This is a genomic window from Nocardia sp. NPDC058480 (genome assembly GCF_042720495.1).
GTDB lineage: Bacteria > Actinomycetota > Actinomycetes > Mycobacteriales > Mycobacteriaceae > Nocardia.
The window spans coordinates 1-57,004 of the sequence record NZ_JBHXMN010000013.1 but is presented as its reverse complement, the minus strand read 5'-3'; the positions used below and the strand labels follow the sequence as shown (position 1 = coordinate 57,004).

Below are 57,004 nucleotides of genomic sequence, written 5' to 3'. Positions count from 1 at the left end.
GCGGCGCCGAATCGGATCCGGCCTGCGGTGACCTGGTGGTACGTCCCGGCGGGCTGCCGGTGATCGACGCCGACGCCGCCGCGAGCTGGCCGGGCGTGCTGCTCGACGCGCGAGCCGGCGAGCGGTACCGCGGCGAGGTCGAACCGATCGACCCGCGTCCCGGACACATCCCTGGCGCGGTGAGCGCACCGACTGCCGAAAACCTCGATGGCACAGGGCAGTTCCGGAGCGGCGAAGACCTGCGTGCTCGCTTCGCCGGATTCGGCGAAGGCCCGGTCGCGGTGTACTGCGGATCCGGTGTCACCGCCGCCCACCAGATCGCGGCTCTCGCTGTCGCTGGTATCGACGCCGCCCTGTACCCGGGCTCGTACTCGCAGTGGTCGAACGACCCGAAGCGGGCCGTGGCCACCGGAGAGTGAGCGCCGGTGGTGGCTCACGGACAGCCGCGGGCGATGTCATGCAGGGTGGCGTTGTCGGCGGCGGTGATCGGTAGGTCGTAGCCGACGGCGACGGTGAGGTACTTCGCCGCGTAGAAGCAGTGGTTCGGCCGCGCGGGTGGGAGCCAGCCGGACGGGGTGTCGTCGCCTTTGGACTGGTTCGTCGCGGCGCCGGTGGCCAGGAGATTGACCGCGAGGTCATTGGCGAAGCGGCGGCGCTTGTCGGGGTGCCAGGTGGCCGCGCCCATGTCCCAGGCGGCGGCCAGGGGATAGACGTGGTCGATCTGGATGCGGCCGCCCTCGGATTTGCTGAAGGGGATGTCGGTGGCGGTGTAGGGGTCGGTGAGGGCTCCCGCCACGACCACGCAGCGGCCGCGATGCACGACCTCGCGCAACTGCATGGCCAGGACGTTGTTGCGGGTTATCTCTAGTGCCGAACCATATCCGAGGGACGAGAGGATCGGTGTCACGACCCATCCGTGCCTCGCTGTTATCCGAATGCATTTGTGGCACAGGAGGGACAAGCGATGGGTGGGCTGATGGCGGTCGTTGTCGAGAAGGTGGTATCGCCCACGACGGGGCGAGTGAGCTGGGTGATCGTTGACGAGAAATCGTGTCGGCCGGTCGCGGAGGTGGCCGAGTGGGTGCTGTTCCTGCACGGTGCGGGGCGATCGCCAAACACTGTTCGTGCATATGTCCCGCGGGTGTGTTGGTTCCTGAACTGGGCTTTGGGACTCGGGTTGGATTGGCGGACAGTAGGGGTCGGCGACTTGGCTCGATTCAAGTTCACGGTGGAACAGACGCCGAAGATCCACGGCGGGACACGGGCCGGCAAGTCGGTGAACGCGGTGTTGATCGCAGTGTGTGAGTTCCTGCGGTTCTGCGCCTCCCGGGGGTTCGTCTCGTCCGAGACGATCGCGGGGTTGTCCCAACCGAAATATTTGGCTCATTTGCCCACCGGTTTCGACGTCGGCGAAGGTGGCCAGTTCCGGATGATCCGCAGTCGGGCGCTCAAGGCGCCGGAAATTGAGGTAGCACCGAAAACCGTTACTCCCGAACAGCTTTTGGCGGCCCTGACGCAGGCGCGAACCGCGCGTGACCGGTTCCTGGTTTTGCTGCTGGTGCGGGCCGGGCTGCGGATCGGCGAGATGTTGGGCCTGCACCGCGAGGACATGCATCTGCTGCCGACCTCGACGCATCTGGGATGCGCCCATACAGGAGCACACGTGCATGTGGTGCCCCGGCAGAACAACCCGAACTCGGCCCGCGCCAAGGGCGGCCGGGCACGGGTCGTTCCGGTGGAAGGCGAGGTCGTGGCCCAGTATCGGGAGTATCTATTCGAACGGGACAAGGTTCCGGCCGCAATGGACGGTGATCTGGTGCTGGTCAACCTCGTCGGTGCGCAGGCCGGGGCGCCGATGTCGTATTCGAATGCCAAGCAGATCGTCGAACGGATCGGCAATCGGTGCGGATTCCGGTTGCGCCCGCACATGCTCCGCCACACCGCCGGAACAACGTGGACCCGCGCCGGCGTCGACATCGATGTGGTGCAGGCTCTGCTCGGCCATGCCAGCCGGGCCTCGACCGCGATCTACCAGCATCCTGACCCTCAGGATCTGCGCGCGGCTGTGGAACGGGTGGGCGTGTGAGCGCCCCGGCAAGGGTCACTACGTGGAGTCCGCCGACGGTTGAGGACCGGCCGAGCTGGCAGCAGTGGTTAGCCGCGCAGCTGGATCCGGATTGGCGCGCCGGGGAGTGGGACTCGCAGCGGCGGGTGTTCACGGGCCGGATCGGGAACCCGATGACGTCGGTGTTCGCTTGTCGCGTCGAACGCTGTAACACCCAGGTCGAGAACCACAATCGGCGTTGCTCGCGCTGTCGACGCTACTGCAATCGCAGCGGCGACCAGGACAGTTTCGACCGGACCTTCGACCCGGACGCACATCCGCGCCCCGGCCCGGAGCCAGCCATCGTCGGCCATTTCGATCTCAGCGGAGTCGATGCGGTACTCGCGGCCGAACTGCTCTACGGGCTTTCTCAGCGTGACCGTGACAACCTCGCCCTGGTCCCGGCTCGGGTCCGCCGCATCGTTGTAGAACTGCCGCCCAGCTGCGAGTCCTTGCTGCTGCTGGCCGGTGACACCGGGTTCGAGAACGCCCTGCCCGCCGACGCACGAGGAGTATTCCGGTCGATCGTCACGCATCTGTTGCGGGCGCACACCGTGTTCACCGGCACCGACCCGACACTGGGCGACATCTGGAATCCGGCGGTGGTGGGCCTGCAGGCCGCAGCAGACCGTCACTACCGCGCGGTTGGCGGTGTCGTGGACTTCCGTGGCATCGACCAGCTCTGGCTGCGCGAGGTCACCAAGCGGTTCGCCCGCGAGATCCGACCACCGGTGACGGTGCTACGGCAGACCATCCACGCCGTCGAAATCGCCTCGCGGCAACTGTCTTTGCGTTCCAACGGCGACCGCCCTGACCTGCTGGACATCGGCGACATGAGCGCGGTCATCGACGGTTTCCGCGGTGGCGCCGACCGCGACGGCGTCGCGTACTCGGTCTCGCATCAGCGCGGCCTGCTCGGGTGCTGGCGCCCGATGATCGAGCACTCCCGCCGCAGCGGTGCCATGGACGCCGTTCCCGGCGGGTTTGCGATCGACCCGCGGTTTCATTCCATCGCGCCCGTCGAGATCAGCGAGGACGACCTCGGCCGAACGATCCCCGAACACGTCATCGCCCAACTCGACGCGCATGTCGACCTGCTGGGCAGTCATTCCAGCTACGCGATGGCCGGATGGGCGGCAGCGGATTTCGCCAGGATGTATCAGACGGTCTACAAGATCCTGCGCGACACCGGTCGCCGCCCGAACGAGATCACCTCGCTGCGACGCGGTTGCCTGGACTGGGTCGAGGGCAAGCCGACGCTCATCTACGACAACCACAAGCGCCGGCGGATGGGACGGCGGCTGCCGATCCACCAGGACACCGCCACGGTGATCCGATCCTGGCTCGACCATCTCGAGCAACTCTCTGTTCCAGATGCATTGCACGAGTGGGTATTTCCCACTCCGGGTACCCGCAACAACGTTCGCCGGGGGCACCTGACGTCCCAGCACTTCGGTACGAAGGTCTTCGCGAGTTGGACCGACGCCATCCCCGAGATCGTCGATCAGCGCCTTGATGACGCGGGAAACCCCATTCCCTTCGACCGGTCGGTGATCACCCCCTACGGCCTGCGGCATGCCTATGCGCAGCGCCATGCCGACAACGGCACTCCGGTCGATGTCCTCTGCGAACTGATGGACCATCGCAGCATCGAGACCACGATGGGCTACTACTCGATCTCGTTGAAGCGCAAGCGATCTGCGACCGAGAAGATCGCCGCATTCGTCGTTGACCGGTCCGGGCACCCCGCCGCTTTCACCTCCACCGCCGACTACGAACGCCAGTCGGTGGCCGTCCCGTTCGGCAACTGCACCGAGCCGTCGAACATCAAAGCCGGCGGCCAGCGCTGCCCGGTCCGATTCCAATGCGCGGGCTGCTCGTTCTACGCCCCGGATCCGTCCTATCTTCCGGCGATCGAACAGCACGTCGCCAGCCTGCGAGCCGACAAGGAGGTCGCGCTGGCCACCGACGCCGCCGACTGGGTCATCGGCAACTTCGATGCTCAGATCAGCGCGTTCTCCACCGTTGTCACCTCGATGGCCGACATGCTCGCGGGACTGCCGCCCGAGCAGCGCGCCGGTGTCGAAGACGCCGCGCGCGAACTGCGCAAGGCGCGCCAAGCCGCCGCGTTCATCCCCCTCGCCTCGATCACTACCCGCAAGGACGCACGCCATGGCAGTAGCTGATCGTGCCGAACGCACCCGCCGACTCATCGATGCCCGTCGCCGTGATAGCACCGCCAAACACGAGCGCGCCCTGGCCGCCGTCGCTGACCTGCTCGCCGCGGGCGAGCGGATCACCATCAGCGAGGTCGCGCGGCGCGCGGCCGTGTCCACCTGGTTCATCTACAACACCACCGCAGTCCACGATGCCGTCCAAGCCGCCATCGCCCAGCAGGCCACCACCAGCCCAAGCTCGCGGCGAGGGGCAACCACCAACGCCAGCGCCGAGGGCCTGCGCACCGAGCTACTGCTGGCACGTGACGAAATCCGCAGCCTGCGGGCCGAACGCGAGCAACTGAGCAAGAAGGTTCAGTTACTGCTCGGCGGGCAGCTCGAGCAGGTTCCCCACGAGCGGCTCGTCGAACGCATCCACGAGCTCGAACAAATCGCCGCCGACCTGCGATCGCAGCTCGAATCCGAACGCGATCGTGCTGATACCGCCACTGGCCGTGCAGCCGCGCTGGACGAGGAACTTATCGCTGCCCGCACCGCGCTCAAGCGCATGATGCAGACAGCATCTCCATCTCGGCAAACCGGACAAGATCGTGAAAGCGACTTGGCGTGACCTGGCAGCGGTTCTCGGTCGCCGCCGAGGCCATCCTCTCGACTGACCCACGAGTGCCGTTGCAGTACTAGCTCGCCCTGCAGGGATTGCGATTGGACTGACTGCCGATAACCGGACGCACTGCACCGCAACAGGATCGGTGCCACCGCAATTGGCCATCGAACCCCCGGCGAAGTAGAGTCCGAGTAGCCCGACCAGCATCGGACCGTGCAGGAATATCGAAGACCTGCGAGTTGGAGAATGTGATGTACGAGGAAATTCAAGGTGGCGAGAATGGGCAGGTGCCGCCGATAAAGAGTTACGACACTTCTATCCATCCAAATTTTCCGGTAGTCGACTTGAGCAAATTCAAGACAATTCGCGATTTCACCGGCGAGTTGATTCAAGCCAATGCCACCCAAGCGGCGGCCGTGGGGATCTACTTCAGCACGAGAGATCGCCCCATTGCCAAAAAATTGTTCGATCACTATTATCGCGTGACCGGCGATGACTACGTATTGGAGGAATCGACGATCGAAAATTGGATCAGCGAAGACCGCCACGCGTACAACAACTCCGCGATTTCGACCTGCCCCGTGGCAATCTCCGACAACAAGGAGGCCGCGATAAGCCGGGCGATCACCGAAGTGGACAAGACCCAGAATCCCGTCAAGGTCATCCTGTCCACCGACTGGGTCATCGTCGCCGGAATCTCGAACGATCATGTCCAATCGCTCGGCCGGTACAGCCTTGCCTCGACCACCGTGGCGGTCGCTCATCCAGGTGCGGCCGGATCACATCAGATCGAACTAAGGCAGCAGTCCCACATCTGCGATATCTACAATTTCCATACCGACGACGACTACGGCAACATGGCCCAGTCCGCCGTGAACACCATGGCGCAGAGCGAGGAACTCGGACTGGCCAAGTCGTTCCTGGTATACGGTTCCGGTGCGGTGCATTCCTGGTCGGGTTCGAAATAGGTGGGGATATGACTGACAAGAACAGCAGGACGGATGATGTACTGGTCCCAGCGACCTTCGGAGTCATCGCCGGCGGCATACTGGCGGTGATCGCCTATTTCCCCTTGGTCGCGCTGCTGCAGAACGTCTTCGACGTCCCCGAGCTCACGGCGACGCCTAAGAAATACCGAGGCGACACGGAACCGATCTCGCCGTGGTACTGGATAACCTGGATGGTTCCGGTACTCGTCGCGATTCCCGCCGGCTTGGCATTGTCCTGGTGGCGGCGCGTCCGGGTTTTCGCACTGGCGTCCACGGTGACGTTCGTCCTCGGCGCTGCCGCGGTCGCCGCCGTCGTGATTTCATTCGAGGTCAACGGATTCGCGCCCGACTGACCTGACCGGAGTAGCCGGGTCAGACGGAGACGGCGTGTTCGAACCACACGTTGTCGCCGTATCCGTACCGAATGGCGCCCAGGTCGACGGTCACCTTCTCGGGGAGTTCGAATTCGCTCGCGTTGTAGACCGGGGCGGTGCGGCCGGACTCGTAGCCCAGGGTGTCGGAGATCCGCTGGATCGTGGTCGTTATCGCGTCCTGGCGAGTCGCGGCCGACTTCTTCAGCGCGTCGACGGCGGAGGTGATCTGAGATTTGGTCGACTCGTCCATCGGCTGGTCGATCAGCTGCGCCCAACTGGCCAGGGGGAGCATGAAATTGGCGAAAGTCATGCGCTTCGTGAGGGAGCCCGCCAGGTCCGCGGACTGGTTGTAGACGAGCCGTTCGAGCAGTAACGCGCCGTTCTCGACGATCTTGGAGACCGCGTCGAGATCGATGCTGCGGGTGTCGAACGACTGTCCGAGGGTGGCCGCGGTAGCTCCGAACGCGGTCGCGGCTGCACCGGTCCAGTCGGCCTGTATCCACCCGGTGCCCGCGGACAGGTTCTGCGAGTGGGCGAAGTCGTTGATGCCGAGCAGGCCGATCCGCTTACCCACTCCCCGCAGCGCCTCCCAGTCCGCCTCCACCGGCGCCAGGTAATCGGCGACGGGCTTGATGCCGATGGTCCGGCCGAGCGGTTCGTCGTAGGAGGTGAGCAGTTCGATGCAGCCGGTGACGACCTGGCGGACCGTGTACTGGGCTTCCTCGATGTTCTGCAGGCCGGGCTCCTGCAGGCTGGTGAATCGGCGAACGTCCCCGGCCGGGCTTATCGCTGCGACACCCTGCCCGTCGGTCACGGTCGCCCCGGCCTGGTTGATCGAGACAGCATGCTGCTCATCGGAATTCTTGTACGCGGTGGCCGCGGTCCCCAGTCCTGAACCTAGCGTGCCGAGGGTGCTCGTGTTCTTCTGATGGTCGCCGGACAGTGTGGTTTGCAGCTTCTGGATCGGCAGAGACAGCTGTGCCAGCTGTCCGGATGTTCCGGCTGGTAGCGCTAAACCCGGTAGCAATCGGCCCGCGTTCTCGGTGAAATTGGCGCCGATGTCCTGGAGATCCAGTGTGAAGCCGGACAGCTTCGACACATCAACAGTGAAGTCGACCATTCCATCCCTCCGAGACAAACGCTGCGCACATGCTGACCCGGGACGACCGCAGCCGGGTCGCCGAGGCTCGGGGTCCGGGTGGTGAACCGGCAACCAATCCTGGCAACCAGCGAATCCAGCTCGGCCACATTGTGATCCAACACCACACACTACATCTACCAGCACGGCCTCAGGAGAGTGCCGTTACAGTATTAGCTAGCTCGTAACGCCGTTGCATGTCGTCGGGTTCCAGAGTCCGAGGTGGTGGACGCGCGCATACCGCGCTGCGGCGCGGAACTTGCGCTGATACTGGTAGGGGTGTGAGTGCGAATATGTGTATTCGTGTCCGAACCCCTGCGCGATCTGGTTGAGGTTGAACAGCGCCCCGTCCACCCAGACATACGCAAGGAGCCGACCGTATTTGTCGGTGCGGTCCTGCGACGGATCGGGCCTCACGACTACTTGCTTGCCGACCAGTATCTGTTTGGCGTGGTTCGCCGCCTCGGCGCCGAAGCACTGCACCGGCTTGCGCGGATCCTCGGTCTCAGGGGTGTCTAGACCCAACATTCGGACCTTCACCTGCCTGCTGTCCTTCAGGATCGACACCGTGTCACCGTCGATCACCTGTGACACCGGAAACGGCCCCTCTGCATCAGCCGGAACCGGAACTGGACTCGGCATCTCACCGGCAGGTGACGCCGACCCGACTCCGGGCACCTGGCCACATGCCACAGCCAACGAGACCATCACCAGGGCGCAGACAGCTGCGACACCGTGCCTCACGTCCCTCGCACCGCGCCGTCCCGGGCGCTGCCGCACCACCAGGGAAATCACGCCGCATCTCCCTTAACAGTCCAGATAATGCGGGTGTCGCAGCCGTCGTGGCTGCCGGGGGCGTCGGAATCGTCGGTCCAGGCCGGGCCGAAGACGCAGGCCTGGCCCGCTTTGCAGCCTCGTTCGTAGCCGCCGGGTCGAGGGCGCGCGGCAATGACGTGCACGGTGTCGAGCAGGGCGGTGACCTCGGCGCGCGTCGGACTGCCCGGTGCGGGTGGGACCGGCTCATCCGGCCCGATCACCCCGCACCCGGCAATCGCGAGCACCACCACTAGCAACCACGCCCGTTTCCCCATACCCGCAGGTTGTAGCCGGTGGCACCGACAACAATCGCCGATGGGTCAGCGCTGCGCCCGCGGACGGGGCGGCACCGGCCTACAGCCAGGCTCGGGCCAGCAGGTCGTCGGCGGCCAGTTCGCTGGCGATCGGCGGGAAGCGCGTCGCGGCGATCGAGGAGACGCGGCTGCCGTCATGGCCGACCAGCCAGGAACCACCGCGGTCTTCGCATTCGGCGATCTTGGCGAAGACGGTGAGCAGGAAGGTGATGGATTCTCTGGGGTCGATGGTGTGGGCCAGGCGCTGGGATTCGCCGGGCCGCGACAGATCGAGCCAGACGCCTGCTTGGCCGTCCAGTCGCATGCCGAGGATTTTCGTGGTGTCGATGAAGGTGAATTTGCGCCGTTCCCATGGGGTGTTGGGTGTGTAGCTCTGCTCGAGAACCTGGAGCAGAATCGTCATCGCTGCCCTCCGCACGAATTACAAGGGGTCATCGGCCGAACCGGATCCAGCCCGGTTCGCCTGGGTCGGTATGAAGTTGTCGCCGGTGGGTGTTCCGGCCCGTGACCAGGGGTTATTTAAGTATGGTCTCGTTTCGGCGAGAAATCCAGGGGGATGGCGGCCGTGATCGGTGTCGGTGCCGCCTGCTTGGATGGAGCCCATGCTGCACGGTCTGTGGTCCCCCGAATCGGGCCTGTTGCTGTGGCACGACGCGGAGCCGGTCGCCGTGGGGTCGGTGCTGGGCGACATCTTGGATCGCGCCAGGTTCCGGCACCGGGCCCAGGTGCTGGTCGTCGATGCCGCGGGCAGGCCCGAGACCGCCGAGGTGCGCGCGCACGCGCTCGCGCCACCGACGGCGGCCGTTGTGCTGCGCAGCCGGCTCCCGCGCGAGCACATCTCCGGCGATCTGCGGTTCCTCGCGCATGTCGCGCGTGGCATCGAACGGTGGGTGCGGGCCGGACGTGTGGTGCCCCAGATCGAACGAGCCGACGGGCAATGGTGGGTGCGCTGGCGGCTGGTCGGCGGACAACGTCAACGGGCGTGGCTGGCCGAGCTGGCCGCCGCGATGCCACCGGCGCTGCGGGTCGCCGGTCCGCCTGCCGCCGTGCTCGATGACCTGTGCACCCATCTCACCGACCCGATCGCCCGCGAATATCTCGCGCACCGCACGATGACGCACCCGCTGCTGGCCGCGCTGGTCGCCGATACCCCGCTGGACGTCGGCTCCTACCGCCTGTCCGAAACGCTGTCGCAGTGGCGGGAGGGCTATGCCGCCGACGAACCGGAACTCGTGCTGCGCCTGTGCGAACCCGACGGCGAATTCGGCACCACCGACGAATCGGTGGCGCTGTGGCGGCTCCAGGTGTGCCTGCGCCCCGTCGACGACGCGCCCAAACCTGTTGTCTTCGACGATGATCCGGTGCTCGTGCGGACGGCGGCGGAGAAACTCGGCCAGGCACGTAAGGCCTATCCGCGTCTGCGTGACCTGCCAACCGATCCGCGCGGCCTCGACCTGCTGCTGCCCACCGAGGTGGTCGCCGACCTGGTGGCCCACGGCGCACATGCCTTGCAGGAAGCCGGAATTCGACTGCTCCTGCCGCGCGCCTGGAACATCGCCGAACCGAGCATGCGGTTGCGGGTGAGCAGCCCCGCCGCCGCCGAATCCACTGTCGGCCTCAGCGGACTGCTGTCCTACCGCTGGGAATTGGCGCTCGGCGATCTGGTGCTCACCCCGGCCGAGATGGCGCGGCTGATCAGCAGCAAATCGGACCTGGTCCAGTTGCGCGGCGAGTGGGTGCAGGCCGACCACCGAGCGCTGGCCGCGGCCGCCCGCTATGTGGCGCAGCACGCCGACGACAGCCCGATCACCTTGGCCGACATGATCGGTGAACTCGCCGCCGAACGGGTCGACAACGTCCCCGTTACCGAGGTCACCGCCGACGGCTGGGCGGCCGAATTGTTCGCCAGGGAAAGCGAACCCGAGCCGGTCGCGGTTCCGGTCGGCCTGAAAGCCCAACTCCGCCCCTATCAGGAGCGCGGCCTCAGCTGGCTTGCCACGATGAGCCGACTGAACTGCGGCGCGATCCTGGCCGACGACATGGGCTTGGGCAAGACCGTGCAGGTGCTGGCGCTGTTGGCCCACGAACGCGAGGCCGCGGAGGCCGAGTCCGGTCGTGCGTCTACGGTCGGCGGTGTCGGGCCGACATTGCTGGTGTGTCCGATGTCGGTGGTGGGTAACTGGCAGCGGGAAGCGCAGCGGTTCACTCCGGATCTGCGGGTGCTGGTCCACCATGGTCCGAGCCGACTGTCCGGCGCGGAATTCGCTGTCGCGGTGCAGAATTCCGATTTGGTCGTCACGACCTACGCACTGCTCGCCCGCGACATCACCCTGCTGGGCGAACAGCGGTGGGAGCGGATCGTGCTCGACGAAGCGCAGCACATCAAGAACGCGGTGACCAGGCAGGCGCGCGCCGCCAGGGCGTTGAAATCCCGACATCGGCTGGCGCTCACCGGAACTCCGGTGGAGAACCGCCTGGAAGAACTGCGCGCGCTGTTCGACTTCGCCATGCCGAAACTGCTCGGCAGCCCACAATCGTTTCGCGCCAAGTTCGCGGTGCCGATCGAGCGCGAGCGCGACCAGCAAGCCATCGACAGACTGCGCTTGATCACCGACCCGTTCGTGCTGCGCAGGCTCAAAACCGATCCGACGGTGATCAGCGACCTGCCCGAGAAGCTGGAAATGACGGTGCGGGCCAATCTCACCGTCGAGCAGGCCGCCCTCTACCAGGCGGTTGTCGACGACATGCTGGAGAAGCTCAAAGACGCGAAGGGCATGGCGCGCAAGGGCGCTGTGCTCGGCGCGCTGACCAGGCTCAAGCAGGTCTGTAACCACCCCGCGCACTATCTGGGCGACGGTTCGCCGATCCTGCGCCGCGGCGGACATCGCTCCGGCAAGCTGGCCCTGGTCGAGGATGTGCTCGACGCGGTGCTCGCCGAGGGTGAGAAAGCCTTGCTCTTCACCCAGTTCCGCGAATTCGGCGACCTGATCCTGCCCTACCTCACCGAGCGGTTCGGCACCCCGATCCCGTTCCTGCACGGCGGGGTGGCCAAGCAGCGCCGCGACGACATGGTGACGGGTTTCCAGGGCGAGAACGGCCCGCCGCTGATGTTGCTCTCGCTCAAGGCGGGCGGCACCGGCCTCAACCTCACCGCCGCCAATCACGTGATCCACCTGGACCGCTGGTGGAATCCGGCCGTCGAGAACCAGGCCACCGACCGTGCGTTCCGGATCGGCCAGCAGCGCGCGGTGCAGGTCCGCAAGCTGGTGTGCGTCGACACCATCGAGGAGCGGATCGACGAGATGATCAACGGGAAAAAGCAATTGGCCGACCTGGCCGTCGGTGCGGGGGAGAACTGGATCACCGAGATGAGCACCGACGAACTGCGCGAACTGTTCACCCTCGGCGCCGAGGCGGTCGGCGACTGATGGCCGACTTCAGTCAGTTCGGTAAACGCAAACCGGTTCGCGGTGGCGCCCAGGCTCGGGGCGGATTCGGCCGGACATGGTGGGGCAAGGCGCTACTTGACGCGGTGGAGCAGGTGGCCGACGCGGGGAGACTCGCACGCGGGCGCACCTACGCCAGGGCTGGGCAGGTGGTGAACTACAGGATCGAACGCGGCGCGGTGACCGCGGAGGTGCAGGGCAGCCAGCCCCGCCCGTTCACCTCGGTGCTGTCGATCCGGCCACTGCGCGAAGAGGAAATCGACCTGTTGCTCGCCGAGATCAGGCAGGCGCCCGGCATGCTCGCCGAGATCGCCTCGGGCGCGCTCCCGCCCGCGCTCGGCCCACACCTGTTACCGACCACCGCCTCGGAACTGGACTTCACCTGTAGCTGCCCGGACATGGGCTGGCCGTGCAAGCACGTCGCCGCGGTCTGCTACCTGCTCGCCGAGCGCCTCGACGAACAGCCGAGCGAGATCCTCACCCTGCGTGGACTCGACCTCGACACGCTCATCGGCGGCGTCGAGAAGTCCGCGCGCACCGCCGATTCCGATGACCCCTACGGCGACGAACTGGTCCTGCCCGAGCTGCCTCGCATCGAATTCCACGCCGTCATCGAAGACCTCGACGCGATTCCACTGCGTCGCGCGCTCCGGATGTCCACCGAGGACGAGCCGACCGCGGCCACCGGGCTCCGCGAATTACGCTCGCTCTATACCGAATTCGACGACTGAATCGCGCGGGGCGAGGCGGCTCGGACAGCGGAACTGCTCCATACCTGAAGGCCCGAGGCGAGGCGGCTCGGACAGCGGAACTGCTCCACATCTGAAGTCGCGCGAGGCGAGGCGGCTCGGACAGCGGAACTGTTTCACGCGGCGCGGTTCAGCCCAGCTCGTACTCGAACCAGATGTGATGTCCGCCTTCGGCATCCACGTACAAAGCGCCGGTCCCGGTGATGCCGGTGAGCTCCCCGGTGCCGCTGGCGGGGACGATGTGGAAGAACTCGGCGGTGCGGTCGGTGCCGCCGGTGGTGGCCGAGTGGACGAAGTTGAACGCACCGGCCTTACCGTTGAGCGCGCCCTCGAACGACTCCATCGCGAGGTAGGTGCCCGCACCGGTGTTCATGTCGAAGGCGGCGGTGAACAGCGTGGCCGAGAGCCCTTCGATCTCGCCCGCGTAGGCCTTCGTCATGGTCGAGACGCCGACCGGCATCCCGGTGACGATGGGGGGCTGCGGCGTCAGCTCGGTGGGGTCGAACGCGGTGACCTCGAAGGTGCCGATGGCTTTCATGCGCCGATGCTAAACCGGCCCACCGACAGAATCGGCGAGCGGGCGTGGCGAATCACCCGGTCGGCTCGATCCGGTAGAACCGGATGGCATTGCCGCCGAACACCTTCCGCAGGTCGTCGGTGCTCGCACCGGCATCGCTCAGTCCGGTGGACACCGTCTCGACTGCCCCTGCGAGGCTGGTAATCGGCTTGTCGACCGGAAAGTTGGATCCCCAGATCAGCCGGTCGGCACCGAAGACCGCCAGTGCGTGCGCCAGCAGCGGACCCACCCGCCCGAGCAGTGCGGGCACGGGCGTCGGGGTGCCGCGCGGCGGTACCGGATGCCCGAGTACCGGCATCATCAGCCCGCTCACCTTCGTCACCACATTCGGCTGCGCGGCCAGATCGGTGAGGTCTTCGCGCCACCGATTGAACAGCACCTCCCGCTGCCTGGTGGTGTGCCCGGTGTTCTTGCCGACCGGCCCGAAGATGCCGGCCGGGGTCCCCAGGTGATCGAGCACGATCGGCACTTCGGGAAACCGTTCGGCCAGCGCCGTCACCTCGGGTAGCTGTCCCGAGTACACCCACGCGTCGAACGAGAGCCCCCGCTCGGCGAGCTGTCCGAAGCCGTGCAGGAAGGCCGGGGCGGTGAGCGCGCCGTCGTGCGCGGCGAACGACTTCACGGCGGGATCAGGGTGGTAGGCGACCATCGTCCGGATGCCGTGGAACAGCGGCGACGCGGATTGATGCGCATCGAGCACCGCACCGAAGTTCCCGGCGGCGGGGTCGGCCGCGCCGATGATCGTGGCCAGGGCGGGAGTATCGACGCCGAACGGCAGGCTCGCCACCCACCGGGTCTCGTCGGGCTTGGCGCCCGTCCATTGCGCCTCGATTTCCACCACCGATTCGACCGGCGTATTTCCCCGGTCGTCGCGATAGTCGGCAGGCAGATAAGGCTGTAGGTAGGCGCTGGGGTCGCCGACGAATTCGCGGTCACCGCGCGGTGCCAGCCGTGCCGCGATATCGACCGGCACCGGCAGATAGCGCATCAGTTTCGCCAGCTTGCTGAACTCGCGTGGCGTGGCATGCGGATCCCACTGGTGAATATGGGCATCGATGATGTCGAAGTCGGTCAGATCCATGCTGTGCGTCCCATCGCCGCCGCTGGCAGAGCTCACGGCGATTGTCACACGCCAGCGGTGGAGAGCGACGGATTACGCTGCTCACACCGTGCGCCGATACTGCCCTCCCACCGCGAAGAAAGCATCGGTGACCTGCTGCAACGTGCATACCCGCGCCGCGTCCATGAGCACATCGAAGATATTGCCGTCGGTGTGGGCGACCTCGGCCAGCCGGGCCAGCGCGCGATGGGATTGTTCGCCGTGTTCGGTCTGGAAACTGTGCAGCCGGTCCAATTGGGAGCGGCGTTCGGTTTCGGTGCCGCGGGCCAATTCCAGCGGTGCGTGCGCGGTGTCGTCGTCGCGGCCGCGGAAGGTGTTCACCCCCACGATCGGCAGCGATCCGTCATGTTTGCGCTGTTCGTAGCGCATGGACTCGTCCTGGATGCGACCGCGCTGGTAGCCGGTCTCCATGGCGCCGAGCACTCCGCCGCGTTCGCTGATCCGCTCGAATTCGACCAGCACCGCTTCCTCGACGAGATCGGTGAGTTCGTCGACGATGAAACTGCCCTGTAGCGGATTCTCGTTCACGGCCAGCCCCCATTCTTTGGCGATAATGAGCTGAATCGCCAACGCGCGGCGCACCGAGTCCTCGGTGGGAGTGGTCACCGCCTCGTCGAAGGCATTGGTGTGCAGGCTGTTGCAATTGTCGTAGACGGCGATCAGCGCCTGCAGGGTGGTGCGAATGTCGTTGAACTGCATTTCCTGCGCGTGCAGCGAACGACCCGAAGTCTGTACGTGGTACTTGAGTTTCTGGGCGCGTTCACCCGCGCCGTACCGGTCGCGCATCGCGATCGCCCAGATCCGCCGGGCCACCCGGCCGATCACCGTGTATTCGGGGTCCATGCCATTGGAGAAGAAGAACGACAGATTCGGGGCGAAGTCGTCGATCGCCAGCCCGCGCGCGAGATAGGTCTCCACATAGGTGAATCCGTTGGCGAGGGTGAAGGCGAGCTGACTGATGGGGTTCGCACCCGCCTCGGCGATGTGATACCCCGAAATCGAGACCGAATAGAAGTTTCGGACGTCGTTGCGCACGAACCATTCCTGCACGTCGGCCATCATGCGCAGACTGAACTCGGTGGAGAACAGGCAGGTGTTCTGGCCCTGATCCTCCTTGATGATGTCGGCCTGCACGGTGCCACGCACCGTCGACAGCGTGCGTGCCCGGATCTCGGCGGCTTCCTCCGACGTCGGCGCACGGTCCTCGCTATCGGAGAAGCGTTGCAGTGCTTGGTCGATCGCGGTATTGAGGAAGAAGGCGAGGATGGTCGGGGCGGGGCCGTTGATGGTCATCGAGACCGAGGTGGTCGGGGCGCCGAGGTCGAAACCGTCGAACAGGGTGCGCATGTCCTCGATGGTGGCCACCGAGACGCCCGAGGTGCCCACTTTGCCGTAGATATCGGGGCGCTCGGCGGGATCGTGGCCGTAGAGGGTGACCGAGTCGAACGCGGTGGACAGGCGGGTGGCCTCGGCGTGGGCGCTGAGGACCTTGAAACGACGATTGGTTCTGGCCGGATCGCCCTCGCCCGCGAACATTCTGGCAGGGTCCTCGTTCTCGCGCTTGAAGGGGAAAACGCCTGCGGTGAACGGGAATCGGCCGGGCAGGTTCTCGGCGCGGAGGAAGCGCAGGAGTTCGCCGTCGTCGGTGAATCGGGGCAGGGCGACGCGGGGAATGCTTGTGCCGGACAGGGACTCGCGGCGCAGGGGCGTGCGCAGTTCGCGATCGCGGATGCGGACCACTTGTTCGTCGCCGCGATAGCTCTCGGCGACCGTCGGCCATTCGGCCAGCGCTGCGGTCGAGGCCGGGGCGAGCGTGGGGCGGGCCTGAGCGAGCAGGTCGGCGACCGCCGCGTTGTCGGGGAGCTCGTCGTGGACCAGTGCCAGCCGTTGAATCCGTTGGGCCGCAGCGGCTTCGCGCTGAGTATCGGCGTGGTAGCCGCGGACCGTGTCGGCGATGTCGGCCAGGTAGCGGACCCGCGACGGAGGTACGAGCTGGGCGAAACGCGTGGAGACCGAGGTGTCGACGCGGGGCAGCGCGCCGGGTTCGAGAGTCAGGCCGTGTTCGGTGAGCAGGCCGGTGAGGTGCTGGTACAGCGCCGTGACGCCGTCGTCGTCGAAAGTCGCCGCACTGGTGCCGAAGACGGGCATGTCAGCGGGGCTCGCGCCGAATTCCGCACGGTTGCGGATCAATTGGCGCGCCACATCGCGGACCGCGTCGGCCGCGCCGCGGCGTTCGTACTTGTTGATCGCGACGACATCGGCGTAGTCGAGCATGTCGATCTTCTCGAGCTGGGAGGCGGCGCCGAACTCCGGCGTCATCACATACAGCGCCACGTCGACGTGGTCGACGATGCCCGCGTCGCCCTGGCCGATGCCGGGGGTCTCGAGGATGACCAGGTCGTAACCGGCGGCCCGGCAGGCGGCGATCATGGTGTCGATATCGTCGGGCAGTTCGTGATTGCCGCGGGTGGCCAGCGAACGGAAATACACGTGATCGCCGTCGAGGGCGTTGCACCGGATGCGGTCACCGAGCAGGGCGCCGCCTGCTCGCCTGCGGGTCGGGTCGACCGCGAGGACGGCGATGCGCAGTTTGTCCTGCTGATCGGTGCGGAGCCTGCGCACCAATTCATCGGTGAGGGAGGACTTTCCGGAGCCGCCGGTGCCGGTGATGCCGAGCACGGGGACGCGTCGCTTGGCTGCCGCCGCCACGATCGCGGCGCGGTCGGCTGCCGGCAGTGCGCCCTGTTGCAAGCAGGTGATGGTGCGCGCCAAGGCATTTCGATCGCCGGTGTAGAGCGCGTCGAGGTCGGGGGCGGTGCGCGCGGGGTCGACATCGCAGAGCTGGATCAGTTCGTTGATCATGCCGGGCAGGCCGAGGCGCTGGCCGTCCTCGGGGGAGAAGATCCGCACGCCACTCGCGGCGAGCCGCTCGATCTCCTCGGCGACGATCACCCCGCCGCCCCCGCCGAAGATCCGCACATCGCCAGCCCCCGCCTCGCGCAATGCCTGGGCCAGGTATTCGAAGAACTCGATGTGCCCGCCCTGATACGAGCTCACCGCGACGCCCTGCACGTCCTCCTCGATCACCGCGTCGACGATCTCGCGCACCGACCGGTTGTGCCCGAGATGGATCACCTCGGCACCCTGGGCCTGCAGAATCCGCCGCATGATGTTGATCGCCGCGTCGTGGCCGTCGAAGAGGGCCGCCGAGGTCACGAACCGCACTGGATTCACCGGAACATGCAGGCTCATGACTGCCTCCGCCATGTAGTAGATCGCCCGATACTCGGACATCAAAGTAATTCTAGTGTGAACAGCGTCACTCCGCCGCAAAACGCCCCGCCCAGGTTTCGGTGGAATCGTCGCCGCAGGTCGACATACTCGACGGATGGTTCGCGAGCATGGGGTGGATGTGGCATTGGAGCGCTTGGTGGCGTCCGGCGTAATCAGCGGGGAGCAGCGGGGCGCGGTGCTGCGGGCGGTCGACGAGCAGGAGCGGGCCGGGCGCGCCGGCGGGGGACGCGTGGCCGCCGAGATCGTGGCGTACGTGGGAGCCGGGCTGGTGGCCGCCGGGCTGGGGTTGTTCGTCGACAACGCGTGGGCGCAGGTGGCGCAGTCGGGGCGGGTGGTGTTGCTGGCGGTGGTGGCCGGGTGCGCGGTGTGGGGAGCGGTGGCGCTGGCCGGTGGGTGCGCGGGGGTGTTCCGGCGGGTGCCGATCGCGTCGGCTGGGCGGGCGCGGTTGGCCGCGGTGCTGCTCGTGCTGGCGGCGGCTGCGGTGACCGGGGCGGTGGCTACGGCGTTCGGTGCCCACCGTGGCGACGAAACGGCGATGGCCGGATCGATCGCGGGACTGCTTGTGGCGGCGCTCGGGTATCTGCTGGTACCGAGCGTGATCGGCCTGGTCGCGGTGGCCGGTTTCGGTATCGCGAGCATTCTGATCGTGACCTCGGAGCTGTTCGATGTCCGATCGCCGTGGCAGGGGATATCGCTGATGATGTTCGGCGCGCTGTGGTTCGGACTCGCAGGAGCTCGCCTGCTGGTGGCCGAATGGGCCGGATATCTACTCGGCGGGGTGATCGCGGTGATCGGCGCGCAGTCGGTGACGTACGGCGAATCGCTGTGGCGGCCCGGCCTGACCGCGCTGATCGGGGTGCTGTGCTTGGTGCTGTACGTGATTGCGCGCGACGCCGTGCTGGTGCTCGGTGGGGCCGCGGGGATCGCGGTCGCGGTGGTGCAGGTGGTGGCCGACTACACCGCTGGTGGGCCGGTCGTCGCGAGTGTGGTGTTGGGGATCGGCGCGCTTGTGCTCACGGTCGGGCTGGTCGTCCTGCTCGCTCGGCAAGGGTCTGGACGCACGGGGTGAATCAGCGGATCAGGGTGGTTTCCTGGGCGCGGATCGTGCGGAAGAAGCGGGGGCCGACGTCGGCGCCGTCGTGGTTGTAGCTGTCGATGATCTCGGCGAGTTCGTCGGCGAGTCGGCGCAGGTCCTCGGTGGCGGTGATGCGGTCGAACTCGTCGGGCTCCCAGCCCCACGACGGCGGTATGTCGGTGATGGTGACGACGATCTGGTCGGCGAACGGGGTGGTGACGGCGATGGTGAGCTCGGCGGGAGCCGCGGCGAGTGGACTGTGGACGGTGACCTCACCCGGGGCGCCCGCGGTGGCGAACGTGCGGGCGAAGGCGATGTCCTCGCGGACCGATTCGACGATCGACGCGGTGCTCGCGTGCCTGCCCGCGCGGTGGTGACGGGAGCCGTAGACGCGGTCCGGGGCGGCGCCGGAAGCGCTGTGGCCCACGGATTTTCGGAGTAGTCGGTCGAGCATGCGCTCCGCGGTGGCGCGCTCGCCCGCACCGGTGTTCTCGTGGTCGATCAGTGCGCGCAGGCGGGTGATCCGCACGAAGTGGTCGCTGCCCATGTCGACGATTGTGCCGCACATCGGACGCGGTGGAATGCGTCACAGACGGCGTGCCACCGTTTCCGCGCAGAGCGCATTCGTCGGCCGTTGCGCAGGACCGGAGGTACGCGTCACCGGAAGGCAGTACGCCTCGGTATCGTCAGCACCATCCGTGACCGTTGATTGACAAGAGGGTGGCCGTGACCGAATTCGAGACGATTCTGCTGGAGCGCAAGGGCGGCACCGACGGAAAGGGCGGGGTCGGCTGGATCACCCTGAACCGGCCCAAGGCACTCAATGCCCTCAACGCCCAGGTCCTCGACGACGTCATCGCCGCGCTCGACGAACTCGACGGCGACGATTCCATCGGCGCCGTCGTGATCACCGGTTCGGCGAAGGCCTTCGCGGCAGGCGCCGACATCAAGGAGATGGCCCCCAAGTCGTACATGGACATGTTCCTGGCCGATTTCTTCGCCCGCTGGGACCGTCTGGCCAACTTCCGCAAGCCGACCATCGCCGCCGTCGCCGGTTACGCGCTCGGTGGCGGTTGTGAGCTGGCGATGCTGTGCGACATCCTGATCGCCGCCGACAACGCCAAGTTCGGTCAGCCCGAGATCACGCTCGGTGTCATCCCCGGCATCGGCGGCTCGCAGCGTCTCACCCGCGCGATCGGCAAGGCCAAGGCGATGGATCTGATCCTGACCGGCCGCATGATCGGTGCCGAGGAAGCCGAGCGTTCCGGGCTCGTCTCGCGGGTCGTGCCCGCCGACGAACTGCTCGACACCGCGCTCGAGGCCGCGCAGACCATCGCGTCGATGTCGCTGCCGGTCGCGATGATCGCCAAGGAGGCGGTGAACCGATCGTTCGAGACCACCCTCGCCGAGGGACTGCTGTTCGAACGCCGGGTGTTCCACTCGCTGTTCGCGACCGAGGATCAGAAGGAAGGCATGGCCGCCTTCGTCGAGAAGCGGCCGCCGAACTTCAGCAACCGCTAGTTCGGTTTCCAGCGCGGCGCGCCGTCGATGAACTCCGCCGTAGTCGGCGCGGTGCCCTGTTCAGGGGACCGCGCCGTGGTGTTGTCGTTGCTGAGCAGGCCGGCGACCGTGCCACCGAGGGTGGCGGTCACCGCGACCGCGGCCAGAAGTTTTCGGCGGCCGCCCGTGCGCGGCGGGACGGCGATCGCACCCGCACCCCGTCGCGGCATGCGTAAGCGCGCCGAGGGGCGGCGGGCGCACAGCAGCACCGCGCCGCGCGCCGAAACATATTCCGGCTCAGGGTCGTACACGATCGGCAGGCCGATCAGCTGGGCCAGATCCGCGCGCAGACTCGGGTTGCGGGTACAGCCACCCAGCAGCGCCAACGCTCCCGGCTGAACTCCCGTCTCCTCGATCAGCAGGCGCACGAACGAGGCCGAATGATGCAGTCCCGCTTCGCACAGCGCGGCCAGATCGCTGCGGGTGAGCACCGTGCGGCCGCCGGTGTCGGCATCAGCGGCGGTGACAACCCTGGTGCGGCTCAACGATTCTCGGTGTTCGCGGCTGGCGTGCGCGTCGGCGCAGACGCCACTGCGGGCGAGCTGCCAGCGCAGGAGCGCGTCGTAGCCGTTGCCGCTGAGGACGGTGCTGCGTTTGCCCGCGAGGATGGTTTCGGTGCGGCAATCGGCGTGGGTGATGGTCAAGCCGGAGCTGCCGAGGTCGTAGAGCATCACCGAGTCGGTGGCGGGCAGCAGGCCGGTGAACCGCAGATAGCGCAACTGGGCGAGTGGTTCGTCGACGATCGCGAAGTCGGCCTGGCCCGCGGCCGCTCTGATCGCGTCGGCCTGTAGTTCGCTGCGGCAGGTGACAGCGGTGCCGGAGACGTACTCGTCGCGTTCGGCCGCCGCCGCGCGCATGCGGTGGATCGCGGTGAGTACCGATTCCTCCACCGAGCCCCCGGCCCGGCGCGGCACCTGGATCCGGTCGATGGGCGGCATGTGGGGCTGATCGGAATGGGTCAACACGGCACGGGCTCCACCCGCGCCCGCCGATACCCCGAGGATCAGCACCATGGGCTACATCGTGGACCTTTTCGCGCTAGCTGCCAAGGGAATCGGCCGAAGATTCCTCCGTCGATTGCCAGGTCGCGTGGAATGCGAGGTTTTCCGGGTCATCGGCGTCGAAATCGCCGGCGGCGTGCCGGAACTGTGCCAGCAGTCGTACCAGATCGCGGCCCTGGTCGGGTGGCAGACCCGGTTCGGCGAACACCTCGGCGTTCAGCGCCGCCGTGGCATCGGCCACGGATTTCCTTCCCGCGCTGGTGATTTCGATGAGAGTGGCCCGGCGATCACTGGGGTGCGGGACGCGAACAACCAGTCCGGCGGCTTCGAGTCGATCGACGGTGTTGGTCACGCTCGTCGGATGCACCTGCAGCCGCGCACTGGCCTTGGCCATCGGCAGGGCGCCGGTGCGGCTGAAACTGAGCAGTTGCAGGAGTTCGTAGCGGGAGAACGTCAGACCGGAAGGCTTGAGCGCCTCGTCCACGCGCGCCATCACGATCTGCTGCGCCCGAACCAGCGAGGTCACCAGCGCCATACCATCGGCGACCGACTCCCAACCGTGGGCGACCCACTGCCGGTAAGCCTCGGCGATGGGGTCATGGGAGAGCGGTCTGGGCCGTGACATGAAACCGATCATTCCACGACCCAGCCGCTTTTCCCCACAGAGCGAGCGGCGGGAATTGAACCCGCGTAAACGGCTTTGCAGACCGTTGCCTTACCACTCAGCCACGCCCGCCTCGCCATTGATAGTGCCGTGTGCCGGTGCCAACGGCGAGGGGTTGGGATCAGTGTGATCGCAATGATCAGCAGGCGGCGGGTGCCTGATCAGAGACCGTTGGGGGAGCCGACGGCCACTACAAGGACGACTCGCCACCCTGTCGGTGTCCTGTGTCACACTCGTCCGCGATGAGCCGCCACACGACTTTCCGGTACTGCCTCGACCCCACGGTCGAGCAGTCCGTTGTGCTCACCCGGCACGCCGGGGCGGCCCGGTTCTCGTTCAACCAAAGCCTCGCTTTCGTGAAAACCGCTCTCACCAAACGTAAAACCTGCCCAGAGCATCCGGTCCCGTGGACCCGGTTCGATCTGATCAACGCGTTCAACACCTGGAAGAAGTCCGAAGCCGCAGGACGGGTCTTCGCTGTCGGCGCGGACAGGGTCGCCGAGATTCAGGTGACCGGGTTGGCGTGGCGTACCCAGGTAAGCCAACAAGTCTTCGAGGAAGCTGCCGTCGACTGTGGTCGAGCCCTGATCGCCTTCTCGGACTCCCGGACCGGCAAACGTGCAGGTAGGAGGGTCGGATTTCCCCGGTTCAAGAAGAAGTCCGCAACCGTCCCGGCGTTTCGGATCCGGAATAAACACACCAAGGCCGGATGGACAGCGATCCGAATCGGTGGTGGCCAGATCGCGCGGTCGGTGACGTTGCCTGGGATCGGTGCGATCCGGGTGCGCGATGACACCCGCCGACTGCGGCGGATGCTCACCAAGGGACGGGCGAAGATTCTCTACGTCACCATCTCCTTCCGGGCGCGCCGCTGGTGGATCAGTCTGGCCACCGAAGCATCCGATCTGCACCCGGCTCACCATCACCAGCAGCGAGAACACAACGATGACGATGGTTGGGTCGGGATCGACCGCGGGTTGGGAGTTTTCTCCGTTGCCGCGACCGCCGACGGAGCCGAAGTCGCCCGCACCGACGGCGCGCCCAAATCCTTGGTTACCGAGCTGGATCGGCAACGCCGTCTGGCGAAGTCGTTGTCGCGAAAACGGAAGGGGTCGCTCAACCATCGGCAGGCCGCCGCCCGGCTGGGACGCCACCATCGTCGAGTCGCTGATGTTCGCCGTCATTTCGCCCATCAGGTCGCTAACAAGCTGGTCAAAACCCACGACCGGCTCGTGATCGAAGACTTGAATGTGGCGGGGATGCTCGGCAACCGTTATTTGGCACGCGCGATCAGCGATGCCGGATGGGCCGACCTCGCCCGCCTGTTGTCCTACAAACAGGCATGGCGCAGCGGCGCACTCGCGACAGCGGATCGCTGGTACCCGTCGACTAAGAAGTGCTCTGCCTGCGGCACAATCAACCCAGCCCTGTCGTTGGATGATCGAGTGTTCTGCTGCGGGTGTGGTTTTCGTGCAGATCGTGACCACAACGCGGCAGTCAACCTCGCCAAATGGCCGACGGCGCAACAGGACTTTTCACGATCCCCGGACCCCCGAGCAGGAGGCCGGGTAACCAATGTCCGCCGACGGGAAGGCGCTGACCGACACCTTGTAGGTGTCGGTGAAACCGGCCCGGTAGACGCGGGAACCGACGTTCACGCCACGCATGTGGCGTAAACCGACGACGCCCGAGAAGGGCGGTGTCTGGAAACCATCCGGATTTCCAGACATGCTGGAAACCACTCAGCCGCGCCTGGGCCATGAGATTCGGGATCAGGGTGATCGCAATGGTCAGTAGGCGACGGCGGGGCCGTGGACGGTGAGGCGGACGCGGTCGGTGGTGGTGGGGGCGTCGATGCCGGTGCGGCGGACGCGCACGGTGCCTGCGCCCTCGGCGAGATCGATGGTCAAGATGACGTCGGGGCCGCGGAAGTCGACGGCGGTGACGCGGCCGGAGTGCGCTTCGTCGGCGGTGATCACCTGGGCGGCGAGCTGTTCGGGGCGGATCATCAGGGTCACTTCGCCGGTGGGGGCGCCTGGCTGGACCGGAACGGGACCGAGCACGGACTTGGCGATATCGGCTTCGCAGAGGGCATCGAGCAGGACACAATCGCCGAGGAAGCGGGCGGTGAACAGGTCGGCGGGCTGGTGATAGACCTGCTGCGGCGGCCCGACGTGCGTGAACCGGCCCGCGCGCATGACGGCGACCTGTTCGGCGAAGCTGAGCGCTTCCTCCTGGTCGTGGGTGACCAGGATGCTGGTCATGCCCGCGGCGCGCAGCGTGTCGGCCACGGCCTGGCGGGTGGTGGCGCGCAGGCCTGTGTCGAGGGCGCTGAACGGTTCGTCGAGCAGCATGAGGTCGGGCTTGCGAGCGAGTGCGCGAGCCAGGGCAACACGCTGCTGCTGGCCGCCGGAGAGTTGATGAGGTTTACGGTCCGCGTAGTCCGGGTCGAGGGAGACCATCGCCAGGAGTTCGATGACGCGAGGGCGATCGCGGCCGGGGCGAAGGCGGTCGATGGCGCCGCGCAGGCCGGTGCGCAGGCCGTAGGCGATATTGTCGGCGACACTCAAGTGCGGGAACAGGGCGCCGTCCTGGGCGACGTAACCGATTCGCCTGCGCTGTGGTGGTACGCAAATATCTTGGTGGACAACGGTTTCCGATCCAAGTTGCACCGAACCTGTATCGGGCCCCTCGAATCCGGCGATCACCCGAAGCAAGGTGGTCTTGCCGCAGCCGGATGCGCCGACCACCGCCGCGGCCGTGCCGTTGGGTACGTCGAGGTCGATGTGATCGAGAACCTTGGTGGCACCGAAGCTCTTCGAAACCCCTTCGACGACAAGCCGACTCATGCTGCGTCCTTCCGGAATGGCCGAGATCCACTACGCACGCCCGCGGGCGGATGCGGTCGGCTCATCCGACACGCTCGGGCGTCGTGCGTGGTTGCTACAGCCGCCGTGCTCATACTCCCGCAGCCTTTCGTGACTGCGTGAACAGCAGGTATGTCACCGGTACCGCGGCGATGATCATGATCAGGGCGTACGGTGCGGCGGCCGCGTAATCGAGTTCGCCCGACTTCGCCCAGAACTGCATGGCCAAAGTGCGGGTGCCGGTGGGTGCCAGGAGCAAGGTTGCGGTGAGTTCGGTTGACACCGCGACGAATACGAGCGCGGCAGCCGAGGCAGCGGCGGGCGCTGTCATGCGCAGGGTCACCCGGAAGAAGGTGGTCGAAGCCGATTCGCCCAGCGATCGTGACACTTCTTCGAGGCCGACCGGTATCTGTGCCAGTCCGGCACGCACGCTCACGAGCGCGCGGGGCAGGAACATCAGTGCGTAGGCGATCACGACCAGTGACACCGTCTGATACAGCGGCGGTGTCCAGCGGATGGTGACGGTCACCAGGGCGAGTGCGATCACGATGCCCGGCAGCGAACTGGTGATGTAGTTGGCACCCTCGATCAGCCGGGCGAAGGCACTCGTCGAGCGCACCGCGATCCAGGCGACGGGGAAGGCACACAGTGTGGTGACCAGGGCGGCGGCAGCGGCCAGGCCGATCGTTTGGCCCAGCGCCGCACCGATTTCCGCGCAATCCCATACCGCCGATCCGCCCAGCCACAGCCAACGCCCGATCGTCCACAGCGGCACGCCGAGCGCACCGACGACCACCGCCGCGAGTGCGCCGAACAGCGGCACCCGCAGCCCACCCAACGCGATCGGCCGCCCGGCCCGCGCCGCGCCACCGCCCAGCCGGGCATAGCGCGCATCGCCGCGCAGCAGCGACTCCCCACCGAGCAGGGCCAGGCAGCACAGCACGAGCACCCCCGCGAGCATGCTGCCCGCCGGACCGGCGAAACTGCTCTGGTACTGCTCGAAGATCGCCGTGGTGAACGTGTCGAAACGCAGCATCACGAACGCGCCGTATTCGGCGAGTAGATGCAGGCCGATCAGCAGCGCGCCGCCGAGCAAGGCCAATCGCAACTGCGGCAACGTGATCCGCCAGAAGACCGCCACCGGCCCCGAGCCCAGCGCCCGCGCCGATTCCTCGATCGCCGGATCGAGCCTGCGCAGCGTGGCCGCGACCGGCAGGTACACCAGCGGAAAATACGACATCGTCGCCACGATCACGGCGGCCGACAGCCCGTGCATCGACGGGAAGACGCTCACCCACCCATAACTGTTGACGAACGCGGGCACCGCGAGCGGGGCGACCAGCACCGGCCCCCACCAGGCCCGTCCCGGCACATCGGTGCGCTCGACCAGCCAGGCCAGCCCGATCCCGAGCACCACACAGACCGGCACCGTGCACACCACCAGCAGCGCGGTGTTCTCCAGCAGCTCACCCACCCGCGGCCGGAACACCAGCGCGGCAGCCTCACTCAGTCCGGTGTCGAACAGCACCGAGACGATGTAGCCCAGCGGCACGAAAGTCGCCGCCGTCAGCACCAGCGCGACGAGCGTGCCGAACACCCCGGGCCGACCGACCCGGGGTGTCGACTTCGCTAGGGCGGCACGCACTTACAGCAGCCCGGCCTCGGTCATCAGCTGGGTGACCTTCTTCGCGTCGAGCTTGCTCGGATCGATCGCGGGTGCCTGCAGGTCGGCCAGTGGCGGCAAGGCGGGGTTCGCGGCGACATCGCTGGCCACCGGGTACTCCATCGAATCGCCGTCGCGCAGCACCTCCTGGCCCTTCTTCGCGGTGATGAAGGCCAGGAACTTCTGCGCGGACTCCTGCTTCTTGCTCGACTTCAGCACGCCGGCGCCCGACACGCTGACGAAGGCGCCGGGGTCCTGGTTCTTGAAGTAGTGCAGCGCCGTGTTCGCGCTGCCCTCCTTGGTCTTGGCCTGGTCGCGGTACCAGTAGTAGTGGTAGATCACGCCACCATCGGGATTGCCCCCGTTGACCGCCTTCATGGTCGCGACATTGTTCTGCAGGCTGGTCGCGTTGGCCTTCATGCCACGCAGCCAGGCGCGGGTGACGTCCTCGCCCTTCAAGGCGAGCAAACCTGCCACGATCGCCTGGAAGTCGGCGCCGGATGTGCCCGCCGCCCAGCGGCCCTGCCACTGCGGCTGCGCGAGATCCAGCAGCGAGGCGGGCAGCCCGGTGGTCTGGAGCTTGTCCTTGTTGTAAACGAAAACCGTTGCGCGAGCAGCGACTCCGGTCCACTTGCCGGTGGACGGCCGGTACTGGGCAGGCACCTGGTCGAGGGTGGCCTTGTCGACATCGGCGAACAGGCCCGCGTTCTCCACCAGCGCCATGGCGGGGGAATTCTCGGTGAGGAAGGCGTCGGCGGGGGAGTTGGCGCCCTCGGCGACGAGCTGGTTGCCGAGCGCGGTGTCACCACCCTGCCGCAGGGTGACCTTGATGCCGGTCTCCGCGGTGAACGCCGCGACCCACTCCTTGGTGAGCGACTCGTGCTGGGCGTTGTAGACGGTGATCTCGTCGGCGCTGCCCGAGGAGGAGGAGCAGGCGCTGAGGCCGAGCGTCGCCACGGCGACCGCCATCAGCCCGGCCAGGGGTTTCCAACTGCGCGAGGTCATTCGCGTCCTTCCACCAAGGATCCCCATCCTATGATGAGGCTTACCTAAGGAAGATACCCCGCGTGACGTGCGGGGATGCGTACGACCGGCGAAATCAGGTGACGGTGGTTCCGGGCGATGCCGGGAGCCCTCGCCGGGTGTTCGGTCAGTGTTTGTTGGCCGGCGCCGAGCAGATCTTCCAGGTGCCGTCTTCCTTGGTGAGGTGCTCCTCGGTGCTCGACTCGGTATCGGGTTCCTCGCCCTCCACCGACAGCGTCAACTGTCCGGTCACCGTCGCTTTCGCATTGTCACCGGTGATGACGATGTCTTTGACATCGTCGATGGTCACCTGGACGGTCGCCTTGTCGAACTGCTCGCGCTGCTCGGTGGTGAGATTGTCGATCTCGGTGCGGTCGGCCTGGCAGGCCAGCTGCGCGGCGGCGATGAAACCCTCGGAATCGAGCGTGTCGTAGAAATCGCGCACCGCGACATCGATCTGCGTCTCGTCTGACGACAACGGCGTACGCCCCTGCATCGTGAGCACTACGCCGGTAACCACGGCGCCGATCACCACCAGCGCGACAACACCGAGCGCGATGAACAACCCGGTCCGCTTCTTCTTCGGCGCAGGCGGCGGCGCGAACACATCGGGCCCACCCGGATACTCGGGCCCCGGCGGCCCCCCGGTCCCGGACCCCGCATGCGGATACCCCGGCGGCCCGGACGGCATCCCCGGATCGACGGGCTCTTGTGGATTCGTCATGGCAACGCTCCTGATGTCATCGGGGGCGTTGACCCCCAAAACCTATGGAACCGTGCGAGATCAAACCAAAATCGAAACTGGGTACACCAAGCTTTCGGCGTACCGTAGCCTGCCGATCCGGTCCGGCCAAATTCGGCCGATCATCCGCCACGCTGCGCGAAACCCCCTCTTGTCATCCTGCGCGCACTCAGCTGTCGCGGATGTCGGCGCTGGATCGATCACGGCTCGACTTCGGCCTCTCGGCTCGCCCTCGATGCGCGCCAACTCTCGATGAATCGCTCGGCGGACTCGGCGGAGATCTCCTCGTGCGGCTCGTCCGTTCCGGGGTCGTAGTGGTTACCGGCAGTCAGCGCAGGCCGGCACGACGACACCCTGATTGATTGACTAGTCAGTCAATCAATTGTTAGCCTGATGACCATGGCCCGCACTGCCGATCCCGCACTTCAAGCCCAACGTCGCGCTGCCATTACCGGCGCCGCAGCGGTGCTGTTCGCCGAGCGGGGCTTCGACGCCACCCCCGTGACCGCGATCGCTCATGCCGTCGGCCTCAGTTCCGCGACGGTGTTCCACTATTTCGGTGACAAGCGTGGTGTGTTCCGGGCGATCTTCGAGCAAGATCTCGCCACATCAAGAGCGCTCGTCGAACGCCACAGCGAGCCGGGAGATCCACTCGCGGCGATTCTCGACATGGTGGCCGAACTCGTCGAACCCGCCACAGACCCCGCGGCGGCTGGGCTCGTGGTGGAGGTGATCCGGCAAGTCGGACACGACCCGCTCCTCGCCACGATCCTCGAGGAGAACGACGGCATAGTGAATGCGGGACTGACGCACCTGCTGCGTCGGGCACACGATTTGATCGACCCCGCACTCGACCCTTCCGCGACCGCGACGTGGATTCGCGCAATCGCCGATTCGGCGTTCCTGTACGCCAGCGATCCCGGCGCGGTGGAGCCGGTCGACACAATCCGCACGATTGTGCTGCGCTACCTCACCGGACACGAGGAACGGGCATCGAATGACCAAGCGTGACGCGACCCGAATCGCTATCGCCCCCGCAGCCCCGTGGACACTCGCCGCGGTCTGCGCCGTCGCCGGGTTCGGGCTCGGTTTCGCTGCACCCCCGATGTCGCGCTGGGCCGTCAACACCTGGCCCACCGTGCCCGGACCACTCGAGATCCTCGCTGAACTCCCCACAACCTGGTCGGTACCGATCCTCACCATCGTCGGCATCGCCGCAGGCGTCGTGCTCGCCCTCCGTGCAATCGGTGAATCCCTCGCTATCACAGTCGATTCCGACGGCGTACTCCTGAGCGTGGACGCTGACGAACTCTACATTCCTCGATCGAAGGTGCACGCGGTGTTCCGCGAGGGCAAGGACCTGGTTCTCATCGACTCGACGGAGCGCGAACTCGCCCGACGCAACGCTGACGACCTGGACGCACGCGCGGTCACCGACGCATTCAGCGCACATCGCTATCCCTGGACCGATGCCAACCCCCATGAAGGCACGTTCACCCGTTGGACCAATGGACACCCCGACCTCGACGAACAGGCCCACGAGCTTCTTCGTCGGCGTCGAAGCGCTCTGTCCGACAACGAGTCCGACACCGCATCGGACCTCCACCGGCGCCTGCAGGCGCTGGGCATCATCGTGCGCGATCGCGACAAGCGACAGGAGTACCGGCGGGTGACATGAGAGATCCTCGCGCACGCAGCGGCCGGGAACCGCACGGAAGTGCGGATATTCGGATTCAGCGAGCAGGCGAGACAGTACGTAGCGTGCACACCCGAAGCATCCTGAAATGCCGATGACCGAGGATGCTCAGCCGCTCCACACCGACGAAAAAGGCCCCCGCCAGCTGATGCGCTGGTCGGGGGCCTTCTTCGTGTGTGCCCTCGGCAGGAATCGAACCTGCGGCCTTCTGCTCCGGAGGCAGACGCTCTATCCCCTGAGCTACGAGGGCGGGATAGATGCCGGTCGCGGTGAGGCGATCGGGCAGCGACAGCGTATCGCATCGAGTGCGGTGCGCCAAAAACCGTGCCGGACCGGGGGTTGGGCCGGGTCCGGCCGCGGTGGTCACTCGAAGGGCAGGGGTGTGGCGTTGCGAGTGGCGAGCATGGTGGTCATCAGCTGGGATTCGCCCTCTTGGGTTTTCGACATGGTGGCGGCCAGGGTGCGGACCGCGGTGGTGTCGGCGTGCTCGGCGGCGTAGTCGAGCATCGGGACGCCGCCCTGGTGGTGGCGCAGCATCAGTTGCAGGAACATCGTGTCGAGGGCGGGGCCGGTGGACTGGCGAAGCGCGGTCATCTCCTCCTGGCTCGCCATCCCTGGCATCGACTGCATCGGGCCCGACATCGCGGGTCCGGCCGTCGCACCGCCGTGGTGGCCGGTGCTGCCGTGCTCGTCGGTCATCCAGCCCATGTAGCCGTCGACGTTCTGGTTGGACTCGCCCCACAGTTGCAACCAGGCCTGCATGCGGCCGATCTGGTTCTGCTGGGTGGTCAGGATGTCGTAGGCGAGGCGGCGCACGTCGTTGTCGGTCGAGGCGATCAGCGCCACCCCGGCCATGTCGACGGCCTGCGCGTGGTGGGCCGACATGTCCTGGCTGAAACCGATATCGACAGCGCTCGGCTCGGGTTCGGAGTTCTTCTCCAGCGGCATCCGCAACAGCACGCCCGCCACCGCGCCGAGCAGCAGCAGGCCGATCGCGCCGAGGACGAGCACCGCCCCGGCCGGGCGTCGCGCGCTCGGCTCGGGTGCGATGTCGTCGGGTTCGACCGTGCTCTCTTCCTGCGCGCTCACTACTGACCCGAGGGCAGGCCGCCCGGCACCGGGATGTTCGGCAGGCCGGGGATGCCGGAGCCGGTGCCACCGCCGCCGAGTTCGGTCGCGTCGGGGGTCAGGCCCTTACCGTCCATCGGCACCGCTTCCGGACCGTAGGGGGTGGAGTCGAACGGCGGCGGGTTGTTCGCGTCGAAGATCGGGTTCGAGCAGCTCGCGCCGACCTCGGGGTAGGCGTAGGGGTTCTCGCGCAGGGCGGAGATGAACTGCTTGATTCGCGCGTCGTCGGCGTTGTCCAGCTTGAGCTGGTGGCCCCACGACTGCAGCGAGATCGCCGAGTCCAGACCCGGGTACGGCGACATCAGCGAGTACTGACGGCCCTTGACGAAGTTCGACAGCTTCTCGACACCGGCCGCGTCGACCTTGTCGGGGTTGTACGCGATCCAGATCGCACCGTGCTCGAGCGAGTGCACCGCGTTCTCCATGCGGATCGGCTTGGCGTACACGGTGCCCGTGCAGTTCGCCCACGCGCCGTCGTGCGGGCCACCGAAGGCGGGGGTCTTGTCGTAGGCCACGCGCTGGCTGGCGGTCACGTGCAGGCCGGCCGGGTACTCCGACTTCACGACGCCGTCGATCTTGGCCGACGGGTCCTGGTTCTCCTTGGAGGGAACCCATTCCTTGAGGTCGGTCTGGGCTTCGCGGATCGCGGCCTGGTCCAGGTACTTGGGTACCAGGCTGTAGGCCAGCAGGCCGATCAGCGCGACGATGGCAACGCCGGCGCCGAGAAGGGCCCATGGCGTGTCCCGCTTCTTGCCCGGAAGGTTGCTCTTGCGGGTCTTGCGGGACGGAGACGACTTCCCCGCGGCCCGCACGGCCTTGGCTGATGTGGCGCTGGTCCTGCTAGGCATCGCTCGTTGTGCTCTTTCGACGTGTGGATCGGTGGGTTCATGGCGGGCGGTCGTGGTTGCAAGGGGCCCAGCCAATAGGATAGAGACTCGTGACTCCAGCTGACCTTGCAGATCTCCTTCGTACCACCGCGGCGAAGGTGCTTGTCGAACGCGGACTGGACTCGTCGGTCCTGCCCGAGCAGGTCACAGTGGAGCGCCCGCGCAACCCCGAACACGGCGACTATGCCACGAATGTGGCCATGCAGGTGGCCAAGCGGGTCGGAACCAACCCTCGCGAGCTGGCCGGCTGGCTGGCCGAGGCGCTGTCGGCGACCGAGGGCATCGATGTGGCCGAGATCGCCGGTCCCGGCTTTCTGAACATCCGTCTCGCCGCCTCGGCGCAGGGCGCGATCGTGAGCCAGATCCTGGCCGCGGGTGACATCTACGGCACCGGGTTCGCGCTGGCGGGTACCAAGATCAACCTCGAATTCGTCTCCGCGAACCCGACCGGGCCGGTGCACCTCGGTGGCACTCGCTGGGCCGCGGTCGGTGACGCGCTGGGTCGCATCCTGGCCGCTCAGGGCGCCGACGTGACCCGGGAGTACTACTTCAACGACCACGGCGCGCAGATCGACCGCTTCGCGAAATCCCTCGTAGCGTCCGCGCTGGGCGAGCCGACCCCCGAGGACGGGTACGCGGGCGAGTACATCGCCGAGATCAGCGCGGGCATCGTCGCCGCGCATCCCGACGTGCTCACCCTGTCCGCCGACGAGCGTCACGAGGTGTTCCGCAGCGAAGGCGTGCAGCAGATGTTCGCCCAGATCCGGGCGGACCTGCACGAGTTCGGCACCGATTTCGACGTGTACTTCAACGAGAGCGAACTGTTCGCCTCGGGCGCCGTCGAACAGGCCGTCGAGCAGCTCAAGAACTCGGGCAACCTGTACGAGAAAGACGGTGCGTGGTGGATCGCCAGCACCGAGTACGGCGACGACAAGGACCGCGTGGTCCTCAAGAGCGACGGCAACGCCGCCTACATCGCCGGTGACATCGCCTACTTCCAGAACAAGCGTGGCCGCGGCTTCGACCTGGCCATCTACATGCTCGGCGCCGACCACCACGGCTACATCGGCCGGTTGAAGGCCGCCGCGGCCGCGTTCGGCGACAACCCCGACACCGTCGAGGTGCTGATCGGGCAGATGGTGAACCTGGTGCGCGACGGCGTCGCCGTGAAGATGAGCAAGCGCGCCGGCACCGTGGTGACCCTGAACGACCTGGTCGAGCAGATCGGCGTCGACGCCTCGCGCTACTCGCTGGCGCGTTCCTCGGTGAACTCGAGCATCGACATCGACCTCGACCTGTGGACCAAGGCGAGCAGCGAGAACCCGGTCTACTACGTCCAGTACGCGCACTCGCGGACCAACAGCATCATCGGCAATGCCGCGAAATATCCCGAATTCGCTTCTATCGCACCGGATTTCGCGCTGATGACGTCGGGTCGCGAAGGTGATCTGATCCGCACCCTCGGCGACTTCCCGCGCGTGGTCGCCACCGCCGCCGATACCCGCGAACCACACCGCATCGCCCGCTACCTCGAAGAGCTGGCCGGTGTCTACCACCCGTTCCAGTCCGACGACGATATGCGCGTGCTCCCCAAGGGCGACGACGCCGTCACCGAACTCAACGCGGCCCGGCTCGAACTGGTCAAGGCGACCCGTCAGGTGCTGGCCAACGGCCTGGCCCTGCTCGGCGTGAGCGCACCGGAGCGCATGTGAACACCGGCATTCTTTTCAGAGAGGACGCACCGAAATGAGTGCACACCCGGCCGGTCCCCGGCACGCAGAGATCCCGCACGCACCGAGTCTGGCCGAGCGCCCGACCGACCCGAGGGAGATGATCGACCTCCCCGCGAACGTCTGGCCGCGCAATGCCGCGCGCGCTGACGACGGTGTGGTCGCGCTGGCGGGCGTGCCCGTCACCGCGCTCGCCGAGCAGTTCGGCACGCCGCTGTTCGTGATCGACGAGGACGACTTCCGCTCGCGCTGCCGCGACATGGTCGCCGCGTTCGGGCCGAATGCTCGCGTGCACTACGCGTCCAAAGCGTTCCTGTGCGGCGAGATCGCGCGCTGGATCCGCGACGAGGGCCTGTCCCTCGACGTGTGCTCCGGTGGCGAGCTGGCGGTCGCGCTGAACGCCGGGTTCCCGGCCGAGCGGATCGCGCTACATGGCAACAACAAGTCGGTGCCCGAGCTCGAAGCGGCCGTCGCGGCCGGTGTCGGTCACGTGGTCGTCGACTCGCTCTACGAGGTCGAGCGACTCGAAGCGGTCGCCGGTGCGGCGGGCGTGGTGCAGGACGTGCTGGTCCGCGTGACCGTCGGCGTCGAGGCGCACACCCACGAATACATCTCCACCGCCCACGAGGACCAGAAGTTCGGCTTCTCGATCGCCGGTGGCGACGCCATGGAAGCGCTGGCCCGTGTCTTCGAGGCCGACAACCTGCGCCTGGTCGGCCTGCACAGCCACATCGGCTCGCAGATCTTCGAACTCGACGGCTTCGAGATCGCCGCGCGCCGCATGCTCGGCCTGCTGCGCGAGGCCATCGACAAGTTCGGCATCGACCGCACCGCGCAGATCTCGACCCTGGATCTGGGTGGCGGTCTCGGCATTTCGTACCTGCCGAACGACAACCCGCCGCCGCTGGGCGAATTCGCCACCAAGCTGCGCGCCCTGGTCGCCGCTGAGGCCGCTCGGGCCGGGCTGCCCGAGCCGACCATCGCAGTCGAACCGGGCCGTGCCATCGCGGGCCCCGGCACCGTCACCCTCTACGAGGTCGGCACCATCAAGGATGTCGAACTCGACGGTGGCGCGCGCCGTCGCTACGTCAGCGTGGACGGCGGGATGAGCGACAATATCCGCCCCGCGCTGTACCAGGCCGACTACGATTGCCGTCTGGTCTCGCGCTCGTCGGACGCTCATGCCGTCGTCGCGCGTGTGGTCGGAAAGCATTGCGAGAGTGGCGATATCGTCATTCGTGACACCTGGATGCCCGCCGATGCCGCCCCCGGCGACCTGGTGGCCGTCGCGGCGACCGGCGCGTACTGCTACTCGATGTCGAGCCGCTACAACCTGCTCACCCGACCCGCCGTGGTCGCGGTACGAGACGGTGCGGCTCGTCTGATTCTGCGCCGGGAAACGGTGGCGGACCTGCTCAGCCTGGAGGTGGAAGAATGAACGGCACCAACGATGCGGGGCGTCCACTCGGCGTAGCCGTGCTCGGGATGGGCACCGTCGGCACCGAGGTGGTTCGCGTGCTGCGCGAGCACGCCGATGACCTGCGTTCGCGCGTCGGCGCGCCGCTCGTGCTGCGCGGTGTCGCGGTGCGCGACATCAGCAAGGACCGCGGTCTGCCCGCCGAACTGCTCACCACCGACGCCGCCGCGCTCGTCGCCCGCGACGACGTGGACCTGGTCGTCGAGGTCATGGGCGGCATCGACCCAGCCCGCAAGCTGATCGGCGACGCGCTCAGCGCGGGCAAGTCCGTCGTCACCGCGAACAAGGCGCTGCTGGCCGACTACACCGGCGAACTCGCCGCCGCCGCCGAGCGCAGCCGCGCCGACCTGTACTTCGAGGCCGCCGTCGCCGGGGCGATCCCGGTGGTCCGGCCGCTGATCCAGTCGCTCTCGGGTGACCGGGTGAACAAGGTCGTCGGCATCGTCAACGGCACCACCAACTTCATCCTCTCCGCGATGGACGAGACCGGCGCCGCCTACGACGACGTGCTCGCCGAGGCCACCGCCCTCGGGTACGCCGAGGCCGACCCCACCGCCGATGTCGAAGGCTACGACGCCGCCGCCAAGGCCGCGATCCTGGCCTCGCTGGCGTTCCACACCCGCGTGACCGCGGCCGATGTCTACCGCGAAGGCATCTCCAAGATCACCGCCGAAGACCTGGAGACCGCGTCGGCCGTCGGCTGCACGGTCAAGCTGCTCGCCATCTGCGAGCGCGTCTCGGCCGGTCCGGGCGAGCCGACGCTGGAAGAGGGCGGCAAGGATCGCGTCTCGGTGCGCGTCTACCCGGCGCTCATCCCGCGCAAGCACCCCCTCGCATCGGTCAACGGTGCGTTCAACGCTGTTGTCGTCGAAGCCGACAACGCCGGTCGGCTGATGTTCTACGGGCAGGGTGCCGGTGGCGCCCCCACCGCGTCGGCCGTGCTCGGTGACCTGGTGATGGCCGCGCGTAACAAGTTCTACGGTGGTCGCGCACCCGGCGAATCGGTTTATGCTGAGCTGCCGATCGCGCCGATCGGCGACACCCCCACCCGCTACCACGTGAACCTGCAGGTGGAGGACCGTCCCGGCGTACTCGCCGCGGTCGCCGACACCTTCGCCCAGCACGGGGTGAGCATCTCGACCGTGCGTCAGCAGGGCCACGGCGACGGCGCCCGGCTCGTGGTCGTCACCCACCATGCGGTGGAGTCGTCGCTGGCAGATACTGTCGCCGTATTGGCGGACATGGAATCCGTCACCGCTGTGACCAGCGTTCTCAGATTGGAAGGCACCGAAGAATGACTCGGAATGTGCGCGGTGTCGCCGACATTCGCACCGATGTGTACACAGGCAAAATGTTTACGCAGGGGTTCGTTTCGATGCAGGGAGCGATCGCATGAGCTCGACTGGAATCGCACCGCAGTTGGGCGTGCACTCGCGCTGGCCCGGTCTGATCGCTGCCTACCGCGACCGCTTGGCCGGTGCGGCCGACTGGGAGCCGGTGACCCTGTTCGAGGGCGGTACCCCGCTGGTCCCCGCGCCGCACCTGTCCGCGCTCACCGGCTGCGAGGTGTATCTCAAGGTCGAGGGTGCCAACCCCACCGGGTCGTTCAAGGACCGCGGCATGACGATGGCGATGACCGACGCCAAGTACCGCGGTCAGAAGGCCGTGCTGTGCGCGTCGACCGGCAACACCTCGGCCTCGGCCGCGGCGTACGCCACCCGCGCGGGCATGGAGTGCGCGGTGCTGATCCCGCAGGGCAAGATCGCGATGGGCAAGCTGGCCCAGGCCGTGATGCTCGGCGCCAAGATCATCCAGGTCGAGGGCAACTTCGACGACTGCCTCGAGCTGGCGCGCAAGGTGACCGCCGAGTTCCCGCAGGTCGGCCTCGTGAACTCGGTGAACCCGGCGCGTATCGAAGGCCAGAAGACCGCCTCGTTCGAGATCTGCGATGTGCTCGGCAAGGCGCCCGATGTGCACGTGCTGCCGGTCGGTAACGCGGGCAACATCACCGCCTACTGGCGTGGCTACCGCGAATACCACGCCGACGGCATCACCTCGGTGCTGCCGCGCATGCTCGGCGTGCAGGCCGCCGGTGCCGCGCCGCTGGTCAACGGCGCGCCGGTGAAGGACCCGGAGACCATCGCGACCGCGATCCGGATCGGCGCCCCGGCGTCGTGGAACGGTGCGATGGAGGCCAAGGAGCAGTCCGGTGGTGCGTTCCGCGCGGCCACCGACGACGAGATCCTGGCCGCCTACCGCCTCGTCGCCGCGAAAGAGGGCGTCTTCGTCGAGCCCGCCTCGGCCGCGAGCGTGGCCGGCCTGCTGGCCGCGCGCGCGGAAGGCTGGCTGGATTCGGGGCTGACCGTCGTGTGCACCGTCACCGGCAACGGTCTCAAGGACCCCGACAACGCGCTGGCCGGAATGCCCGAGGTCAAGCCGATCGCCGTCGACCCGATCGCCATCGCCCGCGAACTCGAGCTGGCCTGAGTTGGCAGCACCCGAGCCCACGCTGATGACAGCGACCCTGCCCGCCGGTCTCGAAGTGACCGTGCGTGTTCCTGCCTCCACGGCCAATCTCGGTCCCGGATTCGATTGCCTGGGAATGGCATTGGGCATCTACGACGAAATCGTGGTGCGCACTACCGAATCGGGACTCGACATCCGGGTGGAGGGTGAAGGCGCCGACGACGTGCCTTGGGGCCCAACGCATCTGGTGGTCCGCGCGATCGAGCGTGGACTGGAATCGCTTGGTGTGTGGGCCGACGGTCTCGACGTGGTGTGCCGCAACGTGATTCCGCACTCGCGTGGGCTGGGTTCGAGCGCGTCGGCCGTGGTCGGCGGGCTGGCCGCGGGCGCCGGGCTGGCCGCGAAGTTCGACCCCGAGCTGCGCATGGACGACGACCGGCTGGTGCAGCTCGCCTCGGAGTTCGAAGGCCACCCCGACAATGCCGCTGCCAGCGTGCTCGGCGCAATCGTGGTGTCGTGGACCGAAACCGATGCCGCGCAGGCCCGCGCCTACCGGGCCGTGCGGCTCACCCCGGCGCCCGCGCTGCGCCCGGTAGTCCTGATCCCGCAGGAGCGCTCCTCCACGGCGCACACCCGTGGGCTGCTGCCCGAGCAGGTGCCCCACGGTGACGCGGCGTTCAATGTCAGCCGGGCGGCGCTGGCCGTCGTCGCGCTGACCGAACGCCCCGATCTGCTGATGTCGGCCACCGCCGACCGGTTGCACCAAGCCCAGCGTGCCCCCGCGCTACCGCTGACAACCCAGTGGATCGCGCGGCTGCGCGCCGCGGGTATCGCCGCGACGGTCTCGGGCGCCGGCCCGACAATTCTGGCCTTGGCCACCGAAGAATTCCCCGATGACCTGCGCAAACAGGCTGAATTGGACGGTCTGCGGGTGGTCGAACCGGGCATTGCAGACGGGGTATCGATCGACTGACGGCGTGCCTGCCTTGCCGTTGTTCGCAATAGGCAGCTATTCTGAGCAAGTCCGTACATCGTGCGCATCAGACGCCGGTGCTTCATCAGGGCAATCGCTCCCCTCACCACTGTCTTCTGGTGGCGAAGGCCTCCGGTCCTCCCGCGGCGGGTAGTACGGCACAGGCGTCGAACATGGACGCATAATCCGAGCTCGGCATATGTTGCCGGGTCTACGGAACGGAACCCTCGAATCAGCACACGGCATTCGAGGGAAGGAAAGGACTTCCGTGACAGAAACGGACCTGCTCGCGACACCCGGGGTGGATTCCAACCCTACGAACTCGGGCAGCCGCGAAAGTGAATCCGGACAGATTTCGAAAATGAGCGAACAAACCGACGTCGCACGATCGGGGCTGACTGGAATGCTGTTGCCGCAGTTGCGCGCACTGGCGGGGGAGCTCGGTATCCGAGGTACCTCCGGAATGCGTAAGGGCGATCTCATCGCCGCTATCAAGGAAAATCAATCCGGAGCGCCTGCCAAGGGCGACAAGCCCGCCGCCGCCGTGACGGCCACCGCGCCTGTCGCGAACGACGCGCCCGCCAAGACCGAAGCGCCTGCCAAGACCGAAGCGCCCGCGAAGGTGGATAAGCCCGCAAAGGCCGAGAAGCAGGCCGCGCCCGCCGAGAAGCAGGCTCCCGCCGAGGTCAAGGCCGCCGAGGTCAAGGCTGCCGAGGCCAAGGCTGCCGAGGCCAAGACCGTCGAGGCTCCGGCCGCACCGGCCGCGACCGAGCAGGTCAAGACCGATGCCCCCGCCGACGCAGGCGAGGATTCCGGTCGCGATGGTGGTCAGCGTGGTCGTGGCAGGCAGCGCCGTGGGCGTGACCAGGCCCGTTCCGGTGGTGGCGACAATGCCCCCGCCGAGAACCGCGCCGAAGAGACCAAGCAGGCCGACAAGGCCGAGGGTGGCGACCAGGGCGAACGCCGACGCGATCGAGGCGACCGCAACGGCGCCGAGCGTGGCGAGCGTGGCGAGCGTGGCGGTAACGACCGCAACGGCAACGACCGTGGCGAGCGCACCGGCGGCGACCGTAATCAGAACGAGCGCAACCAGAATCAGAGCCAGAACGGCAACAGCGGCGGCAATCGCGGTCCCCGCGACGACCGCGGTGGTGACGACGAGGAAGGTGGCCGCGGTCGCCGGGGTCGTCGATTCCGTGAGCGCCGTCGTGGCCGTGACCGCGATGGTGGTCCCGTCGGCGGTGGCCAGAGCGAGGCCCGCGATTACGACATTCGCGAGGACGACGTTCTGCAGCCGGTCGCCGGCATTCTCGATGTCCTCGACAACTACGCGTTCGTGCGGACCTCCGGCTACCTCGCCGGCCCCAACGACGTGTACGTGTCGATGAACCTGGTCCGCAAGAACGGCCTGCGCCGCGGTGACGCGATCACCGGTGCGGTGCGTGCCCCGCGCGACGGCGAGCAGAACAACCAGCGACAGAAGTTCGACCCGCTGGTTCGCCTGGACACCATCAACGGCGGTGAGCTGGAAGCGGCGCGTCGTCGGCCGGAATTCCAGAAGCTGACCCCGCTGTACCCGAACGAGCGGCTGCGCCTGGAAACGGCGCAGAACAAGCTCACCACGCGCGTGATCGACCTGATCATGCCGATCGGTAAGGGCCAGCGTGCGCTGATCGTGTCCCCGCCCAAGGCGGGTAAGACCACGATCATGCAGGACATCGCCAACGCGATCTCGATCAACAACCCCGAGTGCTACCTCATGGTTGTCCTGGTCGACGAACGTCCCGAAGAGGTCACCGACATGCAGCGTTCGGTGAAGGGTGAGGTCATCGCCTCCACCTTCGACCGCCCGCCGGGTGACCACACCTCCGTCGCCGAGCTCGCCATCGAGCGTGCCAAGCGTCTGGTGGAAATGGGCAAAGACGTTGTGGTGCTGCTCGATTCGATCACCCGATTGGGTCGTGCGTACAACAACTCCTCGCCTGCCTCGGGCCGCATCCTCTCCGGTGGTGTCGACTCGACCGCGCTGTACCCGCCGAAGCGTTTCCTCGGCGCGGCCCGCAACATCGAGAACGGTGGCTCGCTCACCATCATCGCCACGGCGATGGTGGAGACCGGTTCCACCGGCGACACGGTGATCTTCGAAGAGTTCAAGGGCACCGGCAACGCCGAGCTCAAGCTCGATCGCAAGATCGCCGAGCGGCGCGTGTTCCCCGCGGTGGACATCAACCCGTCGAGCACCAGGCACGACGAGCTGCTGCTCTCGCCCGACGAGATGGCGGTCGTGCACAAGCTGCGGCGTGTGCTGTCGGGTCTGGATTCGCACCAGGCGATCGATCTGCTGATGGATCGTCTGCGCAAGTCCAAGAACAACCTCGAGTTCTTGATGACGGTCTCCAAGACCGCACCGAGCGCTCTCGACGAGTGATCGTCTAGGACTGCGACAAGGGCTCCGCTCCGGCGGGGCCCTTGTTGTTTTCCGGGGAACAAACTGGAGGTGGGGGGTGTTCTGAGTGGGTGCGGCCTGATCTGGCATACTGGACCGCTGTGTGTCTGCGAGTTCTCGCAGACTCCCGCCTAGTCGGTTCCGGTTCACGTACTCCACTCCATGGGGCTACGACCCGGCGACCATTATCGAGAGGACGCCCATGAAGGCAGGAATCCACCCCACGTACGTCGAGACCACCGTTGTGTGTGGTTGCGGCAACACCTTCCAGACTCGCTCCACCAAGGAGTCCGGCCAGATCTCGGTCGAGGTCTGCTCGCAGTGCCACCCGTTCTACACGGGCAAGCAGAAGATCCTCGACACCGGCGGCCGCGTGGCTCGCTTCGAGGCTCGCTACGGCAAGCGCGCGGGTGCCAAGAAGGCCGAAGACGCCTCCTAGTTACCTCCCCCGACGCCCGGTACTGCATCAGCAGGCCGGGCGTTGGTTTTTGGCGGCGCGGGCGCCGCGGTTCTCGGCCTGTCGGCCTCGATCTTCCCTCCCTCCGGGCACTCCTTCGTCGCACCCTCCAGTCAGTCCAGATCGAGGCGGCCGAGAAGGGCCTTCGGCCCGGTCAAGACCTCCCCAGCCGTGACCATTCAAGTAGGAGCTCAACGCATGGCCGACCAGACGGCTCCCTCCGCCATCGACGACGTGCTGGCCGAGTACTCGGGCCTCGAGGCTCAGCTCGCCGATCCGTCGTTGCACAACGACGCGGGTGCGGCGCGACGGGTGGGCAAGCGATTCGCCGAGTTGGCGCCGGTGATGAGCACCTATCGCAAGCTCGAGACCGTGCGCGACGACCTGGAGGCCGCCCGTGAGCTGGCCTCCGACGACGCCTCGTTCGCCGCGGAGGTGCCGGGGCTGGAAACGCAGCTGGTGGAGCTCGAGCAGGCTCTTGCCGACTTGCTCGCCCCGCGCGACCCGCACGACGGCGACGACGTGGTGCTCGAGGTGAAGTCCGGCGAGGGCGGCGAGGAATCGGCGCTGTTCGCGGCGGATCTGGCGCGCATGTACATCCGCTACGCCGAGCGGCACGGGTGGAAGGTGGAGACGCTCGACGTCACCTATTCCGACCTGGGCGGATACAAGGACGCGACGCTGTCGATCAAGAGCAAGGACGCCGCGCGCGACGGGGTGTGGTCGCGATTCAAGTTCGAAGGCGGGGTGCACCGGGTGCAGCGCGTGCCGGTGACCGAATCGCAGGGCCGCATTCATACCTCCGCCGCGGGCGTGCTGATCTACCCCGAGCCCGACGAGGTCGAGCAGGTGCAGATCGACGAGACCGACCTGCGCATCGACGTCTACCGGTCCTCCGGCAAGGGCGGCCAGGGCGTCAACACCACCGACTCCGCGGTCCGCATCACCCACCTGCCCTCGGGCATCGTGGTGACCTGCCAGAACGAACGCTCCCAGCTGCAGAACAAGGCGCGCGCCATGCAGGTGCTCGCCGCCCGGCTGCAAGCACTGGCCGAGGAACAGGCCGACCAGGAAGCCGCGGCCGGTCGCGCCAGCCAGATCCGCACGGTCGACCGTTCCGAGCGGATCCGGACTTACAACTTCCCGGAGAACCGGATCGCCGATCACCGCATCGGTTTCAAATCGCACAATCTCGATGCCGTCCTCGATGGTGACCTCGACGCGCTCCTCGACGCGCTCGGCAAGGCCGATCGCGACGCGCGCATGGCTGCCGAGTAACCGACATGAGCTGTTCGGCGGCGGCAGTCCGCGTAACCACCGGGCGCGCGAGCGTGCCGAATACTGTCGCCATCAGCGGTCAGCGCCCGGAAGTGGGGCCCGCGTGACCGCGCAGGGCACCCGGGTACGCGGGGTGATCCAGTGACCGAGCGACTCCGGTTGCGTCCGCTGATCATCGAAGCCGCCGCGCGTCTGGCTGAGGCGGGTGTCGGTTCGCCCCTGCCGGATGCGGAGAACCTGGCCGCCCATGTGCTCGGCACCGAGCGCATGCGGCTGGCGCTGATCCCGATGGTCGAGCCCGAGATCGCCGATCGGTACCGCGCGCTGATCGAACAGCGGGCCGCGCGGATTCCGTTGCAGCACTTGATCGGAACGGCAGCGATGGGCGACATCGACCTCGCCGTCGGCCCCGGGGTGTTCGTGCCGCGCCCGGAGACCGAACTGTTGTTCGCGTGGGCTCTGGCCTACCTCGGGACCCTCCCGCACGACCACACACCGGTCGTCGTCGACCTGTGTACCGGGTCGGGCGCGCTGGCGCTCGCTATCGGGCACGCCCGCCCCGACGCCGAGGTCCACGCTGTCGAACTCGACGCCGACGCGCTTATCTGGGCGCGCCGCAACGCCGACACCCGCATCGCCGAGGGCGACACTCCGATCACCCTGCACGCCGACGACGTCACCGACCCAGCCCTGCTCACCGGCCTGACCGGCCGCGTCGACCTGGTCGTCACCAATCCGCCCTACATCCCCGAAGACGCGATCCTCGACCCCGAGGTGGCCGACCACGACCCCCACCGTGCCCTTTTCGGCGGCCCGGACGGCCTCGACATCATTCGCGCGATGACCCCCACCATCGCCCGCCTCCTGCGCCCCGGAGGCGCCACCGGCATCGAACACGACGACACGAACGGCGGGGGAGTAGCGGCGCTACTCGCGGACGCCGATTTCACCGACATCGTCGAACACACCGACCTCGCCGACAAGCCCCGCTTCGTCGTCGCCCGCCGCTGATCCTGACCGAGTCCGACGACGACGTCAGTTCGTTAGCGGCAAACACCGACCGCGATCGAACCCCATGGTCGAACAGTTGCCGTGGCGCTCAGCACACTTCGAGCATCTATCGAGCTAGCTGATCTCGCACCGACATGGGTAACTCACCGGGTACGGGCCGACCCAGCCCCGACCATCGTCTGGCCGCCAACGTGAATCGTCTCGCGCCTAGGTCTGGCCAACAGGCGCGCCAGAGGCGGGAAAGTCCCCCTACATTCGACCGTCGGCCCGAGAGCTACACTCTTGCCGCACCTAAGACCGGCTAAATACTCGGAGAGGCGGAACAGGGTGAGTACCGTCTATGACTGCGCTGAAGCTGATTCGCGTGCGGCGGGCATTACCGCGGCGACCAGCGCGTTGAAGTCCGGTCGGTTGGTCGTGATGCCTACCGACACGCTCTACGGACTCGCCGCCGACGCGTTCGATTCCGCGGCGGTGAGCGATCTGCTGGCCGCCAAGCGGCGCGGGCGGGATATGCCGGTGCCGGTGCTCGTCGGGTCGTGGCACACGATCGATGGACTGGTTTTCTCGGTGCGGCCGCAGGCCAGGGACCTGATTCGCGCGTTCTGGCCCGGTGCGCTGAGTCTTGTTGTGCAGGCAGCGCCTTCGCTCGCGTGGGATCTCGGGGATACCCGTGGCACGGTGATGTTGCGGATGCCGTTGCATCCGGTGGCGCTCGAATTGTTGCGTGAGGTCGGCCCGCTGGCGGTATCGAGCGCCAATGTGTCGGGGCAGCCGCCCGCGACCACCGCCGCGCAAGCGCGTGAGCAGTTGGGGTCGCTGGCGAGTGTGTATCTCGACGGTGGTCCGGCCGAGCACGCCGTCGCCTCGACGATCGTCGACCTCACCGCGGACCAGCCGCGGGTGTTGCGGGAGGGTGCTGTGCCGGTGGCCGATATCGCGGAGGTGCTCGGGATGGTGCCGGAAGCCCTGATCAGCTCCGCGCAGCGGTGATCGCACGCCACTGATGAGCTCAGTCGTTCCCCTGCGCGAGCTACTGCTCGTGCTGCTCGTCTCGGCCACGGTGACCTTCCTGGCTACCGGTGGTGTCCGGGTTCTCGCCATCGCGTTCGGCGCGGTGGCGGTGCCACGTGAGCGCGACGTGCACGTGAAGCCGATCCCGCGGATGGGCGGACTCGGCATCTATTTCGGTGTCGTCGCCGCCGTGCTGTTCGCACACCAGCTGCCCGCGCTGCGAAGAGGTTTCGACTACACCCCCGATATTCCGGCGGTGCTGGTCGCCGCCACGATCATCGTGCTGGTCGGCATCATCGACGACCGGTGGGGCCTGGACGCGCTCACCAAATTCGTCGGCCAGATCACCGCGGCGGGCGCGATGGCCATGATGGGCCTCGGCTGGTACGTGATCTACAACCCGTTCAACGGCACCACCGTCGTGCTCGACCAATTGCAGGGCGGGCTTGTCACCGTCGGGATCACCGTCACCCTGGTGAATGCGATGAACTTCGTCGACGGACTCGACGGGTTGGCCGCCGGCCTCGGCTTGATCTGCGCGAGCGCGGTTTTCGTGTTCTCCATCGGTTTGCTCTACGACCAGGGCGGCTCGGTCGACACCTATCCGCCCGCGTTGCTGGCCGCCGCACTGGCGGGCGCCTGCCTCGGATTTCTGCCGCACAATTTCTCGCCTGCCCGAATATTCATGGGCGATACCGGCTCGATGATGATCGGTTTGATCTTGGCCGCGGTATCCACCGGCGCCTCCGGCCGAATTCCGCTACAGGGTTACGGCCCGCGCGACATTGTGGGTTTGCTGTCACCGCTGTTGCTGGTCGGCGCGGTGATGTTCATTCCGGTGCTCGACCTGTTGCTGGCGATCGTGCGCCGGGTGCGCGCCGGCGTGAGTTTCTCCACACCGGACAAAATGCATCTTCACCACCGATTGCTCCAGATCGGACATTCGCACCGGCGCGTGGTCTTGCTGATCTATTTATGGGTCGGCGTACTCGCGTTCGGCGCGGTGGGAACTTCATTGATGGATAGACGCCTCGTTGTCTTGCTGGTGGCAGGTGGATTGGTGTTCGCGCTGGTAGTGACCGCGATCCCGTCCGTGCGCAGAACAGAGTCGACGCAGCACTGAGTTCGTCGTGCAAGGTAAAGTTCGGGCCGTGAGCTTTACACCCAAAACCGTGCCAAGCCCTGACGCCCCCCTGCGCGCCGCGCTGCGCTACGGCCTGATCGGGCTCGGCGTGCTCGTGGTCGTCTCCGTGGCGATCGCCTCCGCGGTGGCCGGGATGCCCGGTCTGTGGGGCGCGTTGTTCGGCGCCGCGATCGGTGGTGGGTTCATCCTCACCACGGTCGTCGCGGTGCTGCTCGGTGCCAAGCTGCCGCCGACGATGGCGGGCGCGGTCATGCTGGTCAGCTGGGTCGGCAAGATGCTGGTGGCGCTGCTGGTGATCCTCGTGCTCAACCAATTCGACTTCTACAGCAGGCCCGCGCTGTTCTTTACAGTGGTAGGAGCCCTGCTGATCGTTCTGGGTGCCGAGACGTACGGCGTTGTGAGCCAGAAGGTTCCGTACGTTACGACACGCGCGGGAGACAGCGAAACGGCTTCCGAGCAGGAATAATCCCACCCAGCTACACACTGTCGTAGATAGCTTGGTAAAGTGTTGGTAAGCAAGCACCCAAGCTAGAGGCTCGGCCCGACCAACTCGGGGCATTGCCTCGAGTTACCAGGGGGGATCATAACGATCCCACCCGGTGCCGCTATGCTTACTGCCGATCCGGGTGGAATGTGCCCGGTTGAAGCATGTCGACGATGTCGCCGACGCCCGAACAGAAGCAGTGCGCGTTACACCGTACGAGCGGCTGTCGAATTTCGAGCCGACCAGAGTCGACCCCATTGATCGTCAATGTCCGATCGAACCGCGGGAATGACCGTCGTACCCGCGGCCCGAACACGGGAGAGAACGCTGAGCGTCATCACTTTGGCGGCGGGCGAGTTCCACGCGCCATCGCTGTCCGACTTCTTCCCTCCAGCAGTGCTGTTCGAGGGTACGCCGTTCGAACTCGATCGTCTGATGCTGGTCCGCCTGTTGATGACCGCCGTTGTGGTGATCGTGTTCCTGCTGGCTTTCCGCTCGCCGAAGATCGTGCCGCGCGGCCTGCAGAACGTGATGGAAGCCGGTGTGGTTTTCGTCAAGGAGCAGATCGCCGACGAAGTACTCGGTAAGGAAAACGGTAAGAAGTTCCTCCCGCTCTTGGCGACGATCTTCTTCACGGTTCTCTTCCTGAACTTCTCCGGTGTGATTCCAGGTTTGAACATCTCGTCCAATGCGCGCATCGGCATGCCGCTGGTCTTGGCCGCGATCGTCTACATCACCTACAACTTCGTCGGCATCCGGAAGTACGGGTTCTTCTCCTACATCCGGCACAGCATCGTCGTTCCCGATGTGCCCATCGCGCTGCACGTGCTGCTGATCCCGATCGAGTTCATCTCGACCTTCATCCTGCGCCCGTTCACGCTGACCGTCCGACTCATGGCCAACATGCTGGCCGGCCACATCATGCTGGTGCTGTTCTTCAGCGCGACCTGGTTCTTCCTGTTCGACGCCACCGCGTGGATGAAGGTCTTCTCGCCGTTCTCGCTGCTGGCAGGCATCGGCTTCACGCTGTTCGAGCTGCTGGTCATCGCGCTGCAGGCCTACGTATTCGCACTGCTGGCCGCCGTGTACATCGGCGAGGCCCAGCACGCCGCCGACCACTGACCTGACTGAACCAACTACCGGAAACCTGCTACACGCGCCGACCGGCGGGTGAGCAACAGAAAGGGAAAGATTCATGAGCCTCGCTTACCTGGCCCAGGAAGCCGCGACCACCGAGAGCACCTTCAAGGGCTTCGGCGCCATCGGCTACGGTCTGGCCGCGATCGGCCCCGGCATCGGCGTGGGTATCGTCGTCGGTAAGGCCATCGAGGGCATCGCTCGTCAGCCCGAGCTGTCCGGCCAGATCCGTACCACCATGTTCCTCGGTATCGCGTTCACCGAGGCCCTGGCGCTGATCGGCCTCGTCGCCGGCTTCATCTTCTGATTCCGATGCGCGACATCATCACGCTCGCTGCCGGAGGCGGAGAGGAAGTGAATCCTCTCGTCCCCGAAACGTACGACATCGTCTGGTCGATCGTCTGCGTCGTCATCATCGGCGTGCTCTTCTGGAAATACGTGATCCCGCGTGTGACCAAGACACTCGAAGACCGCACAGACAAGATCGAAGGCGGTATCGCCCGGGCCGAAGCAGCCCAGGTCGAAGCACAGCAGACGCTGGAGCAGTATCAGCAGCAGCTGGCCGACGCCCGGCTCGAGGCCGCGCGCATCCGTGAGGAAGCACGCACCCAGGGCGCACAGATCCTCGCGCAGATGCGCACGGATGCCCAGGCCGAAAGCGACCGTATCGTCGCCGCCGGTCACTCCCAGCTGGAAGCCCAGCGCCAGCAGATCCTGACGGAGCTGCGTTCCGAGGTCGGCCGTACGGCCGTCGACCTGGCCGAGAAGATCATCGGTCAGTCTGTTTCGGACGAAGCCAAGCAGGCGGCGTCGATCGACAAGTTCCTCAGCGAACTCGACGACACCAACGCCATCGGGGTCGGAAGGTAGCGACGCGAAAGTGAGAAGCATGTACGCAGCGAGCCGCGAGGCCAGTACCCGGTCTCGCGAGGCGCTTCGGGTCGCTCTGACCGGAAGCGAAACTGTTGCGGCCACAACGGGGTCGGAACTGTTCGCCGTTGTCGCCGTGCTGGACGACCAGCGTTCGCTGCGTGTGGCGCTCGCGGACGCCGCGGTTCCGGGTTCGGCGCGCGCTGATCTCAGTGAGCGGGTCTTCGGCGGCAAGGTCAGCGCTGCCACGCAGGCAGTGCTGACCACCGCGGTGGCGCAGAACTGGTCACGCACCCGCGATCTGGTCGACACCCTGGTGCTGCTCGGGCAGGAGGCTCTGCTGGAGTCGGCCGCCGTCGGTGGCCGTCAGGACGCGGTGGAGGACGAGCTGTTCCGGCTCGGACGCATCGTCGCCGACAACCCGCAGCTGGAGCAGGCACTCTCCGATCACGGCAAGCCCGCCTCGGCGCGGCGCGAACTGATCGAGCGACTGCTCACCGGCAAGGCCGAGCCGGTCACCCTGGCGCTGGCCGAGCAGGCGGTGACCCGACTGCGGGCCAACAACATCGGCGTCGCCTTCGACGCCCTGTCCGATCTGGCGGCGGCCCGTCGTGACCAGATCGTCGCCCACGCGCACTCGGCGGTCGAGCTGAACGATCAGCAGAAGGAGAAGCTGTCGGCTTCCCTGCAGCGGATCTACGGCAAGGCGGTCACCGTGCACGTGCAGGTCGACCCGACGCTGCTGAGCGGCGTCGTCGTCCGCGTCGGAGACGACGTGATCGACGGCAGCGCCACCGGCCGACTGGAGAAGCTGCGTCGGGCACTGTCCTGACGAACGGCTCAACTCCAACCCCCGACATTCGAGACCACAGCGAGAGCAGGAACAACATGGCGGAGCTGACGATCTCCTCCGACGAGATCCGTAGCGCGATCGAGAGCTACACCCAGAGCTACACCCCGGAAACCTCCATCGAAGAAGTCGGCCTCGTGACCGACACCGGCGACGGCATCGCGCACGTCAGCGGTCTGCCTTCGGCGATGGCCAACGAGCTGCTCGAGTTCCCCGGCGGGGTCCTCGGCGTTGCGCTGAACCTCGAGGACACCGAGATCGGTGCCGTCATCCTCGGCGAGTACGCCTCGCTGGAAGAGGGCCAGCAGGTCCGCCGCACCGGCGACGTGCTCTCCGTCCCCGTGGGTGACAAGTTCCTCGGTCGCGTCGTCAACCCGCTCGGCCAGCCGATCGACGGCCTGGGCGAGATCGAGTCCGACGAGCGCCGCGTGCTGGAGCTGCAGGCCGCGTCCGTGCTGGAGCGTCAGCCGGTCGAAGAGCCGCTCGCCACCGGTATCACCGCGATCGACGCGCTGACCGCCATCGGCCGCGGCCAGCGTCAGCTGATCATCGGCGACCGCAAGACGGGCAAGACCGCCGTCGCGATCGACGCGATCCTGAACCAGAAGGCGAACTGGGAGACCGGCGACGCCGACAAGCAGGTTCGCTGCATCTACGTCGCGATCGGCCAGAAGGGCTCCACCATCGCGGGCGTCAAGACCGCGCTCGAGGAGCACGGCGCGATGGAGTACACCACCATCGTCGCGGCCCCCGCGTCCGACTCCGCCGGCTTCAAGTGGCTGGCTCCGTACACCGGTTCGGCCATCGGCCAGCACTGGATGTACCAGGGCAAGCACGTCCTCATCGTGTTCGACGACCTGACCAAGCAGGCCGAGGCGTACCGCGCCATCTCGCTGCTGCTGCGTCGTCCGCCGGGCCGCGAGGCGTACCCCGGTGACGTCTTCTACCTGCACTCCCGTCTGCTGGAGCGTTGCGCGAAGCTGTCCGACGAGATGGGCGCCGGCTCGATGACCGGTCTGCCGATCATCGAGACCAAGGCCAACGACGTCTCGGCGTTCATCCCGACCAACGTCATCTCCATCACCGACGGTCAGGTCTTCCTCGAGTCCGACCTGTTCAACAAGGGCGTCCGCCCGGCGATCAACGTCGGTACCTCGGTCTCCCGTGTCGGTGGCGCCGCGCAGACCAAGGCCATGAAGAAGGTCGCCGGTTCGCTGCGTCTGGAAATGGCGCAGTACCGCGAGCTGGAGGCGTTCTCCGCCTTCGCCTCCGACCTCGATGCCGCGTCGCTGGCGCAGCTCGAGCGTGGTGCCCGCTGGGTCGAGCTGCTCAAGCAGGACCAGTACTCCCCGGTCTCGGTCGAGGATCAGGTCGTCTCGATCTTCCTGGTCGACGCCGGCTACTACGAGTCGGTGCCCGTCGCCGACGTGCGTCGCTTCACCGCCGAGCTGCTCGAGTACCTGCACGGTGCGACCCAGAGCTCGTTCGACGCGCTCGAGGGTGGCAAGAAGCCGCTTGCCGGCGAGGCCGCCGACGCGATCAAGGCCGAGACCGACAAGTTCAAGCAGGGCTTCCTCGATTCGGATGGCAAGCGCATCGTGAACGAGGCTGCCGCAGGCGAGCTGGACCACGAAGAGGTCGAGTCGCTGTCGGTCACTCGCAAGCACGTCGACAAGTAAGCCGGGTCATGATGTCGGCAATTTCCGATCTGGCGAATGAAGGGAGTGTGAACCGCTAGTGGCAAGTTTGCGCGAATTGCGCTCCCGCATTCGTGGTGTGAATTCGATCAAGAAGATCACCAAGGCTCAGGAACTGATCGCGACCTCGCGAATTTCCAAGGCCCAGGCCAGGGTTGCGGCTGCCAAGCCGTACGCCGAGGAGATCACCAAGGTCCTCGGCGAACTGGCGAGCGCTTCGAAGAACCTGTCGCACCCGCTGCTGACCGAGCGTCCCAACGCTCGTCGGGCCGCTGTCCTGGTGATCACCAGTGACAGCGGTATGTGCGGTGGCTACAACTCGAACGTGCTCAAGCGTGCCGAGGAGCTCATGACCTCGCTGCGTGGCGGCGGCAAGGAACCCGTTCTGTACGTGATGGGCAGTAAGGGCATCACGTACTACAAGTTCCGTAACCGTCCGTTCCAGGCATCGTGGGCAGGCTTCTCCCAGCAGCCCAAGTACACCGATGCGTCGTCCGCGTGCCAGCACCTGGTCGAGGCCTTCATGGCCGGCTCCGACAGCGAGGTCACCTCGCTCGACGGCACCGGAACCATCGAGGGTGTCGACGAGCTGCACATCGTGTACACCAAGTTCGTGTCGATGCTGACCCAGAACCCGGAGGTGCGCCGCCTGGCGCCGATCCAGGTCAGCTACGTCGACGAGAACTACGAGCTCGGCGATGACATGATGTCGGACTCGCCGAACGCGGTGGCCACGGCACAGTACGAGTTCGAGCCGGACGCCGATGTACTGCTCGGGGCGCTGCTGCCCAAGTACATCAACACGCGTATCTACGCATCGTTGCTCGAGGCAGCGGCATCCGAGTCCGCGGCTCGGCGCACCGCAATGAAGGCGGCGACCGATAACGCCAACGAGCTGGCCAATGTGCTCCAGCGCGAGGCGAACTCGGTGCGTCAGGCCCAGATCACGCAGGAAATCAGCGAAATCGTCGGCGGCGTCAATGCGCTGGCGTCGAGCTCGGACCGCGACTAAGTAGCGCAGGAAGAGAACCAATCTAATGACCGCAGCTGTCACTCAGGACAACGCGAAGAAGGCGGGCGAAACCGCTGGACGCGTCGTCCGTGTCATCGGCCCCGTCGTGGACGTCGAGTTCCCGCGTGGCGCCATCCCCGAGCTGTTCAACGCTCTGAACTCCGACATCGAGCTCGCGTCGGTGGCCAAGACCCTCACCCTCGAGGTCGCTCAGCACCTCGGCGACAACATCGTGCGCACCATCTCGATGCAGCCGACCGACGGCCTGGTCCGTGGCGCGAGCGTCACCGACACCGGCAAGCCGATCTCGGTGCCTGTCGGCGACATCGTCAAGGGCCACGTGTTCAACGCCCTCGGTGACTGCCTCGACACTCCCGGCCTCGGCCGCGATGGCGAGCAGTGGGGCATCCACCGTCAGCCGCCGAGCTTCGACCAGCTCGAGGGCAAGACCGAGATCCTCGAGACCGGCGTCAAGGTCATCGACCTGCTGACCCCGTACGTCAAGGGCGGCAAGATCGGTCTGTTCGGTGGTGCCGGTGTCGGCAAGACCGTGCTGATCCAGGAGATGATCACCCGTATCGCTCGCGAGTTCTCGGGCACCTCGGTGTTCGCGGGCGTCGGTGAGCGTACTCGTGAGGGCACCGACCTCCGTCTGGAAATGGAAGAGATGGGCGTCCTTCCGGACACCGCCCTCGTCTTCGGCCAGATGGATGAGCCGCCGGGCACGCGTATGCGCGTGGCCCTGTCGGCGCTGACCATGGCGGAGTACTTCCGCGATGTCCAGCACCAGGACGTGCTGCTCTTCATCGACAACATCTTCCGTTTCACCCAGGCCGGTTCCGAGGTCTCGACCCTGCTGGGTCGCATGCCTTCGGCCGTGGGTTACCAGCCGACGCTGGCGGACGAGATGGGTCAGCTCCAGGAGCGCATCACCTCGACCAAGGGTCGCTCGATCACCTCGCTGCAGGCGATCTACGTCCCCGCCGACGACTACACCGACCCGGCGCCGGCGACCACCTTCGCCCACCTGGATGCGACGACCGAGCTTTCGCGCCCGATCTCGCAGAAGGGCATCTACCCGGCCGTCGACCCGCTGACCTCGACCTCTCGTATCCTCGAGGCTTCGATCGTCGGCGAGCGCCACTTCCGGGTTGCCAACGAGGTCAAGCGGATCCTGCAGAAGTACAAGGAACTGCAGGACATCATCGCCATCCTCGGCATGGACGAGCTCTCCGAAGAGGACAAGGTCCTCGTCGGTCGCGCCCGTCGCCTGGAGAAGTTCCTCGGTCAGAACTTCATCGTCGCCGAGAAGTTCACCGGCCAGGTCGGCTCGGTCGTTCCGCTGGAGCAGACCATCGACGACTTCGACCGTGTCTGCAAGGGCGAGTTCGACCACTACCCGGAGCAGGCGTTCAACTCCTGCGGTGGTCTCGACGACGTCGAGGCAGCCGCGAAGAAGATCCTCGGGAAGTAGTCCACTATGGCGGAGATGACAGTTGATCTCGTAGCTGTCGAACGCAAGATCTGGTCCGGCCAGGCTTCGTTCGTCAGCGCGCAGACCACCGAAGGTCAGATCGGCATCATGGCAGGCCACGAGCCGCTGCTCGGTCAGCTCGTCGAGGGCGGCACGGTTTCGATCGTGTCGACCGACGGCGAGCGGATCGTCGCCGCGGTGCACGGCGGCTTCTTCTCGGTCACCGCCGACACCGTGCGTGTGCTGGCCGAGTCCGCGGACCTCGCGGGCGAGGTCGACGTCGACGCGGCGCGCAAGGTGCTGGCCGACGCGAGCGCCACCGAAGTGGAGCTGCGCGCGGCGCAGGGCCAGGTGCGCGCGGTCGAAGCGACCGTAACCGACTGATCGCAGTAGTACGACGCCCTGCCGGCGAGGAACTTCGGTTCCTCGCCGGCAGAGTTGTTTGCGCCGCCTTTTTCCTGGGGATAGATGATCCGGCCGGAACGCCGACCAGCGGGCGTGATTGAATGGGGGAGCGGGGGTTTTGTGACACCGGCAAGAGCGAAAGGGCGTACGGCATTGCAAACCGGGATGGTTCTCCTGATCATTCTGGTGCTGACGCTCGTGTTCGTAGCCGGTGCTTCGACCTATCGCCTGGTGATGTTGCGCCGCGGGGGCACGGCCGCGCTACTTCGCACACTGCCCGCGCGCGGCGGCCAAGGCTGGCGTCACGGGCTCATTCGCTACGACGAGGATCGCCTCGTCTTCTTCAAACTGACCAGCCTGAAATTCGGTCCCGACTCGACGGTGCATCGGCAGGGCCTCGAGATCGTCGAGCGCCGAGCGCCGCAGGGCGACGAATTCGACATCATGAGCGATGACATCGTGGTGGTAGCCGTCACCGATCCGCAGAACAGTTTCGAGCTAGCGCTCGACCGCGGTTCGATGGCGGCTTTTCTGTCCTGGGTGGAGTCGCGACCGTCCGATCGCGCCCGCCGTACTCGTGGAGGCCCGTCGTGAGTGTGCACCTGACCCGGATCTACACCCGCACGGGTGACGACGGTACGACCGGCCTCAGCGATTTCTCCCGCGTCGCCAAGAACGATCCCCGGCTGATCGCGTATGCCGACTGCGACGAGGCCAATGCCGCGCTGGGTGTCGCCGTTGCCCTCGGAGCGCCCGAACCCGCGGTGCTGACGGTGCTGCTCCAGATCCAGAACGATCTGTTCGACGCGGGCGCCGATCTGTCCACCCCGGTTGTCGCCGAACCGAAGTACCCCCCGCTGCGCATCACCGGGCCCTATATCGACCGGCTGGAGAAGTGGTGCGATGAGTTCAACGACGGTCTGGCACCGCTGAATTCGTTCATTCTGCCCGGCGGCACGCCGTTGGCTGCGTTGTTGCACACAGCGCGCACCGTGGTGCGCCGCGCGGAGCGATCCGCGTGGGCGGCCGTCGATTCTCACCCCGACGACACCAGCGTGCTGCCCGCGAAATACCTGAATCGACTCTCGGACCTGCTGTTCATCCTCAGCCGGGCCACCAACCCCGCCGGCGACGTGCTGTGGCAGCCCGGCGGCGGACTGCCGCGCTGAAAGCGACTCTCCGAGGCGGAGAATCGGTCGGTTTCTTGTTCTTTCGTGACAGGGGGGCGTGTCGTCGCGTGACGGTCGATAAGCTGGCGTGGTGAGCGAACGGTTTCTGGTCTCCGGCGGCAATCGACTCGTCGGCGAGGTCGCGGTCGGCGGCGCGAAGAACAGCGTGCTGAAGCTGATGGCTGCCGCGTTGCTGGCCGAGGGCACGACCACCATCACCAACTGCCCGGACATCCTCGATGTCCCCCTGATGGCGGAGGTCCTGCGCGGCCTCGGCTGCGATGTGACGATCTCCGACGACGTCGGCGGCGACAACTCGGTGGTGACCATCGATACCCCCGCCGAACCCAAGTACCACGCGGATTTCCCCGCGGTGACCCAGTTCCGTGCGTCGGTATGTGTGCTCGGTCCGCTGATGGCGCGCTGCAAACGTGCCGTCGTGGCGCTACCCGGTGGTGACGCGATCGGTTCGCGTCCCCTCGATATGCACCAGGCAGGCCTACGCCTGCTCGGCGCGACCAGCGAGATCGAACACGGGTGCGTCGTCGCCCGCGCCGACGAGCTGCAGGGTGCGCGGATCCGCCTCGACTTCCCGTCGGTCGGCGCCACCGAGAACATCCTGATGGCCGCGGTCCTCGCCGAAGGGGAAACGGTCATCGACAACGCGGCGCGCGAGCCCGACATCGTCGACCTGTGCACCATGCTCGTCCAGATGGGTGCGCGGATCGAGGGTGCCGGTTCCTCGGTGCTCACCGTGCAGGGCGTGAAGAGCCTCTCGCCCACCACGCACCGGGTGATCGGCGACCGTATCGTCGCCGCCACCTGGGGAATCGCCGCCGCGATGACCACCGGCGATGTCCGGGTCACCGGCGTGAACCCCAAGCACCTGGCCCTGGTGCTGGACAAGCTCCGCTCGGCCGGCGCGCGAATCTCCTACGAGCCCAATGGCTTCCGGGTCGTACAGGCCGAGCGTCCGCGCGCGGTGAACTTCGCGACGCTGCCCTTCCCCGGCTTCCCCACCGATCTGCAGCCGATGGCCATCGGCTTGGCCGCCATCGCCGATGGCACCTCGATGATCACCGAGAACGTCTTCGAGGCGCGGTTCCGTTTCGTGGAGGAGATGATCCGGCTCGGCTCCGACGCCCGGACCGACGGTCACCATGCGGTGGTCCGTGGGATCCCGCGGTTGTCGAGTGCGCCGGTCTGGTCTTCCGACATCCGTGCGGGTGCGGGCCTGGTACTGGCCGGCCTCGTCGCCGATGGTGTCACCGAAGTCCACGACGTCTATCACATCGACCGCGGCTACCCGAGGTTCGTGGAGCAGATGCAGGCGCTCGGGGGACAGGTCGAACGAGTCGATACGCCAAAATAGGGCCTCTGACCAGCCGATTTGACTTCGTGTTTGTCGGCACGTAACTTTATTCGAGTCAGAGCGACACGGACACCGACTCAGCCGCCCAGCGGTTGAGACACGAGGTAGGACGTTGAGCGCCTGACTGATCATGTGTTCAGAGGAACTCGGGTCGGATTTGCTTCCGGCTGGTTGTCTGAGCTAAATTTGAACCCTTGCCTCACCGAAACCCCTACTAGATGTTGTGGGTAGAAGTGTGTGCGTGTGTTCTTTGAGAACTCAATAGTGTGTCGATGAATGTCAGTGCCAATAGTTATTATTGGTTCCAACTTCTCATGTACCCCCCGGTCGTGGGAGGTTGGACATAAACAACAGCGAATTTTTTTGCTGGTGTTTGGCTTTGCTAGGTTTTCGGACTCTAGTTAGATAATTTTGATTGCACCTTCGGGTGTTTTCGAGAGTCTTCAACGGAGAGTTTGATCCTGGCTCAGGACGAACGCTGGCGGCGTGCTTAACACATGCAAGTCGAGCGGTAAGGCCCTTCGGGGTAC

General features: G+C 66.5%; 53 protein-coding genes, 2 tRNA genes and 1 rRNA gene (1 of these 56 cut by a window edge). 37 read left to right on the top strand and 19 right to left on the bottom strand.

Annotated elements, in window-relative coordinates; all coding sequences use genetic code 11:
- A protein-coding gene (locus tag ACFWO8_RS25605) for a sulfurtransferase (RefSeq protein WP_378963654.1) crosses the window boundary here: on the top strand, positions 1-419 show its 3' portion. It extends 400 nt beyond the left edge of the window; 419 of the gene's 819 nt are visible here — the last part of the coding sequence; the start codon falls outside the window, past its left edge; it ends in the stop codon at positions 417-419.
- A gap of 14 nt (positions 420-433) precedes the next feature.
- On the opposite strand, the gene ACFWO8_RS25600 is transcribed toward ACFWO8_RS25605, so the two are convergent.
- Positions 434-907 (bottom strand): HNH endonuclease family protein, encoded by a 474-nt coding sequence (locus tag ACFWO8_RS25600; RefSeq protein ID WP_378963652.1) that lies wholly within the window; start codon positions 905-907, stop codon positions 434-436.
- A 300-nt stretch (positions 908-1,207) separates the two neighbouring features.
- Between ACFWO8_RS25600 and ACFWO8_RS25595 the strand changes: the two genes are divergently transcribed.
- The 5 genes from ACFWO8_RS25595 to ACFWO8_RS25575 all read left to right on the top strand — a co-directional run bounded on the left by ACFWO8_RS25595 (position 1,208) and on the right by ACFWO8_RS25575 (position 6,227).
- A complete protein-coding gene (locus tag ACFWO8_RS25595) occupies positions 1,208-2,086 on the top strand; it encodes a tyrosine-type recombinase/integrase (RefSeq protein WP_378963651.1) in 879 nt (292 codons plus the stop codon).
- Complete coding sequence (locus tag ACFWO8_RS25590) at positions 2,083-4,290, top strand: tyrosine-type recombinase/integrase (RefSeq protein ID WP_378963650.1); 2,208 nt, start codon at positions 2,083-2,085, stop codon at positions 4,288-4,290. The genes ACFWO8_RS25595 and ACFWO8_RS25590 overlap by 4 nt, the downstream gene beginning before the upstream one ends.
- A complete protein-coding gene (locus ACFWO8_RS25585; RefSeq protein ID WP_378963649.1) occupies positions 4,277-4,891 on the top strand; it encodes a DUF6262 family protein in 615 nt (204 codons plus the stop codon). The genes ACFWO8_RS25590 and ACFWO8_RS25585 overlap by 14 nt, the downstream gene beginning before the upstream one ends.
- A 245-nt stretch (positions 4,892-5,136) precedes the next feature.
- A complete protein-coding gene (locus ACFWO8_RS25580) occupies positions 5,137-5,853 on the top strand; it encodes a hypothetical protein (RefSeq protein WP_378963648.1) in 717 nt (238 codons plus the stop codon).
- A gap of 8 nt (positions 5,854-5,861) precedes the next feature.
- A complete protein-coding gene (locus tag ACFWO8_RS25575) occupies positions 5,862-6,227 on the top strand; it encodes a hypothetical protein (RefSeq protein WP_378963647.1) in 366 nt (121 codons plus the stop codon).
- A 19-nt stretch (positions 6,228-6,246) separates the two neighbouring features.
- Here ACFWO8_RS25575 and ACFWO8_RS25570 read toward each other — a convergent pair whose 3' ends face one another.
- The 4 genes from ACFWO8_RS25570 to ACFWO8_RS25555 form a co-directional block, all read right to left on the bottom strand.
- Positions 6,247-7,368, bottom strand: a complete 1,122-nt coding sequence (locus tag ACFWO8_RS25570) for a hypothetical protein (protein ID WP_378963646.1) — start codon at positions 7,366-7,368, stop codon at positions 6,247-6,249.
- A gap of 195 nt (positions 7,369-7,563) precedes the next feature.
- The gene (locus tag ACFWO8_RS25565; protein ID WP_378963645.1) at positions 7,564-7,980 is read right to left on the bottom strand and encodes a thermonuclease family protein; all 417 of its coding nucleotides are present in this window, start codon (positions 7,978-7,980) and stop codon (positions 7,564-7,566) included.
- Between the two features lie 197 nt (positions 7,981-8,177).
- Positions 8,178-8,477: a hypothetical protein gene (locus tag ACFWO8_RS25560; protein ID WP_378963644.1), complete on the bottom strand. Its 300-nt coding sequence runs from the start codon at positions 8,475-8,477 to the stop codon at positions 8,178-8,180.
- A gap of 79 nt (positions 8,478-8,556) precedes the next feature.
- On the bottom strand, positions 8,557-8,919 hold the full coding sequence (locus tag ACFWO8_RS25555; protein ID WP_378921843.1) for a hypothetical protein: 363 nt from the start codon (positions 8,917-8,919) through the stop codon (positions 8,557-8,559).
- A 199-nt stretch (positions 8,920-9,118) separates the two neighbouring features.
- On the opposite strand from ACFWO8_RS25555, the gene ACFWO8_RS25550 reads away from it, so the two are divergent.
- Together ACFWO8_RS25550 and ACFWO8_RS25545 are read left to right on the top strand one after the other, a co-directional pair.
- Complete coding sequence (locus ACFWO8_RS25550) at positions 9,119-11,944, top strand: DEAD/DEAH box helicase (RefSeq protein WP_378963643.1); 2,826 nt, start codon at positions 9,119-9,121, stop codon at positions 11,942-11,944.
- Complete coding sequence (locus tag ACFWO8_RS25545) at positions 11,944-12,693, top strand: SWIM zinc finger family protein (protein WP_378963636.1); 750 nt, start codon at positions 11,944-11,946, stop codon at positions 12,691-12,693. The genes ACFWO8_RS25550 and ACFWO8_RS25545 overlap by 1 nt, the downstream gene beginning before the upstream one ends.
- Before the next feature lie 148 nt (positions 12,694-12,841).
- Here the strand turns inward: ACFWO8_RS25545 and ACFWO8_RS25540 are convergent, their stop codons facing one another.
- The 3 genes from ACFWO8_RS25540 to icmF form a co-directional block, all read right to left on the bottom strand.
- Entirely contained in the window at positions 12,842-13,249 is a 408-nt protein-coding gene (locus ACFWO8_RS25540) for a DUF3224 domain-containing protein (protein ID WP_378963632.1), read from the bottom strand.
- A gap of 52 nt (positions 13,250-13,301) precedes the next feature.
- The gene (locus tag ACFWO8_RS25535) at positions 13,302-14,369 is read right to left on the bottom strand and encodes an amidohydrolase family protein (protein ID WP_378963630.1); all 1,068 of its coding nucleotides are present in this window, start codon (positions 14,367-14,369) and stop codon (positions 13,302-13,304) included.
- Between the two features lie 81 nt (positions 14,370-14,450).
- On the bottom strand, positions 14,451-17,702 hold the full coding sequence (gene icmF / locus ACFWO8_RS25530) for a fused isobutyryl-CoA mutase/GTPase IcmF (protein WP_378963629.1): 3,252 nt from the start codon (positions 17,700-17,702) through the stop codon (positions 14,451-14,453).
- Between the two features lie 94 nt (positions 17,703-17,796).
- Here icmF and ACFWO8_RS25525 point away from each other — a divergent pair, with 94 nt between their 5' ends.
- Positions 17,797-18,771, top strand: a complete 975-nt coding sequence (locus tag ACFWO8_RS25525; RefSeq protein WP_378963628.1) for a hypothetical protein — start codon at positions 17,797-17,799, stop codon at positions 18,769-18,771.
- Between the two features lies 1 nt (position 18,772).
- On the opposite strand, the gene ACFWO8_RS25520 is transcribed toward ACFWO8_RS25525, so the two are convergent.
- Positions 18,773-19,324, bottom strand: a complete 552-nt coding sequence (locus ACFWO8_RS25520) for a hypothetical protein (protein WP_378963627.1) — start codon at positions 19,322-19,324, stop codon at positions 18,773-18,775.
- A gap of 179 nt (positions 19,325-19,503) precedes the next feature.
- Between ACFWO8_RS25520 and ACFWO8_RS25515 the strand changes: the two genes are divergently transcribed.
- Positions 19,504-20,298: an enoyl-CoA hydratase gene (locus ACFWO8_RS25515; RefSeq protein ID WP_378921856.1), complete on the top strand. Its 795-nt coding sequence runs from the start codon at positions 19,504-19,506 to the stop codon at positions 20,296-20,298.
- Here the strand turns inward: ACFWO8_RS25515 and ACFWO8_RS25510 are convergent.
- The 3 genes from ACFWO8_RS25510 to ACFWO8_RS25500 form a co-directional block, all read right to left on the bottom strand.
- Positions 20,295-21,350, bottom strand: a complete 1,056-nt coding sequence (locus tag ACFWO8_RS25510) for a hypothetical protein (protein ID WP_378963626.1) — start codon at positions 21,348-21,350, stop codon at positions 20,295-20,297. The two genes, ACFWO8_RS25515 and ACFWO8_RS25510, sit on opposite strands and share 4 nt — an antisense overlap.
- A 25-nt stretch (positions 21,351-21,375) precedes the next feature.
- The gene (locus tag ACFWO8_RS25505) at positions 21,376-21,963 is read right to left on the bottom strand and encodes a MarR family winged helix-turn-helix transcriptional regulator (protein ID WP_378963625.1); all 588 of its coding nucleotides are present in this window, start codon (positions 21,961-21,963) and stop codon (positions 21,376-21,378) included.
- Between the two features lie 40 nt (positions 21,964-22,003).
- Positions 22,004-22,074, bottom strand: a tRNA-Cys gene (locus tag ACFWO8_RS25500).
- Positions 22,075-22,244: 170 nt separating this feature from the next.
- Here ACFWO8_RS25500 and ACFWO8_RS25495 point away from each other — a divergent pair.
- Positions 22,245-23,678, top strand: a complete 1,434-nt coding sequence (locus ACFWO8_RS25495) for an RNA-guided endonuclease TnpB family protein (RefSeq protein ID WP_378963624.1) — start codon at positions 22,245-22,247, stop codon at positions 23,676-23,678.
- A 114-nt stretch (positions 23,679-23,792) separates the two neighbouring features.
- Here the strand turns inward: ACFWO8_RS25495 and ACFWO8_RS25490 are convergent, their stop codons facing one another.
- From ACFWO8_RS25490 to ACFWO8_RS25475, 4 genes are all read right to left on the bottom strand, one after another.
- Positions 23,793-24,851 carry an ABC transporter ATP-binding protein gene (locus tag ACFWO8_RS25490; protein ID WP_378963623.1) on the bottom strand — a complete coding sequence of 353 codons (1,059 nt, stop codon included), beginning with the start codon at positions 24,849-24,851 and terminating at the stop codon, positions 23,793-23,795.
- A 109-nt stretch (positions 24,852-24,960) separates the two neighbouring features.
- Entirely contained in the window at positions 24,961-26,514 is a 1,554-nt protein-coding gene (locus ACFWO8_RS25485) for an ABC transporter permease (RefSeq protein ID WP_378963620.1), read from the bottom strand.
- Entirely contained in the window at positions 26,515-27,537 is a 1,023-nt protein-coding gene (locus ACFWO8_RS25480) for an iron ABC transporter substrate-binding protein (RefSeq protein ID WP_378963618.1), read from the bottom strand.
- 145 nt (positions 27,538-27,682) lie between these two features.
- Positions 27,683-28,279, bottom strand: a complete 597-nt coding sequence (locus ACFWO8_RS25475; protein ID WP_378963616.1) for a hypothetical protein — start codon at positions 28,277-28,279, stop codon at positions 27,683-27,685.
- Between the two features lie 417 nt (positions 28,280-28,696).
- Between ACFWO8_RS25475 and ACFWO8_RS25470 the strand changes: the two genes are divergently transcribed.
- Together ACFWO8_RS25470 and ACFWO8_RS25465 are read left to right on the top strand one after the other, a co-directional pair.
- Positions 28,697-29,308 (top strand): TetR/AcrR family transcriptional regulator, encoded by a 612-nt coding sequence (locus tag ACFWO8_RS25470; protein WP_378963615.1) that lies wholly within the window; start codon positions 28,697-28,699, stop codon positions 29,306-29,308.
- A complete protein-coding gene (locus ACFWO8_RS25465; protein ID WP_378963613.1) occupies positions 29,295-29,975 on the top strand; it encodes a hypothetical protein in 681 nt (226 codons plus the stop codon). Before ACFWO8_RS25470 ends, ACFWO8_RS25465 begins: the two co-directional genes overlap by 14 nt.
- Positions 29,976-30,170: 195 nt before the next feature.
- Here ACFWO8_RS25465 and ACFWO8_RS25460 read toward each other — a convergent pair.
- From ACFWO8_RS25460 to ACFWO8_RS25450, 3 genes are all read right to left on the bottom strand, one after another.
- Positions 30,171-30,243 (bottom strand) — tRNA-Arg (locus tag ACFWO8_RS25460).
- 113 nt (positions 30,244-30,356) lie between these two features.
- On the bottom strand, positions 30,357-31,082 hold the full coding sequence (locus ACFWO8_RS25455) for a DUF305 domain-containing protein (RefSeq protein WP_378963612.1): 726 nt from the start codon (positions 31,080-31,082) through the stop codon (positions 30,357-30,359).
- On the bottom strand, positions 31,082-31,969 hold the full coding sequence (locus ACFWO8_RS25450) for a DUF3105 domain-containing protein (protein ID WP_378963611.1): 888 nt from the start codon (positions 31,967-31,969) through the stop codon (positions 31,082-31,084). The genes ACFWO8_RS25455 and ACFWO8_RS25450 overlap by 1 nt, the downstream gene beginning before the upstream one ends.
- Positions 31,970-32,058: 89 nt before the next feature.
- On the opposite strand from ACFWO8_RS25450, the gene argS reads away from it, so the two are divergent.
- The 24 genes from argS to ACFWO8_RS25330 form a co-directional block, all read left to right on the top strand.
- Positions 32,059-33,720, top strand: a complete 1,662-nt coding sequence (gene argS / locus ACFWO8_RS25445; RefSeq protein ID WP_378963610.1) for an arginine--tRNA ligase — start codon at positions 32,059-32,061, stop codon at positions 33,718-33,720.
- A 34-nt stretch (positions 33,721-33,754) separates the two neighbouring features.
- On the top strand, positions 33,755-35,176 hold the full coding sequence (gene lysA, locus ACFWO8_RS25440; RefSeq protein ID WP_378963609.1) for a diaminopimelate decarboxylase: 1,422 nt from the start codon (positions 33,755-33,757) through the stop codon (positions 35,174-35,176).
- Positions 35,173-36,513: a homoserine dehydrogenase gene (locus ACFWO8_RS25435; protein ID WP_378963608.1), complete on the top strand. Its 1,341-nt coding sequence runs from the start codon at positions 35,173-35,175 to the stop codon at positions 36,511-36,513. The genes lysA and ACFWO8_RS25435 overlap by 4 nt, the downstream gene beginning before the upstream one ends.
- Positions 36,514-36,607: 94 nt before the next feature.
- Entirely contained in the window at positions 36,608-37,702 is a 1,095-nt protein-coding gene (thrC, locus tag ACFWO8_RS25430; RefSeq protein ID WP_378963607.1) for a threonine synthase, read from the top strand.
- A 25-nt stretch (positions 37,703-37,727) separates the two neighbouring features.
- A complete protein-coding gene (thrB, locus tag ACFWO8_RS25425; protein WP_378963743.1) occupies positions 37,728-38,654 on the top strand; it encodes a homoserine kinase in 927 nt (308 codons plus the stop codon).
- A 361-nt stretch (positions 38,655-39,015) separates the two neighbouring features.
- The gene (gene rho, locus ACFWO8_RS25420) at positions 39,016-41,082 is read left to right on the top strand and encodes a transcription termination factor Rho (protein ID WP_378963604.1); all 2,067 of its coding nucleotides are present in this window, start codon (positions 39,016-39,018) and stop codon (positions 41,080-41,082) included.
- 220 nt (positions 41,083-41,302) lie between these two features.
- Entirely contained in the window at positions 41,303-41,539 is a 237-nt protein-coding gene (gene rpmE / locus ACFWO8_RS25415) for a 50S ribosomal protein L31 (protein WP_067447685.1), read from the top strand.
- A 216-nt stretch (positions 41,540-41,755) separates the two neighbouring features.
- A complete protein-coding gene (gene prfA / locus ACFWO8_RS25410) occupies positions 41,756-42,835 on the top strand; it encodes a peptide chain release factor 1 (protein WP_378963602.1) in 1,080 nt (359 codons plus the stop codon).
- A gap of 141 nt (positions 42,836-42,976) precedes the next feature.
- Positions 42,977-43,846 carry a peptide chain release factor N(5)-glutamine methyltransferase gene (gene prmC / locus ACFWO8_RS25405; RefSeq protein ID WP_378963600.1) on the top strand — a complete coding sequence of 290 codons (870 nt, stop codon included), beginning with the start codon at positions 42,977-42,979 and terminating at the stop codon, positions 43,844-43,846.
- Positions 43,847-44,173: 327 nt separating this feature from the next.
- The gene (locus ACFWO8_RS25400) at positions 44,174-44,839 is read left to right on the top strand and encodes an L-threonylcarbamoyladenylate synthase (RefSeq protein ID WP_378963598.1); all 666 of its coding nucleotides are present in this window, start codon (positions 44,174-44,176) and stop codon (positions 44,837-44,839) included.
- Positions 44,840-44,852: 13 nt separating this feature from the next.
- Positions 44,853-45,983, top strand: a complete 1,131-nt coding sequence (locus ACFWO8_RS25395) for an MraY family glycosyltransferase (RefSeq protein WP_378963596.1) — start codon at positions 44,853-44,855, stop codon at positions 45,981-45,983.
- Positions 45,984-46,011: 28 nt separating this feature from the next.
- Positions 46,012-46,470 (top strand): hypothetical protein, encoded by a 459-nt coding sequence (locus tag ACFWO8_RS25390; protein ID WP_378963595.1) that lies wholly within the window; start codon positions 46,012-46,014, stop codon positions 46,468-46,470.
- 285 nt (positions 46,471-46,755) lie between these two features.
- On the top strand, positions 46,756-47,610 hold the full coding sequence (gene atpB / locus ACFWO8_RS25385) for a F0F1 ATP synthase subunit A (RefSeq protein WP_378963594.1): 855 nt from the start codon (positions 46,756-46,758) through the stop codon (positions 47,608-47,610).
- Positions 47,611-47,683: 73 nt separating this feature from the next.
- Positions 47,684-47,932, top strand: coding sequence for an ATP synthase F0 subunit C (locus ACFWO8_RS25380; protein WP_056817903.1), 249 nt, complete (start codon positions 47,684-47,686; stop codon positions 47,930-47,932).
- A 5-nt stretch (positions 47,933-47,937) separates the two neighbouring features.
- Positions 47,938-48,495, top strand: a complete 558-nt coding sequence (locus ACFWO8_RS25375) for a F0F1 ATP synthase subunit B (RefSeq protein WP_378963593.1) — start codon at positions 47,938-47,940, stop codon at positions 48,493-48,495.
- 19 nt (positions 48,496-48,514) lie between these two features.
- The gene (locus tag ACFWO8_RS25370) at positions 48,515-49,327 is read left to right on the top strand and encodes a F0F1 ATP synthase subunit delta (protein WP_378963592.1); all 813 of its coding nucleotides are present in this window, start codon (positions 48,515-48,517) and stop codon (positions 49,325-49,327) included.
- A 56-nt stretch (positions 49,328-49,383) separates the two neighbouring features.
- Complete coding sequence (gene atpA / locus ACFWO8_RS25365; RefSeq protein WP_378963591.1) at positions 49,384-51,024, top strand: F0F1 ATP synthase subunit alpha; 1,641 nt, start codon at positions 49,384-49,386, stop codon at positions 51,022-51,024.
- Positions 51,025-51,082: 58 nt separating this feature from the next.
- Complete coding sequence (locus ACFWO8_RS25360; RefSeq protein WP_378963590.1) at positions 51,083-52,054, top strand: F0F1 ATP synthase subunit gamma; 972 nt, start codon at positions 51,083-51,085, stop codon at positions 52,052-52,054.
- A gap of 25 nt (positions 52,055-52,079) precedes the next feature.
- Positions 52,080-53,528, top strand: coding sequence for a F0F1 ATP synthase subunit beta (atpD, locus tag ACFWO8_RS25355; protein WP_378963589.1), 1,449 nt, complete (start codon positions 52,080-52,082; stop codon positions 53,526-53,528).
- A gap of 6 nt (positions 53,529-53,534) precedes the next feature.
- Positions 53,535-53,912, top strand: a complete 378-nt coding sequence (locus ACFWO8_RS25350) for a F0F1 ATP synthase subunit epsilon (RefSeq protein WP_378963587.1) — start codon at positions 53,535-53,537, stop codon at positions 53,910-53,912.
- A gap of 186 nt (positions 53,913-54,098) precedes the next feature.
- Entirely contained in the window at positions 54,099-54,527 is a 429-nt protein-coding gene (locus tag ACFWO8_RS25345; protein ID WP_378963738.1) for a DUF2550 domain-containing protein, read from the top strand.
- On the top strand, positions 54,524-55,102 hold the full coding sequence (locus ACFWO8_RS25340) for a cob(I)yrinic acid a,c-diamide adenosyltransferase (RefSeq protein WP_378963583.1): 579 nt from the start codon (positions 54,524-54,526) through the stop codon (positions 55,100-55,102). The genes ACFWO8_RS25345 and ACFWO8_RS25340 overlap by 4 nt, the downstream gene beginning before the upstream one ends.
- 91 nt (positions 55,103-55,193) lie before the next feature.
- Positions 55,194-56,474 (top strand): UDP-N-acetylglucosamine 1-carboxyvinyltransferase, encoded by a 1,281-nt coding sequence (gene murA, locus ACFWO8_RS25335; protein ID WP_378963582.1) that lies wholly within the window; start codon positions 55,194-55,196, stop codon positions 56,472-56,474.
- Positions 56,475-56,917: 443 nt separating this feature from the next.
- Positions 56,918-57,004: ribosomal RNA gene (locus ACFWO8_RS25330) — 16S ribosomal RNA — on the top strand; the annotation flags it as partial.

Bases quoted from the DNA above. Each gene is read 5' to 3' on its own strand.
- ACFWO8_RS25585 (WP_378963649.1), top strand. From the start codon at position 4,277: ATGGCAGTAGCTGATCGTGCCGAACGCACCCGCCGACTCATCGATGCC.
- ACFWO8_RS25580 (WP_378963648.1), top strand. From the start codon at position 5,137: ATGTACGAGGAAATTCAAGGTGGCGAGAATGGGCAGGTGCCGCCGATA.
- ACFWO8_RS25575 (WP_378963647.1), top strand. From the start codon at position 5,862: ATGACTGACAAGAACAGCAGGACGGATGATGTACTGGTCCCAGCGACC.
- ACFWO8_RS25570 (WP_378963646.1), bottom strand. From the start codon at position 7,368: ATGGTCGACTTCACTGTTGATGTGTCGAAGCTGTCCGGCTTCACACTG.
- ACFWO8_RS25560 (WP_378963644.1), bottom strand. From the start codon at position 8,477: ATGGGGAAACGGGCGTGGTTGCTAGTGGTGGTGCTCGCGATTGCCGGG.
- ACFWO8_RS25555 (WP_378921843.1), bottom strand. From the start codon at position 8,919: ATGACGATTCTGCTCCAGGTTCTCGAGCAGAGCTACACACCCAACACC.
- ACFWO8_RS25550 (WP_378963643.1), top strand. From the start codon at position 9,119: ATGCTGCACGGTCTGTGGTCCCCCGAATCGGGCCTGTTGCTGTGGCAC.
- ACFWO8_RS25545 (WP_378963636.1), top strand. From the start codon at position 11,944: ATGGCCGACTTCAGTCAGTTCGGTAAACGCAAACCGGTTCGCGGTGGC.
- ACFWO8_RS25540 (WP_378963632.1), bottom strand. From the start codon at position 13,249: ATGAAAGCCATCGGCACCTTCGAGGTCACCGCGTTCGACCCCACCGAG.
- ACFWO8_RS25535 (WP_378963630.1), bottom strand. From the start codon at position 14,369: ATGGATCTGACCGACTTCGACATCATCGATGCCCATATTCACCAGTGG.
- icmF (WP_378963629.1), bottom strand. From the start codon at position 17,702: ATGTCCGAGTATCGGGCGATCTACTACATGGCGGAGGCAGTCATGAGC.
- ACFWO8_RS25525 (WP_378963628.1), top strand. From the start codon at position 17,797: ATGGTTCGCGAGCATGGGGTGGATGTGGCATTGGAGCGCTTGGTGGCG.
- ACFWO8_RS25520 (WP_378963627.1), bottom strand. From the start codon at position 19,324: ATGGGCAGCGACCACTTCGTGCGGATCACCCGCCTGCGCGCACTGATC.
- ACFWO8_RS25510 (WP_378963626.1), bottom strand. From the start codon at position 21,350: ATGGTGCTGATCCTCGGGGTATCGGCGGGCGCGGGTGGAGCCCGTGCC.
- ACFWO8_RS25505 (WP_378963625.1), bottom strand. From the start codon at position 21,963: ATGTCACGGCCCAGACCGCTCTCCCATGACCCCATCGCCGAGGCTTAC.
- ACFWO8_RS25495 (WP_378963624.1), top strand. From the start codon at position 22,245: ATGAGCCGCCACACGACTTTCCGGTACTGCCTCGACCCCACGGTCGAG.
- ACFWO8_RS25490 (WP_378963623.1), bottom strand. From the start codon at position 24,851: ATGAGTCGGCTTGTCGTCGAAGGGGTTTCGAAGAGCTTCGGTGCCACC.
- ACFWO8_RS25480 (WP_378963618.1), bottom strand. From the start codon at position 27,537: ATGACCTCGCGCAGTTGGAAACCCCTGGCCGGGCTGATGGCGGTCGCC.
- ACFWO8_RS25475 (WP_378963616.1), bottom strand. From the start codon at position 28,279: ATGACGAATCCACAAGAGCCCGTCGATCCGGGGATGCCGTCCGGGCCG.
- ACFWO8_RS25470 (WP_378963615.1), top strand. From the start codon at position 28,697: ATGGCCCGCACTGCCGATCCCGCACTTCAAGCCCAACGTCGCGCTGCC.
- ACFWO8_RS25465 (WP_378963613.1), top strand. From the start codon at position 29,295: ATGACCAAGCGTGACGCGACCCGAATCGCTATCGCCCCCGCAGCCCCG.
- ACFWO8_RS25450 (WP_378963611.1), bottom strand. From the start codon at position 31,969: ATGCCTAGCAGGACCAGCGCCACATCAGCCAAGGCCGTGCGGGCCGCG.
- lysA (WP_378963609.1), top strand. From the start codon at position 33,755: ATGAGTGCACACCCGGCCGGTCCCCGGCACGCAGAGATCCCGCACGCA.
- ACFWO8_RS25435 (WP_378963608.1), top strand. From the start codon at position 35,173: ATGAACGGCACCAACGATGCGGGGCGTCCACTCGGCGTAGCCGTGCTC.
- thrC (WP_378963607.1), top strand. From the start codon at position 36,608: ATGAGCTCGACTGGAATCGCACCGCAGTTGGGCGTGCACTCGCGCTGG.
- thrB (WP_378963743.1), top strand. From the start codon at position 37,728: ATGACAGCGACCCTGCCCGCCGGTCTCGAAGTGACCGTGCGTGTTCCT.
- rho (WP_378963604.1), top strand. From the start codon at position 39,016: ATGAGCGAACAAACCGACGTCGCACGATCGGGGCTGACTGGAATGCTG.
- rpmE (WP_067447685.1), top strand. From the start codon at position 41,303: ATGAAGGCAGGAATCCACCCCACGTACGTCGAGACCACCGTTGTGTGT.
- prfA (WP_378963602.1), top strand. From the start codon at position 41,756: ATGGCCGACCAGACGGCTCCCTCCGCCATCGACGACGTGCTGGCCGAG.
- ACFWO8_RS25395 (WP_378963596.1), top strand. From the start codon at position 44,853: ATGAGCTCAGTCGTTCCCCTGCGCGAGCTACTGCTCGTGCTGCTCGTC.
- atpB (WP_378963594.1), top strand. From the start codon at position 46,756: ATGTCCGATCGAACCGCGGGAATGACCGTCGTACCCGCGGCCCGAACA.
- ACFWO8_RS25380 (WP_056817903.1), top strand. From the start codon at position 47,684: ATGAGCCTCGCTTACCTGGCCCAGGAAGCCGCGACCACCGAGAGCACC.
- ACFWO8_RS25375 (WP_378963593.1), top strand. From the start codon at position 47,938: ATGCGCGACATCATCACGCTCGCTGCCGGAGGCGGAGAGGAAGTGAAT.
- ACFWO8_RS25370 (WP_378963592.1), top strand. From the start codon at position 48,515: ATGTACGCAGCGAGCCGCGAGGCCAGTACCCGGTCTCGCGAGGCGCTT.
- atpA (WP_378963591.1), top strand. From the start codon at position 49,384: ATGGCGGAGCTGACGATCTCCTCCGACGAGATCCGTAGCGCGATCGAG.
- atpD (WP_378963589.1), top strand. From the start codon at position 52,080: ATGACCGCAGCTGTCACTCAGGACAACGCGAAGAAGGCGGGCGAAACC.
- ACFWO8_RS25350 (WP_378963587.1), top strand. From the start codon at position 53,535: ATGGCGGAGATGACAGTTGATCTCGTAGCTGTCGAACGCAAGATCTGG.
- ACFWO8_RS25345 (WP_378963738.1), top strand. From the start codon at position 54,099: ATGGTTCTCCTGATCATTCTGGTGCTGACGCTCGTGTTCGTAGCCGGT.